The sequence below is a fragment of the Streptomyces sp. NPDC003720 genome (assembly GCF_042875075.1).
Lineage (GTDB): Bacteria > Actinomycetota > Actinomycetes > Streptomycetales > Streptomycetaceae > Streptomyces.
The window spans coordinates 1-57,417 of sequence record NZ_JBIANZ010000014.1 but is presented as its reverse complement, the minus strand read 5'-3'; the positions used below and the strand labels follow the sequence as shown (position 1 = coordinate 57,417).

The window sequence follows — 57,417 nt, the reverse complement described above, 5'->3', positions numbered from 1 at the left end:
CGTGCCCAAACGGATCCTGATCGGGCGCGCACTGCGCAGCGACCGGCTGGGCGAAACGCTCCTGCCGAAGCGCATCGCCCTCCCCGTCTTCGCCTCCGACCCGCTGTCCTCCGTCGCCTACGCGCCGGGGGAGGTCCTGCTGGTCCTGTCCATCGCGGGCGTGTCGGCGTACCACTTCAGCCCCTGGATCGCCGTCGCGGTCGTCGTGCTGATGTTCACGGTGGTCGCCTCCTACCGGCAGAACGTGCACGCTTACCCCAGCGGCGGCGGCGACTACGAGGTCGCCACCACCAACCTGGGACCCAAGGCCGGCCTCACCGTGGCCAGCGCGCTGCTCGTCGACTACGTGCTGACCGTCGCCGTCTCCATCGCCTCCGGCATCGAGAACCTCGGCTCCGCGATCCCCTTCGTCGTCGAGCACAAGGTGTTCTGCGCGACGGCGGTGATCGTCCTGCTGACGCTGATGAACCTGCGCGGAGTGAAGGAGTCGGGCAAGCTCTTCGCCATCCCGACCTACGTGTTCGTCGGCGGCGTCTTCGTCATGATCGCTTGGGGCGCCTTCCGCGGTCTGGTACTGGGCGACACCATGCGGGCCCCGACGGCCGACTACCACATCAAGGCCGAGCACCAGGGCCTCGCGGGCTTCGCCCTCGTCTTCCTGATGCTGCGCGCCTTCTCCTCCGGCTGTGCCGCGCTGACCGGCGTGGAGGCCATCTCCAACGGCGTCCCCGCCTTCCGCAAGCCCAAGTCGAAGAACGCGGCGACCACGCTGGCCATGATGGGCCTGCTGGCCGTCACGATGTTCTGCGGCATCATCGCCCTCGCCATGTCGACCAACGTCCGCATGGCCGAGCACCCGGCCACCGACCTGATCCACAACGGCACCCCGGTCGGCTCCGGCTACGTCCAGAACCCGGTGATCTCCCAGGTCGCCGAGGCGGTGTTCGGCAAGGGCAGCTTCCTGTTCGTCCTGCTGGCGGCCGCCACCGCCCTGGTGCTGTTCCTGGCGGCGAACACGGCGTACAACGGCTTCCCGCTGCTCGGCTCGATCCTCGCCCAGGACCGCTACCTGCCGCGCCAGCTGCACACCCGCGGCGACCGCCTCGCGTTCTCCAACGGCATCGTGCTGCTCGCCGGCGCCGCCGCGCTGCTGGTGATCATCTACGGCGCCGACTCCACCCGCCTCATCCAGCTCTACATCGTCGGCGTGTTCGTGTCCTTCACGCTCAGCCAGACCGGCATGGTCCGGCACTGGAACCGCCATCTGGCGGTCGAGAAGGACCCCTCGGCGCGCAGCCACATGATCCGCTCCCGCGCGATCAACGCCTTCGGCGCCTTCTTCACCGGCCTGGTGCTGGTCGTCGTCCTCGTCACCAAGTTCACGCACGGCGCCTGGGTCGCCCTGCTGGGCATGTGCATCTTCTACGCGACGATGACCGCGATCCGTAAGCACTACGACCGCGTGGCCGACGAGATCGCCGCCCCCGAGGGCCCGAGCGACGACAGCGTCCGCCCCTCCCGGGTGCACTCGGTGGTCCTGATCTCCAAGATCCACCGCCCCACCCTGCGCGCCATGGCCTACGCCAAGCTGATGCGCTCGGACACCCTGGAGGCGCTCACCGTCAACGTCGACCCGGCGGAGACCAAGGCGCTGCGCGAGGAGTGGGAGCGGCGCGGGATCGACGTACCGCTGAAGGTCCTCGACTCCCCGTACCGGGAGATCACGCGGCCGATCATCGAGTACGTCAAGAGCCTGCGCAAGGAGTCCCCGCGCGACGCGGTCTCCGTGATCATCCCCGAGTACGTGGTCGGCCACTGGTACGAGCACCTGCTGCACAACCAGAGCGCCCTGCGCCTGAAGGGCCGCCTGCTGTTCACCCCCGGCGTGATGGTGACCTCGGTGCCCTACCAGCTGGCGTCCTCCGAGGCGGCCAAGCTGCGGGCCCGCAGGCGCCAGGACTGGAACGCGCCCGGCGCGGTCCGGCGCGGCCCGGCGGTGGAACGCCCCAAGGAGCCGGCCGCCAAGGACTGACGCGTCGAGGCATCCGGGGGAGGCCGTAGACTGGTGGGCTGTTGTCAGGCCCGCCGGCTGCGGCCTCCCCCCTTCCCGATCTGGAGTCACCCCACCATGCAGGCAGAAACCACGAAGTCTCTGGTGGGCGAGGAGTACGAGGTCGAGATCGGCCCCGTCGCCCACGGGGGCCACTGCATCGCCCGTACCGCCGAGGGCCAGGTGCTGTTCGTCCGGCACACGCTGCCCGGCGAGCGGGTGGTGGCCCGGGTCACCGAGGGCGAGGAGGGCGCCCGCTTCCTGCGCGCCGACGCCGTCGAGATCCTCGAGGCGTCCAAGGACCGCGTCGAGGCGCCCTGCCCCTTCGCCGGCCCCGGCCGCTGCGGCGGCTGCGACTGGCAGCACGCCAAGCCGGGCGCCCAGCGCCGCCTGAAGGGCGAGGTGATCGCCGAGCAGCTCAAGCGGCTCGCGGGCCTCACCCCCGAGGAGGCCGGCTGGGACGGCACGGTGGTGCCGGCCGAGGGGGACAAGCTGCCCGCCGGCCAGGTGCCGCAGTGGCGGACGCGCGTCCAGTACGCGGTGGACGCCGACGGCAACGCCGGACTGCGCCGCCACCGCTCCCACGAGGTCGAGCCGATCGACCACTGCATGATCGCCGCGCAGGGCGTCAGCGAGCTCGGCATCGAGGACCGCGACTGGGCGGGCATGGCCTCCGTCGAGGCGATCGCCGCGACCGGTTCGCAGGACCGCATGGTGATCCTGGAGCCGCGGCCCGGCGCCCGGCTGCCGCTGGTCGAGCTCGACCGGCCCGTCTCCGTGATGCGCGTGGACGAGAAGGACGGCGGCGTCCACCGGGTCCACGGCCGCGCCTTCGTGCGCGAGCGCGCCGACGACCACACCTTCCGCGTCGGCAGCGGCGGCTTCTGGCAGGTGCACCCGAAGGCCGCCGACACCCTCGTCAAGGCCGTCATGCAGGGCCTGCTGCCGCGCAAGGGCGAGATGGCCCTCGACCTGTACTGCGGCGTCGGCCTGTTCGCCGGCGCCCTGGCCGACCGCCTCGGCGAGAAGGGCGCGGTCCTCGGCATCGAGTCCGGCAAGCGCGCGGTGGAGGACGCCCGGCACAACCTGGCCGGCTTCCCGCGGGTCCGCGTCGAGCAGGGCAAGGTGGAGTCGGTCCTGCCGCGCACGGGCATCACCGAGGTCGACCTCATCGTCCTCGACCCGCCCCGCGCCGGCGCCGGCCGCAAGACGGTCGCCCACCTCACCTCCCTCGGCGCCCGCCGCATCGCCTACGTGGCCTGCGACCCGGCCGCCCTGGCCCGCGACCTGGGCTACTTCCGGGAGGGCGGCTACCGGGTGCGGACGCTGCGGGCGTTCGACCTGTTCCCGATGACGTCGCACGTGGAGTGCGTGGCGATTCTGTCGCCTGCGGTGTAGGGGCTCTGTCCTGCGCTTTTTGTAGGTTTCTCAGGCGAGGCCGGGCGCGCTCGACTTGTTTCCCGAAGTTCACCGCGTGGAGCATGTTGTAGGTTCCCGCCACCTGTCTCACCTGCGGTTTCGCAGCGTGGGCGTTGGTCCAAAACGCTCTGTCTCAGCTCCGTAAGAGACGGGCTCGGGAAATGTCTTGACGCTCGGTCGACGCTGTTTCTGACGGAGCGTGAAGTGGTCGTCCTGGATCAGGTAGCGCGGGTCAATCGACCTGTCCGGCTTGACCCGTTGAGCAGCGCGTTGGGGCTGTTCTTTGGGCTCGGCCCATGTGGAGCGGGGAATTGCGTCCGCCGATGCGCGCTTCTCCTTGGCGGGCATCCCAGAAGGAGCCGTCGTACCGGAGCCGGAGGGTGAGGCGGCGACTCGGCAGCCGGTTCGCGCGACTGGACGGTCGAGTACGGCACGAGCTGAGACGTACCCGAGACCACGCGGGGAATCTGTCGAGCGACCGTCTCCAGGACTCTCGGAGATCGTGCTGTTCGACCAGCTCCGCGGCACGCACGCCTCCCAGGCGGCCCGGGTACAGGTGACGGACACCTTGTACACCGTCCTGCACGCGGCCTGACCCCGGCTGTGCCTGTAGGCCGTCACCCGCGTCGCGCCGGGCGGCGTCTCACTCATGGCCGGCCGTGAGCCGGTCGATGACGCGGTCCACATCGATGTGGTGGTGCTCGGTGCCCGGCGGCACCAGTGCCTCGGACCGGCGCAGGAAGTCCGTGACCACGAGGGCGTGGACCGCGAGAAGCGCCGCCCCGGCGCGGGTCCTGAAGAGGATGCGGACCGACTCTGGACGGCGGCGGTGCCGCGGGATGACCACCACGTCTCCGATTCCCGTGGGCCGGTGGAGTCCCTCCGCGAGCAGCGACCGGGCGAAGACCCAGTCGGCGGAAGGGGCCGCAGGGACGCCCATGGACAGGCGCACGGCATACGGGTCGGCCACGTCGTAACGGAGCGCGGCGGGGAGCGGTACCCACGCTTCGCCGGCCACGCTGATATGGACTTCCGTGGGAAAGACGATCGAGCACGCATCCGCGGAATCGGAAAGAGGGATTCTCACTCCGCCCCCTGTGTCTGACTGTTCGTACGGTTGTGGGCGACCGTAAGCCGCGGCTGCTCCGTTGCCTTGCCCACAAGTGCACCGGGGGTTGTCCGAAAAGGGGCTTGTGCGGCACGCGTGTTCCCGGATTGCACGGATTCCGCTCGCCCCTCGCCCTTTCCGCTTCAAGCGGGTGACAACGTCTACGCCTCGCCGAACCCGCTGCGCGGTGTCGCCCAGGACGCCGAGACGCTGTCCGACTTCCTGGCGACCATCTCCGGTCCAGTGGTCCTCGTCGGCCACTCCTACGGCGGGGGATCACCAACGCGGGGTGAAGAGCCGGTGTCCGGACATTCAGGACGACGCTGCGCTGCTGGACGCGTCCCACACCCTGGACCACTCGCGGATGACCAAGCTCTGGACGAGGGCTGTTCGCCCTCGGAGAGGCCCTGGGCGGGGGGGGAACCACCGGCGTCACGCGTCGGAGCGGTGGCGAGGGGTGAGCCTCGAATCCGACCGGTTCGCCTTCGACCGGGGACGGACGGCGCGAGGGTATCGCCCGAGGAGACGGCGATGCATCTGATCCCGGACTCCGAGCCCGACTGACGCAACGACAGTAAGGGGCCAGGGCCGAAGGCGGTTTTGGCCCCTTCCGCGCGCCGCCGGTCCAGCCCTGTACGGGACTACGCGCACGCCCGCTCCACGGCCCGTCCGAGTCGTACGACGGCATCCGCAGCGCCCTTCAGCAGGCCGAGGTCCTGTTCCTGGAGGGCGATCACCAGCGCGGTCTGCGGCAACGCCCGGGGCAGCGCGGCCAGGAGCGCCTCGGCGGTGGCGCGGTCCAGGCCCGCCACCGGCTCGTCGAGCAGCAGGATCCGAGGACGCCTCAGTACGGCGCGGGCCGTGGCGAGGCGCCTTCGCTGCCCTTGGGACAGCAGACGGCCGCCAGGACCCACCGGCATCTGCAACGGAAGCACCGACAGGCCGACCACTTCCAAAGCGGCCCGCAGTACGGCGGCGTCGGCCGACGGTGCCGCCTGTCGCTCTTCCAGTTCCCCTCGAACGCCTCCAGCTTGGGCATCTGGTGCTGACCCATGAAGACCGCTGTGCCGTCTCCCACGTACAGCTGGATCGGGATCAGCACGCCCAGCACACCGAGCGCGATGGACAGACAGCGGCGGGCCATGGGCCGGGCGTGCACCCGGTTCTTCACCGGATACCAGGCGGAGATCCCGCCGACGAACCAGGCGGCGCTGATCAGCACGGCCAGCAGCATGTGCGGGAAGCGGTGGGCGAAGGCGGGATCGAGCAGGATGCCGGCCCAGTCCCGGGCGTGGAACTGGCTGTCGACCTTCTCGTAGCCGACGGGGGGTCCTGCAGCCAGCCGTTGGCCGACAGGATCCAGGTGGCGGACAGCAGCGTGCCGAAGGCGACCATCCAGCTCGCCAATGCAATGGTGCGCGGGCGGATCCGCGCGTCGCCGTAGAGCATCAGGCCGATGGATCCCGCCTCCAGGAAGAAGGCGGTGATCACTTCTGGGACAGTTCGACGACGGTTGCGGAAGCCATGGGTACTCCGGGGAGGCAGAGGGGACTGCCGCGCCAGGCAGCCGACCGGGTGTGGCGATTGCCTCTCAGCGCCCGTGCAGTGGCCCCACGCTGCACAGTCGCGGACGGAAAGGCGGCGGCTCACCCCGCGGGCCGCAGGAGGGCACCGAGGGACCAGCACCGCTGCACGCACGGACAAGGGGCATCGCCCGAGCCGTGCCTACATTTCCGGCATCCACACAGCTCGCCGGAACGAAGAGGCGCCCATGCAGTTCGGAATCTTCTCGGTGGGGGACGTCACCCCCGACCCGACCAACGACCGTACCCCCTCGGAGCACGAGCGCATCAAGGCGATGGTCGCCATCGCGCTCAAGGCGGAGGAGGTCGGCCTGGACGTCTTCGCGACCGGTGAGCACCACAACCCGCCGTTCGTGCCGTCGTCGCCGACCACGATGCTCGGCTACATCGCGGCCCGCACCGAGAAGTTGATCCTTTCCACGGCCACGACACTGATCACCACCAACGACCCGGTGAAGATCGCGGAGGACTTCGCGATGCTCCAGCACCTGGCCGGCGGCCGGGTGGACCTGATGATGGGCCGCGGCAACACCGGGCCGGTCTACCCCTGGTTCGGCAAGGACATCCGGCAGGGCATCGACCTCGCCAAGGAGAACTACGCCCTGCTGCGCCGGCTGTGGCGCGAGGACGTCGTGGACTGGGAGGGGACGTTCCGCACTCCCCTGCAGGGCTTCACGTCCACGCCCCGCCCGCTGGACGGCGTACCGCCGTTCGTGTGGCACGGCTCGATCCGCTCGCCCGAGATCGCCGAACAGGCCGCCTTCTACGGCGACGGCTTCTTCCACAACAACATCTTCTGGCCTGCCGACCACACGCGACGGATGGTCCAGCTGTACCGGCGCAGGTACGCCCACCACGGTCATGGCCGGCCCGAGGAGGCCATCGTCGGCCTGGGCGGGCAGGTGTTCATGCGGAAGAACTCCCAGGACGCCGTACGGGAGTTCCGCCCGTACTTCGACAACGCGCCGGTCTACGGCCACGGGCCGTCCCTGGAGGACTTCACCGAGCAGACCCCGCTGACGGTGGGCTCCCCGCAGCAGGTCATCGAGCGGACGCTGTCCTTCCGCGAGACCGTGGGCGACTACCAGCGGCAGCTGTTCCTGATGGACCACGCGGGCCTGCCACTGAAGACCGTGCTGGAGCAGCTCGACATCCTCGGCGAGGAGGTCGTACCGGTGCTGCGCAAGGAGTTCGCGATCGGCCGCCCGGCCGACGTGCCGGACGCGCCCACCCACGAGTCCCTGCGGACCGCGCGGGAGGTGGCCGCCGCGTGAAGCTCGTCGCTGTCTCGGCGGGGCTGAGCACCCCGTCGTCCACCCGCCTGCTCGCCGACCGGCTCGCCGAGTCGGCCCGCACCGACCTGGCCGCCGAGGGCCACGACGTACAGACCGAGGTCATCGAGCTGCGCGAACTGGCCGTCGCCGTCGCCAACCACCTCGTGACCGGTTTCCCGCCGCCCCAGCTGGCGTCCGCGATCGACGCGGTGACGGGCGCGGACGGCCTGATCGCCGTGACACCCGTGTTCACCGCCTCCTACAGCGGGCTGTTCAAGTCCTTCTTCGACCTCATCGACCCGGACGCCCTCACCGGCACGCCGGTCCTGATCGCGGCGACGGGAGGGACGGCCCGCCACTCCCTGGTTCTGGAGCACGCGTTGCGCCCGCTCTTCGCCTACCTGCGAGCCGGTGTCGTCCCCACCGCGGTGTACGCGGCGTCCGAGGACTGGGGGTCCGGCGGCGACGACTACACCGAGGGCCTGCCCGCCCGCATCCAGCGGGCGGCCGGTGAACTGACCGTCGCCATGGCGGCCCGCCCGGCGTCGGAGACGACGCCCGACGACGAGGTCACCGCCCTCGAACGGCAGCTCTCCGACCTGCGCTTCGACTGAGGTTCCGCGGTCCCCCGTATCTCCGCCCCGTATCCCGGATCTAGTGCGTTCACTCGATGCGCCACCCCGTGCCCCGCTGGCACGGTGTCCGCAGCGCACAGCGGCTGAAGGGCGGAGATCATGTCGTACGTATCGGTGAAGGGGACGGGGAAGCAGCCCGCGGGCATCTTCTACACCACGGACGGTGTGCCCAGGGAGCGAAGACGGACCTACTGGCGCGACGCCGTGGCCCACACCTTCGGAGCCGTGGACGTCAAGCTCGCCGAGGAGGTGTTCTCCGGCACGATCCATGCGTCACCGACGGGCCGGACACGGGGCGTCACGGTGGACAGCGAAGCCCTGCAGACCGTGCGTACACCGCGCCTCATCGCGGGATCCACAGGCGACGACCACGTGGTCGTGATGCTGCTGAGCAGCGGGCTCGCCCGAGTCGAGCAGGACGCGCGCGACGCGTATGTCGAGCCCGGGCAGCTCTTCGTCTACGACCGGGCGCGTCCCATGCGGCTGACCTTCCCCGACACCTTCCAGACGAAGGCCCTCGTCCTGCCCCGGCATCTCCTGAGTCTGAGGGAGTCGGACCTGTGCCGGATCACGGCGTCTCCCCTCGACTCCACGACGCCCCTCGGCCACCTGCTGTCCCCCTTCCTGTCCCGGCTCGTGGACACCGCGGGCGCGTATCCGCAGCACGTCGGCGACCTGATCACCCGCAACGTCCTGGACCTGCTCACGGTGCTGGCCGACGAGCGACGCGGCGGCGACACCACGGGCACACCGAGCGCCGCCCGCGTGCTGCTGATGCGGGTCCAGGCCTACGTCGACCGTCACCTGGCGGACCCCGACCTGACCCCGGAGGCCATCGCCCGGGCCAACCAGATCTCCCTGCGCTACCTGTACAACCTCTTCCAGAACGAGGGCACCACCGTCCGCCGGTGGATCCAGGGCCGCCGGCTGGAGCAGTGCCGACGCGAACTGGCCCGCCGGGACGCGGCGAGCCGGACCATCGCCGCGGTGGGCCGACGGTGGGGCTTCGTCAGCGCCGCCCACTTCAGCCGGGCGTTCCGGGGCGCCTACGGGATGTCCCCCGTCGAGTGGCGGGACCAGGCGGCACTCGAGCGTCGTACGCACACGTCGCCACCGGGCGCCTGAACCCTCCGCTCGAAGTGCCGCGCCATGCCGTCGCTCGTCCACGGCCGTCGTCGTGGCTGGTCGCGCAGTTCGCCGCGCCCCTTGGCGGCGCTGCCGAACCGTAGCCGACTTCACCCAACCCGCTCAGAGCCGCCGCACGGCCCTGGTCGCCCCCCCCGGGGTATGCACTGAGCTGCGGTTCTTGCGATAGTGGACACGCGGAACGCCGTCCGCGCCCCGGCCGGCCCCCCACCCGGACAGGCGGGCGACGGCATGGGGCGACGTCGCCGCTCCGCATGGCTGCCTGGACCGGAGGCGGTCGGCGAGTGCGGACAGAGGGGCGGGAGTGGAGCGGTCGGACGGGTCGCTGTCCCGGCGCGGTCTGCGTGGCCGAGAGACCGAACTCGAACAGCTGCGGGCCGTCCTCGCATCGGTGGTCGGCACCGGAAGCGGCGCGTTGGTCCTGCTCCGAGGGGAGCCGGGCATCGGCAAGACCGCGCTGCTCGGCGAGGTCGTCACCACGGCCGGTGCGGCGGGCTTCGCGGTCGGTCTGGGCAAGGCCGACGAACTGCACCACATCGTCCCGCTCTCGTCGCTGGCCGCCTGCCTTCTGTATGGTGACCGGCCGCTGCTGTCCAGTGACGCGTTCGCCGACCTCACCCGCCATCACGACCAGCGGATCTGGCTGGTCGAGCGCGTGGCGGAAGCGATCGAGGCCAGGGCCGCCGAGATGCCCGTGCTGATCGCCCTGGACGACGTGCAGTGGGCCGACCCACTGAGCCGGTTCGCCCTGAAACAGCTCCCGGCACGCCTGCGGACATCGCCGGTTCTGTGGGTGCTCACCGGGCGGCAGGATCCTGCCGGCCCGGCGCAGGAGATCGTCGAGGCCGCCGAGAGCGGGCTCCTGTCGGTCACCGTGCCCCTGGGACCGCTCTCCGGCACGGCGATCGGCCAGCTGGCCGACGACACCCTGGGCGCGGCCGTCGACGACCGGGTACGGCAGCTGCTCGACGGAGCCGGCGGGAACCCGTTCCTGGCGGTCGAGATGCTCACGGGACTGGGGACCACCGGCCCGTCGGGGGAGCCCGTGCCCGAGGGGCTCGTGGTGGGCGTGCGCGGCAGGCTCAGGTCACTTGACCCCAGCACCTTGCGCTTCCTGCAGATGGGAGCGGTGCTGGGACGCAGATTCGGCCTCCTCGAAGCCGCCGCGCTCTACGGCCGACCGTCCGCCGGTTTGCTCGCGGAGCTGGAGGAGGCGGTGCGCGCCGGGCTCCTGGACGACGACGGCGAACAGCTGGTCTTCCGGCACGACCTGCTGCGCCAGGCCGTCTACGTGGACATCCCGCCGTCGGCCCGCAAGGCTCTGCACCGGGAGGCCGCAGGACACCTGGTCGCGGCCGGGCACCGGCCGATCGACGCGGTGTCGCACATTCTCCGGGGCGCCCAGGCCGGAGACGACGAAGCGGTGACGCTGCTGCGGCAGGCTGCCGACGACGTCCTGTCGGTCACGCCGGGCCTCGCGGCCGACCTGATGACGCGCGCCCTGGAACTGGTGCCTCCCGGACGGCCGTTGTGGTACGACGTCGGTGTGCAGGCGATCGTCTGTCTGACCCGGGCCGGCCGGAACCGCGAGGCGCTGGAGACCGGCGACCGGCTGCTGGCCGCCCGGCCGCCTCTGGAGACGTTCGGCCGGATCCAGGCCGCCCTCGGCGGGACGCTCTGGAACCTGGACGTCGCCGAGGAGTTGCGCCGCCGCGCCGAGACAGCCCTCGCGCTCGGCGGTGCCGCCCCGGAGGTCGAGGCGCGGCTCACCGCCCTGCGTGCGCTGGCCCTCTCCCGGGGCGAGGATCTCGGCGCGGCACTGGAGGCCGGCGAGAACGCCCTGCGTGCGGCCATCGCGACCGGTGACCGGGAGGCACGCGTGCTGGCCCTGTTCGGTCTGGGGGAGAGCGCTCTGAACGCCGGTACGAACGCCGTCGCGCTGGAACGCTTCACCGCGCTCAGCGCCGTCGAGCCCGCCTTCCTTCCCGAGGAGATCGTCGCGCACCAGCACATGGACGACTTCGAGGCCGGCCGGCGGCTGCTGCTGCGGGCGGCGGACGACGGCGGCTCGGTGCCGCAGACCATGCTGCTGTGGGCACAGGCCTCGCAGCATCTGGGGCTGGGCGACCTCGACGACGCGGAGTCCGACCTGGTCACCATGGAGCGCCTGGAGAACGACGTACACATCTGCGTCCAGCAGGTGAACGCCCGGGTGATCCGCTCCTGGATCGCCCTGCTGCGCGGCGACCGGGAAGCGGCGCGGCACCAGCTGACCGCCGCGCGGGAACGACGCGCGACCAAACCGAACCCTGGCAACACGGTGGCGGTGCGCTTCCTGGAGGCGCTCATCGCCGACGACGAGGGGAACACCGCGCTCGCCCTCGACAGGATCCGGCAGGTGCAGCAGGAAGGTCCCTTCATGCGCTGGCGGCTGCTGCGCACCTGGGTCGACTCCGCGATACGCATGGCCCTCAGCGGCGCGGACCGGGCGCTGGCCGAGGATCTGGCCGCACAGGCCGAGGCGCACGGCGCTCGCAACCCGGCCGTGCCCACCGCCACGGGTATCGCTGCCCAGGCCGCGGGCCTGGTGCGCAACGACCTCACCCTGCTGGAACGCGCGGTGGCCCTCCTCGAGGAGAGTCCGCGCCCACTGGTCCGGGCCGGGGCCCAAGCAGACCTCGGCCGGGCACTGATGACGGCAGACCGGGGAGCCGAGGCCAATGCCGCCCTGACCCGCGCCCATGACCTGTTCGTCGAGTCGGGTGCCCATGCCGCGGCGGCACGCGTGCAGCGCGATCTGGACCGTGCCGGGGCCGGCAGCCGCAGGGCGACCACGCCGCGCCCGGTCCAGGGCTGGGAGGCCCTTACGGCCTCGGAGAAGAAGATCGCGCGCCTGGTCGCCGACGGCCACACCAACCGGTCGGCCGCCGATCTGCTCGTCGTCTCCCCGCACACGGTCAACACGCACCTGACCTCCGCCTTCCGCAAACTGTCGGTCAACTCGAGGGTCCAGCTGGCCCATGTGGTCATGGCCTTGCCCGAGGACTGAGCGGATCCGCCGGTACGTCCGGCACGTCTTGGTACGTTCACGCGATGCCCGCGGTAACCGGATGCGCTTGGCTGGAACGCCAGGACTCATTCGGAGGTCATCGGAACGTGAACGGACCCGCCCCCCACCCGCCGACCGTCGTGCTCGTGCACGGGGCGTTCACCGACGCCTCCTCCTGGGCGGGGGTCATCATCCTCCTGCAGGCCGCCGGCCTGACCGTGCTCGCCCCGGCGAACCCGCTGCGCGGACTGGCGCAGGACGCCGCCTACATCAGGAGCGTGGTGCGTCAGATCGACGCCCCGGTCGTGTTGGCCGGACACGGTTACGGAGGCGCGGTCATCACCCATGCCGCCGGCGACTGCGACCAGATCGTGGCCCTGTGCTACGTCGCGGCGTTCGGCCTGGACGCCGGAGAGTCCGTCCTGGACATCCTGAGCCGTTTCGCCTCCGCACCGGTGACCGACACCACCATCACGGCAGCGCTGCCCGCCCGGTTCACCGGTGGCCCGGAGGACGAGATGTACCTCATCGAGGAACAGTTCGGGCCGACGTTCGCCGCCGACCTGTCACCGCACGTCACCGACGCCCTGGCCGTCACCCAACGCCCCATCGCGCGAGAAGCGTTGACCGGTACGTCGGGGCCGCCGGCCTGGGCCTGCAAGCCGTCGTGGTACGCCATCGCGGCCGCCGACCGGATGCTCGCCCCCATGGCCCAGCGCTTCATGGCCCAGCGCATGGCGGCCACCGAGTACTCGGTGGCCGCTTCGCACGGCGTCGCCCTGTCACAGCCCGGCGCCGTGGCGGCGATGATCCGGGAAGCCGCCGAACAGGGCATGGACCGCGGCGACGGCTACGGGCTCCCGCGCGGCTGATGCGCAGGTCAATCGGCTAGCATCCCTGTTCGATGGCTAAGACGCCGGTGTCAAAGCCTCTCCTCGGCGACGCGGGACGCCTGGCCTCGACCACAGGCTCGCTCGGGAAGGCACCACCTTGAACTCACCGGCCCCCAGACCGTCGGCGCGACGGATCACCACCCTCCTCGGGACCGTTGCCCTCGCACTGGCTGCCGCCGGCTGCGGCGGGGGAACCGGCGCCGCGTCGGCCCCGGACAAGGTGACCTCCATCACCGCGCTCGACTACTACACCGACGCGACCGAGCACGCCCAGTGGAGCAAGCGGCTCACCGACTGCGGCAGGACCGCCGGGGTCAAGGTCGAGCACACCAGTGTCCCGTTGCCGTCGCTCATCCCCACGGTCCTGCGACAGGCGTCGTCACGCACCCTGCCCGACCTGCTGATGCTCGACAACCCCGACCTCCAGCAGATCGCGAGCACCGGCGCACTGACGCCGCTGGACCGCTACCGCATCGACACCACCGGCTTCGCCGAGGGCATCCTGTCGGCGGGCACCTACCGCGGGAAGGTGTACGGGCTGGCGCCCACCGTCAACACGGTCGCCCTCATCTACAACAAGGACATGCTCGCCGAGGCCGGTGTCGCCGTGCCACGGACCTGGGACGAGCTGCAGACGGCGGCCGCCCGCCTGACCCGCCCGGGGCGCTACGGCATCGCCGTCTCGGCCGACGCAACCCCCGAAAGCACCTGGCAGTTCCTGCCCTTCCTGTGGTCCGACGGCGGAGACGAGAAGCACCTGGACACGCCGCAGGCCGCGCAGGCCCTCCGGCTGTGGACCGACCTGGTGAAGAGCGGATCCATGTCGAGGTCGGCACTGAACTGGACCCAGGCCGACCTCCACGACCAGTTCGCCGCTGGAAAGGCCGCCATGATGGTCAACGGCCCCTGGCGGATCCCCGCGCTGAACAAGGACCGTGACCTGCACTGGGGAGTGGCCCCCCTCCCCGTCCGTCAGAAGGGGCAGACGCTCGTCACGCCCCTCGGCGGCGAGGTGTGGACGGTGCCGCAGAACTCCTCTCCGTCCCGGCAGGAGAAGGCCGCCCAGGTCCTGGCCTGCCTGAACGGCCCCACGACCATGCTCGCCTTGGCGAAGGAGCACTTCACCGTGCCCTCCCGCACCGCGGTGGCGGCCCGGTACGCCGAGCGGGTCCCGTCGATGTCCGGCTTCGTCACCAGCGTGGAGCGAGCCCGGTCCCGTACCGCCGAACTCGGAGTCAAGTGGCCCGGAACGGCGACCGCGATATCCACGGCGATCCAGTCCGCGCTGACGGGCGAGCAGACGCCGCAGGTGGCGCTCCGACGCGCGCAGCGGACCGCGACCGGTTCATGACCTGTCCGCCGGCCGCGACCCGGACCCGCTTGCGGGAACTGCTCGCCCCATGGCTGTTCGTCGTGCCCGCCGCGGTCTACCTGCTGCTGTTCTTCGGCTACCCGGTGGTCAAGAACCTGGTGTTGAGCTTCCAGCAGTACACGCCCGCCACCTTCTACACCGGGGCCGCGCCGTTCGTCGGGCTGCGGAACTACGCGGAGATCCTGTCGTCGGGCTTGTTCTCCCAGACACTGCTGACCACGGTCCTGTTCACCGCGGGTTCGGTCGCCGGGCAGTTCCTGCTCGGTCTCGCCCTGGCCCTGTTCTTCCGCCGCAGCTTCCCGCTCGGCGGTCTGTTGCGCTCGCTCCTGCTGCTGCCGTGGCTGCTGCCGCTGGTCGTCTCGGCCACGACCTGGAAGTGGATGCTCGACACCGACGACGGAGTCGTCAACAACGCACTGCGCGCCCTCCACCTCGTGCCGTCCGGCATCCCCTGGCTCACCGGCACCTCACAGGCACTCGTGTCGGTGACCCTCGTCAACATCTGGGTGGGAATCCCCTTCAACACCGCGATCCTGTACGTCGGCCTGCGGAACATCCCGGCCCAGCTGTACGAGGCGGCAGAGCTGGACGGCGCCGGTCCGGTGGCGTCGTTCCACCACATCACGTGGCCGCTGCTGCGGCCCGCCGTGAGCGTCGTGCTGGTGCTGGGCGTGGTCTACACCCTCAAGGTGCTGGACATCATCCTCGTCGTGACGGGCGGAGGACCGGCCGACGCCACGCAGACCCTCGCCACCCAGTCCTACGAACTGTCCTTCCAACAGTTCGAGTTCGGGCGCGGCGCCGCCATGGGCAACGTACTCATCATCCTCTCGCTCGTCCTCGCCCTCGTCTTCCTGCGCGCCGACCGGCGCGCCGCGCACCCATGAGGGGCGGGCCGGCGCGGCGCGGACGCCGCCGTGGCCTGCTCTCCACCGTCGTCGGGACAGTCCTGCTCGCGGTGATGCTGTTTCCCGTCTACTGGGTGGTGAACGCCTCTCTGCAGCCGACGGGCACCACACTGGGGGCGGGCTGGTTCCCTTCCCGCCCGCACCTCAGCGGCTACGCCACGGCGCTGCGCGATCAGGGCCCCAACCTGGTCACCAGCCTCGTCGTGGCCCTCGGCAGCGTCGCGCTCAGCCTCGGGCTGGCGGCCCCGGCCGCCTACGCCCTGGCCCGGTTCTCCCTGCGGGGAACCCGCCTCGTACTCTTCGGAATCCTGTTCACGCAGATGCTGCCGGGCATCGTCGTGGCGAACGCGCTCTACGGCGCCTACAACGACCTGGGACTGCTGAACTCCCGCCTGGGACTCGTCCTCGCGGACTCCACCTCCGGGGTCCCGTTCGCCGTCATCATCCTGCAGTCGTTCATGCGGGGCATTCCCAGGGAGATCATCGAAGCCGCGCGCATGGATGGCGCCGGGAGGCTGCGCACCTTCTGCGCCGTGGTGCTGCCGCTGAGCCGGAACGCTCTGGTCACCGCCGCGCTCTTCACCTTCCTCTTCGCCTGGAGCGACTTCCTCTTCGGCCTCACACTGACCACCACCGAGACGGTCCGGCCGGTCACCCTGGGCATCTACGAGTACATCGGTGCTCACACGACCCAGTGGAACGCGGTGACGGCCACCGCGGTCCTGGCGTCGGTGCCGGCGGCGGTGCTGCTGGTCGCAGCCCAGCGCTTCATCACCGTCGACGCCACCAGCGGCGCGATCAGGTGAGGGTCCGCAGCTCCGTCTTGAGCCAGTGCAGGATCTCCGGGGTCACCGGGTCGGTGATGTCCGCGAACTCCTCATGCTTCTCCAGGTACTTGGCCACATAGGGGCACACCGGCACGATGCGCATGCCTGAGCGGCGTACGTCGGTGAGGGCCTCCTGGACCAGGCGCGCGGCCAGCCCCTGTCCGGCGAAGGCGTCGTCGACCTCCGTGTGGTAGAAGACCCGCTGCGCGGCATGGTCGCGATAGGCGGTCAGACCGGCGAGCCGGCCGCCGACCAGAATCTCGTAACGGTGCTTGTCGTCCGTCCGTTCGACGGCCGGGGCGGGGGAGGGCCGGTTCATCGGGTCCCTTTCGGTGGGTGCGGGTCGGTGGTGCGCCGGGCCTCCATGGACGAGGGGTCCCGAGGAGGCGCCGAAGGTCCGGCTCCGGCGTCCGCGCCGGGGGTGGTCACCGCCGTGTTCATGGCCGTGGCCGCAGCCAGGGGGCGTCGGCGGCGGAGAGGCGATGGGTGGTCACGGAGGTGACCGCGAGCAGGACCAGGGTGAGGCTCAGGACGAGGACCAGGTGGCCGTGCAGCAGGAGCGCGGCTCCGACCAGGGCGCCGAGGAACATGGCGAGCACGGACAGGATCCGGCGGCCGGGGCGCGGCGCCTCGCCGCCGGCCGCCGTGGAGTCGGCGGCCAGGCCCGTCAGCGTCAGGGTCAGCACGGTGGTGGTGAGGTCCGGGACGCCGAGGCGCCGGGCGACCGCGTTCTGCAGCCCCATGGCGAGCCCCAGGAATACGATCAGCGTGTACTGGACGGAGGTGGTGACCCGGCCGTCGGCGACCGCGGCGACCACCACGGTGACGGCGACCAGCACCGTCTGCACCGCCGTCGCCGCCCTCAGCAGGTGCCCGCGGTGCGTGGCGAACCGGGTGCCGAGCCTGCCACCCGCGAGCGCGCCGAGGAGGAACGCGGTCACCGAGACGACGGACGCGAGTGCGGACAGGCTGCCGGCGCCTCCCAGGGCGAACCCCAGGAAGACCACGTTGCCGGTCATGTTGGCGACGAAGACGTGTCCGAGGGCCAGATAGCTCACCGAGTCCACCAGGCCGGTGACCACCGTCATGGTCAGCAGCAGCGGGGGGAGCGGACCATGACGTTCCTCGCCGCGGGGAAGGAGGGTGCGGACCGCGTCAGTCAGCAACGTGCGCATGCCGCACCCCTTCCGGCCCGGCGCCCGACCGGTGCAGCACCGCGCGGGTGAGCAGTCCGCTCGCCGGACCCAGCACGATCGCGCCGACGGCGACCCACACCGGCCAGGAGGTGATGCCCAGAGCGTGGTCCACGGACCACCGTCCGGGTCCGGCGAGGGACAGTGCGGCGGAGACGGTGACGAGGACCAGGGGGTATTCGTAGCCGTCGTTCTGTACCCACAGCCCCTTGTGCCACTTGACCGAGCCCGCGACCGTCATTACGCCCGTCGCGGCCATCGCGGCCAGGGGCGTGAGCAGCCCGAGGGCCAGGAACAGGCCGGCACCGATCTGACTGGCTCCCGCGACGAGTGCGGTCAGCACTCCGCCGCGGAATCCGTCACGGCGGAATTCCTCGGTCCCGCCCGCCAAGCCGTTGCCCCCGAGCCGGAAGCTCACCTTCTGCACCCCGTGACCGGCGATGAGCAAGCCCGCCACCAGCCGGAGGACCAGTAGTCCAGCGTCCATCGTGTTCCTGCCTGTTCCTGAATCGGAATCGGTGCGGTCAGCCGGCGGCGTGGGCGCCGATGACGGCCTGCGCGTATACGACCCCCAAGCCGTAGGCGCCGGCGTGCTCCTTGACGACCTCGGTGACCGGGACGTACGTCTCCGTGCGCGCCCAGTCCCGCTGGAGCTCCAGGAGCACCTGCACCCACGTCACCGGAACCGCGCCGGCCTGGATCATGCGCTGGACGGCGTGCTCATGTGCCTGCGGGCTGACGCCACCGGACGCGTCGGTGACGACGTAGACCTCATAGCCCTGGGCGAGGGCCGACAGCGTCGGCAGGACGACACAGACCTCAGTCCACAGGCCGGCGATGACCAGCTTCTTGCGGCCGGTCGCCTTGACGGCCTCGACGAAGGGCACGTCCTCCCAGGCGTTCATCGAGGTGCGGTCGATGATCTTCTGGTCGGGGAAGACCGCGGCCAGCTGCGGCATGATCGGGCCGGAGAAGGACTCGGCGGCCACGGTGCTCAGCACGGTCGGCACGTCGAAGACCTTGGCGGCCTTCGCAAGGCCCACGGTGGCGTTCATGATCGAGGTGCGGTCACCGCTGGCGGCGGCGAAGAACATCTGTGGCTGGTGGTCCACGAAGAGCACGGCGCAGTTGTCGGGGGTGAGCAGGTCGGGGCTGGGGGCGGCGGTGACGTCGGAGATGTTGACCACGAGGATGAACCTTTCCTATCTGGGTAGCACCGTCCGTGTGCGGACGGAGTCGGTGGGTGTCCCGGCATGGGCGCTCAACGGCCCGGCCCCTGCCGGGTGTTCTAGAGGTCGAAGCAGGGATCGAAGGGCGTGCTCGCGGTCTCCGGGGTGAGGCCACGGGCGATGCGCCACTGGCGGTGCTGCTCCGATTCGGCGACGGCCTGGCCGAGGGACTCCGCCTGGCGGGCGCCGGCCGCTGAGGGAGACGCCTGGTAGCCGCCGAAATGCGCCACCGGGCTCCAGGCGGGGCTGACGGGCGGCAGTTCCTCGTCCAGCCCCTCGTAGGTGCCGGCGGCGTAGACGATCCGCCCGCCGGTCACCGTCAGCAGCGACTCGATGTGCGCGATCTCAGGCTCGGGCACGGTGAAGTAGTCCTCGGACAGCATCGCCAGGTCCGCGTAGCAGCCCGGCCGCAGGACGCCCTTGACCTCGTCCTCGCCGGTCAGTACGGCGCCGGCGCGGGTGAACATCGTCAGCGCGGCCTGCCGGCCGACGCGGTTGGTCGGCGGGCGCAGCGTCAGATCGCCGACGGTGCGGCCGCTGACCAGCCAGTGCAGGGCCACCCACGGGTTGTAGGAGGACACCCGGGTGGCGTCGGTGCCGGCGGCCACGGCCAGCCCGCGGTCCAGCATCGCCCGGATCGGCGGGGCGTCCGCGGCGGCGCCGGGACCGTAGCGGCGCAGGAACGCCTCACCCTGGAAAGACAAACGATTCTGCACGGACATCGCGCCGCCGAGCGCGGCGATGCGGTCGAGGCTGTCCGTGGAGACGGTTTCCGCGTGGTCGAACAGCCACCGGTTCCCGGCCGGGAAAAGCCCGTCCGCGGCGAGTTTCTCGAAGACCGCGAGGTCCCGGCGGATGGTCTCGTCGTAGGTGGCGTGCAGCCGGAAGCCCCACCCGTTCTCCATGAGGAGACGGACGGCCTTCTCGAACTCGACCTCATAGTCCGACGTGAGTTCCGGACGCGGCTCGGCGAAGTTCTCGAAGTCCGCGGCGGCCCAGGTGAGATTCTCGCCCGCGCCGTTCAGGCGCAGCCATTCGTCCCCGTCCTCGGGGCGGGCCATCTCGATCCAGCGGGCGAGATCGTCGACCTCCTGGCCCGGAGTCTGCGGGAAGAGATGATAGGCGATGCGCATCGAGAGCTGGCCGGCCTTGGCCAGTTCGATGACGGTGGCGTAGTTGTCGGGGAAGTTCTGGAATCCGCCGGCGGCGTCGATCGCCGAGGTCAGTCCGAACCTGTTCAGCTCGCGCAGGAAATGACGGGTGGAGGTTTTCTTGTCCTCCTCGCTCTCCAGGACCGGCGCCTTGGCGAGGGTCGAGTAGAGGATGAGGGCGCTGGGCGCGGCCAGCAGCATGCCGGTCGGTTCCCCGTCCCGGCCGCGCATGATCTGGCCGCCCTTGGGGTCGGGCGTGTCCTTGGTGAAGCCGGCGGCCTTGAGCGCCGCACGGTTCAGCACGGCCGAGTGGTACAGGTGCAACACGAACACCGGGGTGTCCGGAGCGGCCGCGTTCAGTTCGGCGACGGTTGGCAGCCGGCGCTCGGCGAACTGCTCGACGGACCAGCCGCCCACCACCCGCACCCACTGGCCCTTCGGGGTACGCGCGGCCTGTTCACGCAGCATCGCCAGCCCCTGCCGCAGGCTGCGCACCCCGTCCCAGCGCAGCTCCAGTACGTAGTTCAGGCCCCCGCGGATCACGTGCAGGTGGGCGTCGTTGAGGCCGGGGACGACCCGGCGGCCGCATGCGTCGACCACCTTGGTGGCCGTACCGATGTGCGGGGCCACGTCGTTGTCGTCGCCGACGACGGTGATGACGCCGTCCCGGACCGCGACGGCCTCGGCGTGCGGGCGTCTCGGGTCGGCTGTGTGGATCTTCGCGTTGCGGACGACGAGGTCTGCGGCGTCGTCGGAGGCACGCGGAACGAGCCCGCCGACCGGCATTGTCGACATCGCTTGAAGTCCTTTCCGGGACAGGAGAGTTCGGTTCCGTCCACTCGCGGCGCGCCAAGGCGAAGTCCGGGATACGCGCCGCGCCGGTGGGATGGAGGGAAGACGCGGCAAGGGGCCACTGTCTCGCTTCCGCCCTCACGCTAGACGCGACCGAGCTGCGGCAATGTCTCCGCAGTGCACCGGACTTGGTCCCACCGTGCACTGCGTCGCCCAGGACTGCGCGCGACCCGGGAGGCGGCCGGACGCTCGCAGTGCGCTGCGGGAACAGCGGTGGTGCGCGCACGGAGAATCCCGACCCGGTGACGCTCACTAGCGTGACCCGCGCACCACACGAAACAGTCCCTTGGAACATCGGGAGAGGCACATGTCCCACACCGCCGAGCCGGTTCAGCCGGTACTGGAACCCGCGGCAGCCGCCTTCGCGGAGGCGACCGCCAATCCGCCCTACCTCTTCGACCTGCCCCCGGCGGAGGGACGCAAGGCCGTCGACGAGGTGCAGTCCGGCGAGATCGACAAGCCGGCGATCGACGAGGAGTGGATCACCGTCTCCGGTGGCCCCACGGGCAGTGTCAGGGCCCGCATCGTCAAGCCCGCCGGGGCCACCGGCACCCTCCCGGTCATCCTCTACATCCACGGCGCCGGCTGGGTGTTCGGCAACGCCCACACCCACGACCGCCTGGTGCGCGAACTCGCCGTCGGCGCGGACGCCGCCGTGGTCTTCCCTGAGTACGACCTCTCGCCCGAGCACCGCTACCCGGTCGCCATCGAGCAGAACTACACAGTCGCGCGGTGGGTCGTGCAGGAGGGCGCCACCAAGGGCCTGGACGGCACACGGCTGACCGTGGCCGGGGACTCCGTCGGCGGCAACATGAGCGCCGCCCTCACCCTGATGGCCAAGGAGCGCGGCGACGTCTCCCTGGTGCAGCAGGTGCTGTTCTACCCGGTGACGGACGCGAACTTCGACACGCCGTCGTACCACCAGTTCGCCACCGGCTACTTCCTGCGCCGCGACGGCATGCAGTGGTTCTGGGACCAGTACACCACCGACGAGGCCGAGCGCGCCCAGATCACCGCCTCGCCGCTGCGCGCCACCACCGAGCAGCTCACCGGCCTGCCCCCGGCCCTGGTCATCACCGGCGAGGCCGACGTCCTGCGCGACGAGGGCGAGGCGTACGCCAACAAGCTTCGCGAGGCCGGCGTCCCCGTCACCGCCGTCCGCTTCCAGGGCATCATCCACGACTTCGTGATGCTCAACGCCCTGCGCGGGACCCACGCCGCCGAGGCCGCCATCACGATGGCCGCCGGCACCCTGCGCGCCGCCCTGCACACCGCCTGACCGCAAGGAGATCCGGCAGACATGAGCACCACCACTCCCACCGTCGTCCTCGTCCACGGCGCCTTCGCCGACGCGGCCAGCTGGTCCGGCGTCATCGAGGAGCTCCAGCGCCACGACATCCCGGTCATCGCCCCGCCCAACCCGCTGCGCGGCCTGGCCTCGGACGCCGCGTACGTCGCCTCCGTGGCCGCCCAGATCGACGGCCCCGTCGTGCTGGTCGGCCACTCCTACGGCGGTGCGCTGATCACCGTCGCCGGCACCACGGAGAACGTCGTCGGGCTGGTCTACGTGGCCGCCTACGTCCTCGAAGAGGGTGAGAGCCTCGGCGAGCTGCAGGGCCGCTTCCCGCTCTCCCCGCTGGTGAGCAACCTGAAGCAGTGGACGTATCCCGTCGCGGACGGCGACCCGGCCGTCGAGGTGACCATCGCCGCGGACGCCTTCCCCTCGGTCTTCGCCGCCGACGTGCCCGCAGACGTCACGAAGGTGCTGGCCGTGGCGCAGCGCCCGCTGGCCGCCGCCGCCTTCGAGGAGACGGCCTCCGCCGCCGCCTGGAAGACCAAGCCGTCCTGGGCGCTGGTCGCGGGCGCCGACAGCGCGATCAACCCGGAGGTGGAGCGCTTCGGCGCGAAGCGCGCGGGGGCGACCGTCGTCGAGATCGAGGGCGCCTCGCACGCGGTCGCCGTCTCCCAGCCGAAGCAGGTCGCCGAGCTGATCCGCGAGGCGGTGCGCGCCACGACCTGACCAGGGGAAAGGGGTGCTGCACGGAGAAGGACTCCGGGCGGCACCCCATTTCCGTGTCACGGGTCCTCTCGTCGTACCCGCTCGGCCCGGTCGACCAGCGTGACCACGACGACCAGGGCCGCCGCCGCGAGAGCGGCGAGGAGGGTTGGCGCCGGCGAGCGGGCAGCCATCAGGACTGCCACCGCCACCGCGGGAAACGCAAGCTGTTCGACCCGGCTCCGCCGGTGCGGCCGCACATGCACAGCCCACACGGTGATGAGGAAGACCGCCGCCGGCACCGTGACCGCGCCACCCGCCGACAACGGCGGGGCACCGGTGCGCCCGGTGATCAGCTGGGCGTACGCCGCCAGGCCGGCTCCCTCGGCGGCTGCCGAGGCGAAGATCAGGTAGTGGCCGTACGCCCAGGTGAACCTCCTGCGATGGGCCTGGTGCGAGGTGGCGAGCAGGGTATGGGCCGGCCGGGCGAAGTACAGCCACCACAGGGCGAAGACCAGAAGCAGGCCACCTGCCGCCAGCAGGTACAGGGCCGCGGTGCCATGGTCCCGGTTCAGGGCACCGCGGACCGCCGCCGCGGCGGCCGCGACGGACTCACCCAGCACGATGAGGACGAACAGCCCGTACCGCTCGGCGATGTGCTGCGGATGCCACGGCGTCATTCCGGCGGACTGCGCCCACACCGGAACGCAGACCTCGGCAACGATCAACGCGATGATGGCCGGCAGGCGCGCCGGGGCCGGGAGAAAGAGCACCCCGGACCAGCCGACCTGACAAACCGTCACTCCCGTGGCGAAGCGGAGCGCGGTCCGCCGCCGAGCGGGATCCGATCGTGCGACACGCAGCCACAGCGTGGTCAGCGTCGTACGCAGGACGACGTATCCGAGCGTGACGACGCGCAGATCGCCTTCCTCGAACGCGCTGGGGACACCGGCGGCGAGAATGAGGGAGCCCGCGATCTGGACCAGCACCGTCAACCGGTAGGGGACGTCGTCAGGGTCATAGGCGGATGCGAACCAGGTGAAGTTCATCCAGGCCCACCAGATCGTGAAGAAGACCAGCGCGAAACGCAGGATGCCGGCGAGCCAGTGCCCGCTCGTCACCGCCGTGTTCAGACACGCGGACGCCTGCGCGACCGCGATGACGAAGCACAGGTCGAAAAAGCACTCCAGCGTCGTGGCGGTTCTGTGCGCTTCCCTCGGGTCCCGCCCCCGCAGGCTCAACGCGGGGCTCCCGGGGCGTAATCCACCCTCCGCTGCTCGCTCGGCATCATGCCTCTCCTCGTCGTTTTCCGGGCCCACGTCGTCAGCGACGTTAGGCGGGACGAGGTGCTGAGCCGTGCCCGCCGGTGCGCGGGGGCTTGCCCGAGAGCGAACAAGGGCACGCACGGATAGTTCCGTGCGCTCCCGAGCACGTGCATGTGCGCTTCAGGGCAACCCACCCGCCATGCCGGCACCTAGCGTCACCCGTGTCCACGGCCAGTCAGCAGGAGGCGGAACATGACCATCGAGTCCCAGCACGTCGGCAGCCAGCCGTGGCTGCACCAGAAGGGCGAGATCATCCAGGAGTTCGGGACCGTGAAGCAGTTCCCCCTCGGCCTGTCCTACGAGACGCGCATGTACTCCTGCCAGCGCCTCAACAAGGTCCTCGCGGACACCCAGATCCTTTACGGCCTCTACAAGAAGCACCACTGGCTGATGCGCGGGGCGACCTTCTACCAACTCCACCTGGTCCTGGACAAGCACGCGGGGGAACAGCTGGAACTCGTCGACGCCCTCGCCGAGCGGGTCCAGACCCTGGGCGGTGTCGCCGTGGGCGATCCCCGGCACGTCGCCGAGATCACGTCGATCCCGCGCCCTCCGGACGGTGTCGAGGAGGTCCCGGCGATGCTCTCGCGACTGCTGGAGGCCCACGAGGTCATCCTGACGGAGGCCCATGACGCGGCCGCCCGCACCGCCGAGCTGGGCGACGACGGCACCAACGACCTGCTCGTCTCCCAGGTGATCCGGACCGGCGAACTCCAGGCGTGGTTCCTCGCCGAACACCTGGTCGATACGCCCTTGGTCCGTGTCCGGGCCTGAGCGATGACCTCCTCGCGGCCTTTTGAACCGCCCGCCCGCGATTCGCGCGCCTCAGGCGTATGAGGACGGCCTCAGCGTCCGGTTGAGGATCTGCGTACCCAGCCGGTCCGGACAGTTCCATCCGAGGGCGAGGGAGAGATGTCGTCCTGACGCTCGGTTGACGCTCCTGACACCCGAACGCAGGACAACGCGCCGAAACGTGGGCCTGACCTGGTCTTTTCGGAGACCTGCTCAGGCCGACATCCTTCCGATGACGCACCACGTGGAGTGCGTGGCGATCCTGGAGCCGGCCGCCAAGGGCTCCTGACACCCCGGCTGCGGCCTCGACGTACGCGGCGATCGGGTCCGCCCTCGCGGCGTCGTGCCCGCGGTCAACCGATGCCCGCGGGCCGAGGCGCGCCGTGTAAGGGCCGGCGTGCCGCCGTCGGCCCGAGAGGTGGCTCGCGTCGCCGCGTGCTCCGTCGCCGGTTGCTTCGCCGTTTCACAGGAACTCCGGAGAACCATCCGCCCGTTCGCGTGTGTCCTCCCCTACGGTGCCATGAGTCGTCGGTGACAGGGGAGGAACCGTGGAGCAGCCGAGAACGGCGCTCGCCGAGCGCATCGCCGAGCGGAGCCGGGCGGACGGCGACCCCCGGGCCCTCGTCGGTGAGATGCGCCGTTCAATCCTTCTGGTGCCGGTGGCCGGCGGCGGGCTGTGGTCGGTGCGTGCGGGCGGGGTGCGGTGGATCTGCGGGTTCACCGACGAGACCGCGCTGGCCCGGTTCGCCCGCCACCACGCGCCCGGTGAGCAGCCGGTGGACCACGCGGCTCTGCTGGGCGCGCGCATCGTCGACGAGATCGTGCCGGCCCTGGGCGAGCCCGCCGGCCTCGCCGTCGACATCGCCACCGAGGACGGGGCGATGTTCTTCCCGCCCGTCGCCGGCATCGTCCCGGACGCGGTCGCCGTCGACACCGGCCGCGCGGGGGAGGGGCGGTCATGAGCGACGACGGCAAGGACCTCCAGCTGGACAAGGAGTCCGTCGCCCGGTTCACGCAGGGCCTGGGGACGACCATCGACCAGCTCGGCGACCTCGGCGGCGCCACCGGTTCCGTCATGGGGAAGGGCTTCTCGGAGCTGGCCATGACGGGGATGGAGGCCGGACACCACGGCCTCTCGACCGACTTCGAGGACTTCTGCGAGTCCTGGGAGTGGGGCGTGCGCGCCCTGGTCCGGGACGCGAGCGAGATCGCGAACCGGCTCGGCCTGGCGGCCGGCACCCTCTGGGAGGAGGACCAGTACGTCGCGGGCTCGCTGAAGGTGGGCGCCAACTCCCTGTTCGGCGGCAACCCGCACGCCAGTGAGGAGGAGATCGCCAAGCAGGGCTGGGGCGACATCTTCACCCCGGACTACCTGCACCCCGACTACAGCGCCGAGTCGTTCGACAAGGCCGGTGACGACATGGCGCAGACCTGGAAGGACACCGGCCGCACGGTGCTCACCGAGGGCCAGGGCGGGCGGCAGTCGGAACTGCTCAACAAGGCGTTCGGCATCTCCGACGACCAGTGGAACCAGGCGCTGGACGACACCTTCGGACCGTCGCCCGAGGAGCGCGCGCAGCAGCAACAGCAGGGTGAGTCCGGGGGGAACTGACGGTGGGTATCGGCGACTTCATCAGTGACATCACGCCCGACTCGGTCGAGGACAAGATCGAGCATGGCGTCGAGTGGGTCGGCGACCGGGTCGAGGACGCGGGCAACTGGACCGCCGACCGGTTGCAGGACGTCGGCTGGGAGTCCGGCGCCGACTGGGTGCGCGAGCAGTCCCGTTCGGTCGCCAACCGGCTGGGCGCCGAGGTCGACGAGATGGACCTCGGGCAGACCGAGGACAAGACCAAGCTGATCTACGGCAGCCCCAGCAAGATCAACGCCGTGGCCGCGAAGCTCCGCGCCTTCGAGTCGTCCTTCAACGAGACCGGTGACGGTCTCCGGGGCCTCGACACCTCCCGGCTCAAGGGCGAGGCGGCCGACGCGCTGCGCACCGCCGTCGGCAAGCAGCCGCACCGCTGGTACACGGCGGGTGAGGCGTGCGTCAAGGCGATCAGCGCGCTGGAGTCGTTCGCCGACACGGTCACCTGGGCCCAGGGCCAGGCGCAGACGGCGATCGACAAGTGGAAGGCGGGCGTCAAGGCGTCGGAGGACGCCGCCGACGCCCACCGTGCGAAGGTCGACGCCTACAACAAGGCCGTCGACCGCTACAACGCCCAGCCCGCCGAGGAGCGGAACCCGTCCTCGCTCCCGCCGCGCCCCGCCGAGACCTTCGAGGACCCCGGCAGGAAGCTGATGCAGGACGCCCAGGACATCCTGGCCGACGCCCGCACACAGCGGAACTCGGCCGCGGAGACCGCGCGCTCCGCGGTGCGCGCCGCCCGCGACATGGCCCCGAAGAAGCCGTCCTACGCCGAGCAGCTGCGGGACGGCTTCGGCGAACTGCAGATCATGCAGGACCACGTGGCCGGCGGCCTGATCAAGGGCACCGCCGGGATCGTGAACTTCGTCCGCAGCGTCGACCCCATGGACCCGTACAACCTCACCCACCCGGCCGAGTACGCCACGTCCCTCAACAGTCTGGCCGCCGGTCTCGTCGTGGCCGCCAACGACCCCGTCGGCACCGGCACCCAGATGGTCAAGGACTTCATGAAGGACCCGGCCGAGGGGTTCGGCCGGCTGATCCCCGACATCGTGCTGACCGTGGCCACCGACGGGGGCGGCGCCGCGGTGAAGGGCGTGCGCATCGCCGAGGACGCCTCCGAGGCCGCGAAGGTGCGCAGGCTCGTCGACGACGTCGAGGACGGGACCCACAGGCGCCCGGACGGGGAGCGCCTCACCGACGGCTCCGACCCGGTGGACCTCGCCACCGGCCGGATGTTCCTGCCCCAGACCGACGTGGAGATCCCCGGCATCCTGCCGCTGGTCTTCACCCGGCGCACCGAGTCCGGCCTTGCGACCGGCCGCTTCCTGGGCCCGGCCTGGACGTCCACGGTCGACGAGCGGCTGGAGATCGACGCCGTCGGCGTCGTCCACGCCACCGCCGACGGCCTCCTGGTCACCTACCCGCACCCGGTCCCCGGCGACCCCACCCGGCCGGACTCCGGCGGCGGCCGGACCCTGCTCGCCCGCGACGCCGACGGCGACTACACCCTGACCGACCCCGATTCCGGCCTGGTCCGCCACTTCACCGCCCCGCCCGGCGCCGAACCCGGCGGCGACGGCACCGCCTGGCTGTCCGGCATCGGCGAACGGGACGGGCACACCGTCACGGTGGACCGGGCGGACGACGGACTGCCGCTCGCCCTCGTGCACTCCGCGGGCCACCGGATCCGGCTGACCACCGCAGACGGGCGGGTCACCGCGCTCTGCCTGGCGGGTGGCGGGGAGGACGGCGCTGACCTGCCGCTGGTGCGCTACGACTACGGCGACGAGACCGGCGACCTCACCACCGTCACCCGCCCCTCCGGCGCCGCCACCGCCTTCCTCTACGACGAACGCCACCGCGTCATCGCCTGGATCGACTCCAACGACCGCCGCTACGACTACGTCTACGACGACCGCGACCGGGTCGTCGCCGAAGGCGGCGAGGCCGGCCACGTCCAGATCACCCTGACGTACACCGAACCCGACCCCGCGACCGGCCACCGCACCACCACGCTCACCACCGCTGACGGCCGGGCCACCCGGCACCTGATCGGCCCGCACTGCCGGATCCTGGCCACCACGGACGCGCTCGGCCACACCACCCGCTTCCGCCACGACGCGAGCGGCAACCTGCTGTCGCGCACCGACCCGCTCGGCGCCAGGCACGCCTTCACCTACGACGACGAGGGCCGGCTGATCTCGGCCGTCCGCCCGGACGGCTCCGAACTGCGCCTCGTACGCGGCCCGTTCGGGCTGCCGACCGAGGTCGTCGGGCCGGACGGCGCCCGTACCGCGTACACCTACGACGAGCGCGGCAACCGGACCTCGTACACCGACCCGGCCGGACGCACCACCCGCATCGCCTACGACGACGCCGGCCGCCCCACCTCGGTCACCGACGCCCTCGGCAACACCACCCACATCAGGTGCGACGCGGCGGGGCGGACCGTGGCGGTGACCGACCCGTCCGGCGCCACCACCCGCACCGAGCGGGACGGGCTCGGCCGCCCGGTGCGGGTGACCGACCCGGTGGGCGGCGTCACCCGCCTGGAGTGGAACGCGGACGGCCTGCTCGCCCGCCGCACCGGCCCGGACGGCGCGACCGAGTCATGGACCTACGACGGCGAGGGCAACTGCACGGCCCACACCGACGCCGCCGGAGCCGTCACCCGCCACGAGTACACCCACTTCGACCTCCCGCTCGCCACCACCCGGCCCGACGGCGCCCGGTACGCGTTCGAGCACGACGCCGACCTGCGCCTCACCCGGGTGACCGGCCCGCAGGGCCTGAGCTGGACGTACGCGTACGACGCGGTCGGCAACATCGTCTCCGAGACCGACTTCGACGGGCGCACCCTGACCTACCGCGTGGACGCCGCCGGCCGCCTCACCGCCCGGACCGACGCCCTCGGCGGCACCGTCTCCTTCGAGCGCGACGCACTCGGCCGGGTCCTCGCCAAGACCGTCGACGGCCGGGTGACGACCTACGCGTACGACCGGGCGGGCCGCCTCCTGGAGGCGGTCGGACCGGACGGCGAGCTGCGCTACCAGTACGACCGCCGCGGGCTGGTCAAGACGGAACTGGTGGACGGCCGCCCGATGCTCTACTCCTACGACGACCTGGGCCGGCGCGTCCGCCGGACCACTCCCACCGGCCACGTCACCACCTACGCCTACGACTCCGACGGGCTCCCCGCACGGCTGACCTCCGGCGGCCGGCCGGTCGACTTCACCCACGACGCCGCCGGCCGCGAACTGGCCCGCGCCTTCGGTGACGCGCTGACCGTGACGTCGGCCTGGGACGAGGCCGGACGGCTCGCCGCGCAGCACATCACCGCCGGCGCCCGCGCCGTCAACAGCCGGGCCTACGCCTACCGCGCCGACGGGCACCTGCTGTCCGTCGCGGACGGGCTCGCCGGGACCCGCACGTTCGACCTGGACCCGCTGGGCCGGGTCACCGCCGTCCACGCCCCGGGCTGGACGGAGCGGTACGCGTACGACGACGCCGGCAACCAGACCTCGGCATCCTGGCCGGACCGGCACCCGGGCGCCGAGGCCACCGGGCCGCGCACGTACAGCGGCACCGGCATCACCCGCGCCGGAGACGTCCGCTTCGAGCACGACGCCCTCGGCCGCGTCACCCTGCGTCAGAAGACCCGCCTCTCCCGCAGGCCCGACACCTGGCGCTACACGTGGGACACCGAGAACCGCCTCACGTCCGTCACCACCCCGGACGGCACCCGGTGGCGCTACCGCTACGACCCGCTGGGCCGCCGCACCGCGAAGCAGCGCCTCGCGGCCGACGGCGAGAGCGTGGCCGAGGAGGTCCGCTTCACCTGGGACGGACTCACGCTCTGCGAGCAGACCAGCCACCGCCCGGACCTCCCGCACACGGTCGCCCTCAGCTGGGACCACCGGGACGTCGTCCCGCTCGCCCAGACCGAGCGCATCCTGACGGCCGACAGCCGGCAGCAGGAGATCGACCGGCGGTTCTTCGCCATAGCCACCGACCTGATCGGCACCCCCACCGAACTCGTCGACGAGGCGGGCGGCATCGCCTGGCGCAGCCGCAGCACCCTCTGGGGCACCACCGCCTGGGCCAGGGACAGCGGCGCCTACACCCCGCTGCGCTTCCCCGGCCAGTACTACGACCCCGAGACCGGCCTCCACTACAACCTCTTCCGCCACTACGACCCCGAGACCGGCCGCTACACCTCCCCGGACCCGCTGGGCCTCGCCCCCGCGCCCAACCCCCTCGGCTACGTGGACAACCCGTACAGCGGATGCGACCCGCTGGGGCTGATGCCCAAGTACACGAAGGAGGAGAAAGCCCAGCAGGCCAGGGAAAAGGCCAAGCAGACCGCCCACGAGGTCGTCGAACGGGCCCAGGGCAACCGGATGAGGAAGGCCGGCAACTACCACGCGGACTCCATGCACGGCTTCAGCGACGAACGGGTCCTGGACATCCTCAAGAGCCCGGACGCGGTGTACCACTCGACGGCGGGCAGCGGCAGGCTGATCTTCCGGCAGGGGGAGGACATCGTGGTGGCGGAAGGCGGCGGAGCCGGGGCAGGCAACGTCATCACGGCATACGGCCCGTCCGGCATCAGGGGCGACTCCGGCCTGAGGGCCCTCGGCGGCTCGCCGACCGATCCCGGCGGTCCGATTACCCATGCGGACGTGGTCGAGGGCAGGATTCCGGCGAAGAACGGCTACATGGCTCCCGCGGAACAGATTCGATGAACGGCTTTCCCATGAGACTCACCTTTGACGGCGACTGGACTGCGACGGTGACGGACGATCCGCTGCGCTCCGTCCCGCGCTTCGACTTCCCGGGCCAGTGTCTGCGCATCGCGGAGTACGCCGACGTGGAGGAGTGGCAGCGGTTCCTCGGGGAGACCTTCGGCAGCCAGGAGTGGCTGTGGGACGCTCCCGACGAACTGCGGTTCGACCGGGCCGACCGCCAACTGGTCGGCGCCGGCTTCCGACTGCCCTACGAGTGCGCTGCCGCCGAGGACTCCGCCCGCGTTCCGGCCACGCCCCCCGTCCGCCCGGGCGGCCTTCGCGCGGACGAGGCCCGGGACTTCCGCCTGGAGGTGGCCACGGAGCTCTGCCGCGCCCCCGGAGACACCGTACTGACCTGCCTGCGCGACACCGAGGTCCTCGACGAGCCGCTGGAGGCCCGCATCGGCATCGCCCCGAACGTGGCGCTCCTCGTCCAGCACGGCACCGTCGTCGGCTGGAGTCTCACCGACCCCGTCCGGTACCTGACCACCGGGTTCGCCGCTCCGGACCCCGCCCCGCCGTCCCCGGCCGTCCGGCGGCTGTTCACCGAGTGTCTGGACCTTGTCACCGAGCCGCTGCTCCAGGACGTGAAGGACCGGGACCCAGCCGCCCTGGCCCGCCTGCGGGCCGCCGACGAGGCCCTGCGCGCCCAGCGCGAGGACCGGCACCGCGCCGACGCCCTCCTGTCGCTTGTCGGGAACCTGGTGGAGGACTACGGCAATCGGTGACCTGAGAGGCCCGACGGTGAGCCGAGAACCTGCCTCGCCCCTGCGAAGCGGATCGGACGGGAGCGAATGACCATGCGACTGGCTTTCGACGCCGGTTGGCGCGCGACGGTCACGGAGGAACCCTTGCGCCTCACCCCCCGCTTCACGGGCGACTCCGTGGACGTCGTGCGGTACGCGGACGTGCAGGAGCGTGAGCGGTTCCTCGCCGACACCTTCGGCAGCCGGGACCACCTGTGGGACGCACCCGACGTCCTGCGGTTCGACCCGGTCAGCCGGGAGCTGGTCGGGGCCGAGTTCCGGATGCCGTACGTCTCCGCGTCCGCCGAGACCTCCGTCCGTGTTCCGGCCCTGCCCCCGGTGCGCCCGGGCGGGCTCCGGGCGGACGAGGTCCGGGACTTCCGGCACGAGATGTGCTCGGTGCTGTGCCGCGCTCCCGGGGACACCGTGCTGACCTGCCTGCGCGATCTCGACGTCCTCGACGAACCGGTGGAGGCCTGTGTCGGCATCGCCGCCGACGTGGCGCTCCTGGTCCAGGACGGCACCGTCGTCGGCTGGAGCCTCACCGACCCCGTGCGGCATCTGACCACCGCGTACGCCGACCCCGACCCGAGCCCGCCGGAGCCCGCGACCCGCCGGCTGCTGACGGAGTGCCTGGACCTGCTGACCGCGCCGGTGGTCGACGACCTGGTGGACGGCGAGCCGGCCGCCGTGGCCCGCCTGCGGGCCGCCGACGAGGCCCTGCGCGGCCGGCGCGAGGACCGGCACCGCGCCGACGCCCTCCTGGCGCTCGTCGGCACCATGGTGGAGGACTACGGGAAGGGGTGACCTGAGACGCCGCTGCCAGCACCCGGGCCGGGTGCCGGCAGCGGCCGGTGGGGCGGGCGCGGCCGGTTCCGTCAGGTGCGGGTCCAGCGTTGGTTGCTGCCGTTCGAGCAGGAGTAGAGCTGGATCAGGGTGCCGTTGGCGGTGCCGCCCGAGACGGCGTCGAGGCAGAGGCCGGACTGGACGCCGACGATGGATCCGTCGGAGTTGAGGCGCCATTTCTGGTTGTCGCCGCCCCAGCAGCCGTAGATCTGGACTTTGGCGCCGTTGCCTGTGCCGGCGGCGTCGAGGCACTTGTCGCCGTAGACCTTGAACTCGCCGGCGTCGGTGTACGTCCACTGCTGGTTGGTGCCGCTGTGGCAGTCCCAGAGCTGGAGCTGGGTGCCGTCGGTGGTGCTGGTGCCGGGCACGTCCAGGCACCGGCCCGAACCGACGCCCTTGATCTGACCGCCGCCCGCAGGGGGCGTCGTGGAGTCGCCGCCGTTGAGCGCGTTGAGGACGGCGGTGTAGGCGGACTTCTTGCTGCCGTCGCCGTTGAACAGCAGCGGCGTGTCCCCCGATCGCCAGGAGTCGGTGTCGCGCACGCCCCAGACGGTGATGCCGAGACAGCGCGAGACGGCCAGGCAGTCGTTCGTCACGCTCGCGTAGGTCGAGGCCGCGGCGCCCTGGATGTCGAGTTCGGTGATGGCCACGTCGACGCCGAGGGCGGCGAAATTCTGCAGCGTGGTGCGGAAGTTGCTGTTGTAGGGGCTGCCGCTGTTGAAGTGCGACTGGAACCCGACGCAGTCGATCGGCACGCCGCGCTGCTTGAAGTCGCGGACCATGTTGTACACGCCCTGGGTCTTGGCCCAGGTCCAGTTCTCGATGTTGTAGTCGTTGTAGCAGAGCTTGGCCGCCGGGTCGGCGGCGCGCGCGGTGCGGAAGGCGACCTCGATCCAGTCGTTGCCCGTGCGTTGCAGGTTGGAGTCCCGCCTGCCTCCCGAACTGCCGTCTGCGAAGGCCTCGTTCACGACGTCCCACTGGGCGATCTTGCCCTTGTAGTGGCCCATCACGCCGTTGATGTGGTCGATCATCGCCTGGCGCAGTGTGCTGCCGCTGAGGCTCTGCATCCAGCCGGGCTGCTGGGAGTGCCAGGCCAGCGTGTGGCCCCGCACCTGCTTGCCGTTCTGCACCGCCCAGTTGTAGACGCGGTCGCCGGCGCTGAAGTTGAACTGGCCCCGCTGCGGTTCGGTGGCGTCGATCTTCATCTCGTTCTCGGCCGTCACCATGTTGAACTCACGGCCCGCGATGGTCGTGTACGCCGAGTCGCCCAGCTTGCCCGAGGCGATGGCGGTGCCGAAGTAACGGCCTTTCTGTGCCGCGGCGGCGCCGAGGGTGTTCTCGGCGGCGTGTGCGCTCGGCGGCGCGACCAGTGCGGTGGCCGCACCGAGAACACCGACGACGAGCGCTAAGAGCAGGCCGCGGATCCTCCTGCTGACAACGGATCCGGGAAGGGCGTACGAGCCCATGACTGTGCCTCCAAGGTAGAGATCACGGTTGGACGGAAGAATCGGCGGCGGTGCTCCACGTCTCGACACAGGCCAGGGCCGACTTCTCAGACAGGGATGATTGAGGTGGCGACCGCGGCTCGTCAATACATTCCGCAGAAGAAATTTCCGATTGCCTTTCGAAACTTTCGAAACGCCCTGGCCGAGTGTCTGCACTGCCCATGCATCGCTTCATTCACGGGTCAAGTGGCTTACAAGCCAGTGATTTGACGGTAGGTCGCGCACCGGCGCGCCGTAGGGAGTCCGAAACTTTCGGCTTTGCAGTCGATACGTGCGGAAGCTATTGACGCCGTTCACCGGTTCCCTATCATCCGGGTTGCTCGATGGTTCGACCGTTGTTCGAAATGCCGACCGCCTACGCAAAGGTGAGGACGTATCCATGCGCAGACGAAGTTTCCGCCGCAGGCATCCGTCTGTGGTACTCGCCGCCGTGGTCGCGGCCCTGGCCGCGTTGGCGGCGCTGCTCGTGGCCGCCCCGGCCCAGGCGGCCTCCAGCGGCGCGCTGCGCGGTGCCGGGTCCGGCCGGTGCCTCGATGTGCCGGGCGCCGTCCGGACCGACGGCACGTATCTGCAGATCTACGACTGCTGGGGCGGGACCAACCAGCAGTGGACGTCGACGGACCGCAACCAGCTCACCGTGTACGGCGACAAGTGCCTGGACGTTCCGGGCCACGCCACCGCGGCAGGTACCCGGGTGCAGATCTGGACCTGTTCCGGCGGGGCTAACCAGCAGTGGCGGGTGAACTCCGACGGCACGGTCGTCGGCGTGGAGTCCGGGCTGTGCCTGGAGGCCGCGGGCTCCGGTACGGCCAACGGCACGGCGGTGCAGATCTGGACGTGCAACGGCGGCAGCAACCAGAAGTGGACCGGCCTGTCCGGGACCTCCACCCCGCCCGACGGCACCTGCTCCCTGCCGTCGACCTACCGGTGGACGTCGACCGGCGCGCTGGCGCAGCCGGCGAACGGGTGGGTCGCGCTGAAGGACTTCACCGACGTGACGTACAACGGCAAGCACCTGGTCTACGCGTCGAACGTGTCGGGGTCGTCGTACGGCTCGATGATGTTCCGGCCCTTCACGAACTGGTCGGACATGGCGTCGGCCGGCCAGACCGGGATGAGCCAGGCCGCGGTGGCGCCCACCCTGTTCTACTTCGCGCCCAAGAAGGTCTGGGTGCTGGCGTACCAGTGGGGTGCGTGGCCCTTCATCTACCGCACGTCGAGCGACCCCACCAACCCCGACGGCTGGTCCGCGCCGCAGCCCCTGTTCACCGGCGGCATCTCGGGCGCCGCCCCGATCGACCAGACCCTGATCGCCGACGACCAGAACATGTACCTGTTCTTCGCCGGCGACAACGGCAAGATCTACCGGGCGAGCATGCCGATCGGGAACTTCCCGGGCAACTTCGGCTCGTCGTACACGACGGTCATGAGCGACACGGTGAAGAACCTGTTCGAGGCGCCGCAGGTCTACAAGGTCCAGGGCCAGAACCAGTACCTCATGATCGTCGAGGCGCGCGGTGCGAACGAGCAGCGGTACTTCCGCTCGTTCACGGCCTCCAGCCTGAACGGTTCGTGGACCCCGCAGGCCGCCACCGAAAGCAACCCCTTCGCCGGCAAGGCCAACAGCGGCGCGACCTGGACCGACGACATCAGCCACGGTGACCTGGTCCGCGACAACCCCGACCAGACCATGACCGTCGACCCCTGCAACCTGCGGCTCCTCTACCAGGGCAAGTCCCCCTCCGCGAGCGGCCCGTACGACCAACTGCCGTGGCGGCCGGGCGTCCTCACCCTGCAGCGCTGAACCGGCCCGCGCACCCCCTGGCGGCCGGCCCCACCCCGGAGGGGCCGGCCGCCGTCCTCCGCCACAGGCACCCGGCGTCACCTCGGCGACGACCGGACCGCCCGCCAGGAGGGGTCACGGCCTGGGGGCGCCGCCCGGCGTCGCGCACGCGGCACCGTGCACGGCGGCTCTGGGGTCGGCCGAGGGGAGCTGGCCGCCGCTCACGTCACGCCACACGGTCTCGGCGAACCGGGCCGCCTGCGGGTGCGAGCCGTGCGACGGATAGGCCAGGTGCAGGCGGACGGTGGGGGGCGTCCCGCAGCCGGACGAACCGTACGGCCGGATGGTGGTAGTGCCGCGTGGAGTCCTCCGGCGCGGTCCCGACCCCGAGGCCCGCCGCCACCTTCTCGAGCCACTCGTCGCAGTTGGACGGCCCTGTCCCCGCAGGCCCGCGCGACGGGTGTGGCCATGTTCGGCGTCGCCCTCTACGTGGGCAGCGCCGTGGCCACCGGGCTGGCCGCCTCCACCGCCCAGGCGCACGACTACCGCCCCCTGTTCCGGCTCGCGGCGCTCCTGACCGCGCCCCTGACGGTGGCCGCGGCGGTGGGCCGGGCGCGCTACCGCTGAGCGGCGGTCCCGGCACGACGCCCGTCCTCTGCGGCGCCGGCCCGGATGCCCGAAGGCTCTGCGCGGGCAAGGTGGTCGGCCTCGGGTGGGGGAGCGGGCTCGCCTGACTCAGGCGCGGGGCACGAGGACGAGCGGCTGTGCCGGGCGTTTGCCCGGCGCAGCCGCTCCACTGCGTCAGCCGGGCGACCGCGTCCCCGTCAGCTCGCGCCCAGGGCGTCGAGCGCCTCCTCGACGCTGGGGTACACCGCGAGGAGCTGGTCGAGGCCCGCCACCCGGAAGAGCTGGGTCAGGGCCGGGCTGAGCCCCGCCACCGAGAACGAGGAGCCCTTGTCCTCGGTGCGGTGGTGGGCCGTGATGATCTCGGTCATCCCCGTGGAGTCGCAGTAGTCGAGGGCCGACAGGTCGGCGATGACGTCCGCGCCGGGCCCGCTCAGCAGCTCCGCCATGGCCGTGCGGAGGCCGGGGCCCGTGTAGTGGTCCAGATCTCCCGCCAGGCGCAGTACCACCGGCCCCGACGGGCAGGGTCGCGTGCTGATGGAGAGGGCGCCCTCTGTCTCGTTCACCAGGCCTCCTGTGCGGTGAGCGGTCACGGCGGGGCGGCGGACTCCGTTCCGGCGGTCCTCGCGTGCGAGGAGCGTGCCTCCTCGTCCCCATGCGCATCGACGGCATGCGCTACCCGCACAGGTTTCCCGATTCGCCTGGATCATCCTCCGGCAGCCCGGCCGATCGTCCCGTGCCGCGCGCATCCCCCTGCGGAACGGGCCCTGCCGGGGTCTGGAACAATGCCAGCCGAGGCCCTGGAGCCGGCGCCCCCGCGAGCCGGTGGAAAACCCGCCGGGGTGGGACGGCGATCCCGGGGCAGACAGGGCATAGGGCACACGATCGGAAACCTCGTGTGCGCGTTCGGCATGAAGCGGCCCTCGCACGGGCCACCATGAGGGGACGGGATCGCGTGGGGCTTTCGGGCGAGGCTGGGCACGGACCGCGTCCCGCGGTGGAAGGCGGCGTGTTCGCCGCCGACCCCGAGGTGGGCCGCGACCTGGCCGCGGTGGACTGGGCCGCCACGCCCCTCGGCCCTCCGCAGGAGTGGCCGCAGAGCCTGCGGACGGCCGTCAGCATCCTGCTGTCCTCGCGTTTTCCCATGTGGATGGCCTGGGGCGAGCAGCTCACCTTCTTCTGCAACGCCGCCTACCGGCGGGACACCCTGGGCCGCAAGTACCCGTGGGCGCTGGGGCGTCCCGCGAACGAGGTGTGGGCGGAGGTCTGGGGCGACGCGGGCCCGCGCATAGAGACCGTGCTCAGCACTGGCGAGGCCACCTGGGACGAGGGGCTGCTGCTGCTCCTGGAGCGTTCCGGGTACAGCGAGGAGACCTACCACACCTTCTCCTACAGCCCGCTGCGGGACGACTCCGGCGCCGTCGTCGGCATGCTGTGCGTGGTCACCGAGGACACCGACCGGGTGATCGGCGAGCGGCGCATGGCCACACTGCGCGACCTGGGCTCGGACCCGAGCGTGATCCGCACCGAGCGGGAGGTGCTGGCCTTCGCCGGCCGGCAGCTGTGCCACAACCGCAAGGACCTGCCCTTCACCCTGACGTACCTGTTCGACGGCGACACCGCCCGGCTGGCCGGAACGAGCGGGATCGCCCCCGGCCACCCCGTCGCGCCCGCCGTCCTCCCGGTCGGCGAGCCCGGCGGCGTGTGGCCGGCCGCGCTGCTGGCCGGCGGCGAGGCGGCCGTGGTGCCCCTGACCGGTGAGGCCTTCGCCGGCCTGCCCACGGGGGACTGGCCCGAGCCCCCCGTGCAGGCGCTCGCGGTCCCGCTCCTGCAGCAGGGCAGCGCCCCCTACGGCTTCTTCGTGGCGGCACTCGACCGGTACCGCGTGCTGGACGAGGGCTACCAGGGGTTCGTCGAGCTGACCGCCGGCCACATCGCCTCCGGCATCGGCAGCGCCCGCAGCTACCAGGCGCAGCAACGGCGCGCCGAGGAGCTCGCCGAACTGGACCGGGCCAAGACCACCTTCTTCTCCAACATCAGCCACGAGTTCCGGACCCCGCTGAGCCTGATCATGGGCCCGGTGGAGGAACTCCACACCCGGCTCGCCGACGCGGACGGCCGGGTCGTCCAGGAGCTGGACGTCATCCGCCGCAACGGGCTGCGGCTGGGCAAGCTGGTCAACACCCTGCTGGACTTCTCCCGGATCGAGGCCGGCCGTATGCAGGCCTGGTACGAACCGGTCGACCTGGCGGCGGTGACCGCCGAGCTGTCCAGCGTCTTCCGCTCGGCGATGGAACGGGCCGGGCTCGCCTTCGACGTGGACTGCCCGCCCCTGGACGAGCCGGTGTATGTGGACCGCGGCATGTGGGAGAAGGTGGTCCTCAACCTGCTGAGCAACGCGCTGAAGTTCACCTTCGACGGCGCTGTCCGCGTCCGGGTGCGCGCGGCGGGCGATCACGCCGTGGTCACCGTCGCCGACACCGGTGTCGGGGTGCCGGAGGCGGAGATGCCGCGGCTGTTCGAGCGTTTCCACCGCATCGAGAACACCCGCTCCCGCTCCAACGAGGGCAGCGGCATCGGGCTGGCCCTGGTGCGGGAACTCGTCGGTCTGCACGGCGGCACGATCGAAGCCGAGAGCGGCCAGGGCGAGGGCACCGCCTTCACCATCCGGCTGCCGTTCGGCACCGCCCACCTGGCACCCGAGTGCGTGGCGCCGGAAGCGGGCGGCACACAGGCGTCCGCCGCCGATCCCTACGTCCTGGAGGCCATGCGCTGGCTTCCGGACGGCGAGCCCGGCGCGGCGGCCGACGACTCGGTGGGGCGGGCCGGGACGAGCGCCACCGTGTACGGCTCCGTGCGCGGATCGGGCGCCCGGGTGCTGCTGGCCGACGACAACGTCGACATGCGCGAGTACCTCACCCGCATCCTCGCCGGAGCGGGATACGAGGTCACCGCCGTCACCGACGGCGCCGAAGCGCTGGTCTCCGCCCGCCGGGACATCCCCGACCTCGTCGTCAGCGACGTGATGATGCCCCGGATGGACGGGCTGGAAATGGTGGCGAGGCTGCGCGGCGACCCGCGCACCGCCTCGGTGCCCGTGCTGCTGCTGTCGGCCAGGGCCGGGCAGGAGGCGTCGATCGAGGGGCTCCAGGCGGGCGCGGACGACTACCTGGTCAAGCCCTTCGCCGCCGCCGAGCTCCTGGCGCGCGTACGCGCGAACGTCGAACTGGCCCGGCTGCGCGGCCACCACGTGCGCTGGCGGACGGCGCTCATCGACTCCCTGCAGGAGGCCTTCTTCGTCTGCGACGAGTCCGGGGCCGTCGTGGAGATCAACGCCGCGTTCACCGACATTCTCGGGTACGGCCCGGAGAACCTGCCCTACGCGCCCGTGCAGCCGTGGTGGCCCGAGGCCGCCACCGACCCCGAGGCGCACCGCCAGGTCGGGGACGCCTTCGCGGGCCTGCTGGAACGCGAGCAGGGCTCGTACACCGTCCCCGTCACCCACCGGGACGGCCACCGGCTGTGGGTCACCGTCACCTACAACAAGGCCGAGGACCCCGACACGGGGCGGCGGGTCACCGTCGGCACCTTCCGCGACGTCACCGCCGAGCACTACGCCGTCCAGCGCGAGACCGCACTGGCCGCGCTGAGCACGACCCTGTCCGCGGCCGCGAGTCTGCCCGAGGCGCTAGCCGGGGCCCTCGGGGAGCTCAGGACCGCGTGGCGGGCGCGGAGCGTCATGGCCGCCGTCTTCGGGCGCGGCGACACCCCGTCCCTCACCGCCACGGACGGCAGCCCGCGGTGGGAGGACCTGCCCCCCGCGCGGCGGGACGCGCTCGCCGCGCTGCGCGGTCAGCCCTCGCTCACCCCGGCGACCGAGGACAGCGGCGCCGGTGTCCTGCTCGAACACCCCGACGGGCCGCTGGTCCTGTGGATCGATCTGGGCGAGCACCGGCCCTTCACCTCCGAGGACCAGCTCCTGCTCTCCCTGCTGGCCGGGCACCTCGCGCAGGGCCTGGTACGGGCGCACCAGATCGACCAGCAGCGGGAGACCGCGATCGCGCTGCAACGCGCCATCCTGGGCCCGGCCCGGCTCCCGGACGGCTTCGCCGTGCGCTACGAGCCCGCCACCCGGCCGCTGGAGGTGGGCGGCGACTGGTACGACACCGTCGCGCTGGCGGACGGGCGGATCGGCATCGTGGTGGGCGACTGCGTCGGGCGGGGCCTGGAAGCGGCCAGCGTCATGGGGCAGCTGCGCAGCGCCTGCCGCGCGCTGATGCTGCAGGACGCCAGCCCCTCCCGGACGCTGATGGCCCTCGACCAGTTCGCCGCGAGCGTTCCCGGCGCCCCGTGCACGACGGTCTTCTGCGGTGTCCTCGAGCCGGCCACGGGGAAACTGACCTACTCCAGCGCCGGACACCCGCCGGGCATCCTCGCGCACCCCGACGGCACCGTCCGGCTGCTGGACGAGGGGCGTTCCCTGCCGCTGGCGGTACGGCCGGGCAGGCAGCGCCCGGAGGCCGCCTGCACCCTGCCCGCGCGGGCCACGCTGCTGCTGTACACCGACGGTCTCGTGGAGCGCCGCCGGCGTCCGCTCAGCGCCGGCATCGACCAGGCCGGCGACGCCGTGCAGGACGGCCGCGACTCGCCCATCGACGATCTCGCCACCGACATCATGGCCAAGCTCGCCCCGGCCGACGGCTACGACGACGACGTGGCACTGCTGCTCTACCGCCACCCGGCGCCGCTGGAGATCTCCTTCCCGGCCGAGTCGTCCCAGCTCGCGCCGGTCCGCCAGGCGCTGCGCAGCTGGCTCGCCCAGTGCGACCTCCCGCCGAACACCGTGCAGAACGTCCTCGTCGCGGCCGGGGAGGCGTGCGCCAACGCGATCGAGCACGGCCACCGGCACGCCCCGGGGGAGGCCGTGCGGCTGCGCGCCGAGGCCCTCGTCGACAACCTGCTCCTGACCGTGGCGGACAGCGGCCGGTGGAAGGCTCCCCAGCCCGAGCGCAACGCCCACCGCGGCCGGGGCGTGGCCCTCATGCGCGCCCTGATGCAGCACGTCAGCATCACCCCCGGCCCGAGCGGCACCACCGTCGACATGCAGATGAGGATCTCCGGATGACCACCCCCCTGACGCTCACCTCCGGCAGACGCCCGGACGGGACTCCGCGTCTCGTCGTCGGCGGCGAGATCGACATGAGCAACGTCGGCTCCCTGGCCGACGCCCTGGACCGCGGCTCCGGCCCCCTCGTCCTCGACCTGACGGCCGTGGAGTACCTCGACAGCGCGGGGCTGAGCGTGCTCTTCGCCCACGCCGACCGACTGGAGCTCGTCGTCACGCCGCTGCTGGAGCCCGTCCTGACGGTCTCGGGCCTCGCCGGTCTCGTCACCGTCCACGGTCTCGGCGACGACCCGCCGCGGCCATGACCGGTGTGACGCGGAGCCCCGCCGGACCCGTACCGCCCGACGACGGCGTGAGCGCCACCCCGTCCGCCACCACCGTGCCCGAGCCTTCCGGCCAGGAGTGATGACCGAAATGACCGAGACCCTGGACGTGACCGTCCAGTACCCCGTCGACCGCACCGCCGTCGTCAGCGTCTCCGGAGACGTGGACCTGCACACGTCGGCCACCCTGCGCGCGCACGCCCTGGCCGTCGTGGCGGAGGGCGTGCCGCATATCGTGCTGGACCTGGCACACGTCGACTTCGTCGACTCCACCGGCCTCAGCACCTTCATCGGCCTCCTGCACACCACCCAGCAGGCGGGCGGCTCGCTCCGGCTCGCGGACGTCCCCGACCGCCTCACGCGCATGGTGACCATGACCGGCATCTCCGAGCTGATGCCGATCCACACCACCGTCGCCGACGCGCTGGCCGGCCGGACCGCCGGGTGCGCACCGGGCCGCGCGGGCGAAGGCGCCGGTGCCGGCGACTGACGCCGCCGGGCGCGCCGCGGGCCCCCGGGCCCCGGCCCACGGCACCCGGCCAGGCCCGGTTCCGCTCCGGGATGTCTGGAACCGGCCGTCCGTGGCACAAGACCCTGCGTGCCGCGTCCAGCGGCGCCTGGGAGACGATGGTCCCCGGGAAAACGGGGCAGTCACCTGCGAAGGGGGGCGAGATGACGGCTGAGCGTGAGCGCCGGTCGACGGGCGGTGTCAGCGCGTCCGAGGCGGCGCGCGGCGTGGACGACGACCTGTCGATGCTGTTCGGGACCTCCACCGCGCTGTTCGCGTCCATGGCGGGGCCCGCGCACGTGCTGGAGGCGGCGAACCCCGCCTTCTTCGCGGCCATCGGCGGCGGGCAGCGGGAACGCACCGGCGTGCCGCTGGCGGAGCTGATGCCCGAGCTGACGGCTCAGGGGTTCATCGGGCTCCTCGACCAGGTGTACCGCTCGGGCGAACGGCACGTGGGCCGCGACGCCCGTGTCGTCATCGGCGTCGGCGACCAGGCCCAGGAGTCGTACTTCGACTTCACCTACGAGGCCCGCCGCGACGTCGGCGGCAACGTCATCGGCGTACGGATGATCGGCGTCGAGACCACCCAGGCCAAACACGCCCGGCGCCTGGCCGCCGAGCAGCGCGCGCTGCTGGAGCAGATCGCGCGGCAGGCGCCGCTGCACGACGTGCTCGACGGCATGTGCAGGGCGATCGAGGAACTCTGCCCCGACGTGCTCGTCTCGGTCCTGCTGGCCGACGAGGACGGCCGTCGCCTCCGCCACGGCGCGGCCCCCAGCCTGCCCGACCACTACAACCAGGCCATCGACGGCATCGCCGCCGGCGAAGGGGTCGGCTCCTGCGGCACCGCCGCCCACCGGCGCCGGACCGTGATCGTGGCCGACATCGCCACCGACCCGCTGTGGGACGACTTCCGCGTCCTGGCCGGCCGGGCGGGGCTCGCCGCCTGCTGGTCGACCCCGGTCATGGCGGGCGACGGACGGCTGCTGGGCACCTTCGCGATGTACCACCGCACGCCCCGGACCCCCCAGGGCACCGATCTGGCCCTCGCCGGCGCCTTCGCCGACACCGCCGCCCTCGCCATCGAGCGGCACCACATCGAGCAGGCCCGGCGGACGGCGGAGGCCCGCGAGAAGGCCGCCCGCGACGACCTCGCCTTCCTGCTGACCGCGAGCACCGCGCTGTCCGGCGGACTGGACGAGAGGCAGACCCTGCAGCGGCTGGCCACCCTGGCCGGCCCGGCCCTGGCGCCGCTGGCCGCCGTGGACGTCGTCGAGAGCGGACGCGTGCAGCGGGTGGCGACCGCCGGCCCGACCGAGGAGGCGCGCACCCTGCTCGCCGCCCACTCCCCGGCCCACGACGCCGACGACCCGGTCGCCCGGGTCCTGGCCTCCGGCCTGACCGAAGTGGCCCGCCGTACCCCGACCGGTCCCGGTCCCTGGCGCGATCTGGGCGCCACCGGATACGTGTGCGTGCCCCTCATGGACCGGGGACGGCCCTTCGGCGCGCTGACCCTGCTCTCCACGGACGGGCACAGCTTCGACGGCCACCGGGTCGCCCTGGCGGAGGAACTGGCCCGCCGCGCCGCCTCGGCCGCCCGCAATGCCCGCCAGTACACGCAGCGCGCGGCACTCGCCCGCGACCTGCAGACCGGCCTGCTCCTGCCCGACCTGCCCGAGGTCCCCGGCGCCCAGCTCGCCGCCTCCTACCACCCGGCCGGCGAGGGCCTGGAGATAGGCGGCGACTTCTACGACGTCTTCGACCGCGGCGACGGCAGCTGGGCCTTCATCCTCGGGGACGTCTGCGGGCGCGGCGCCATGGCCGCGACCACGACCGCCCTGGTCCGCCACACCGCGCGCGCCGTCGCCCCGCTGCTGGACGATCCCGTCGACGTCGTCAAGGCGGTCGACAAGGCCCTGAACGACCGCCACAGCCACCAGAACAACGGCTTCGTCACCCTCGTCTACGGCCATCTCGCGCCGACGGCCGACGGGCTCGACGTCCATCTGGTCCGGGCCGGGCACACGCTGCCGCTCCTGCTGGACGCCGACCACGTGGTCGGCACGGTCGAGGCGTCCGGCGGGCTGCTCGGCATCGGCATCCCCACCAGGCTCGCCGCGCGCCGCTTCACGCTCCGCCCGGCCGAGAGCCTGCTGCTGTACACCGACGGCATCACCGAGTGCCGGGCCGCCGGCGCCGAACAGTACGGCGACGCCCGTCTTGCCGAGGCCCTGGCCTCCGCACCGCGCCGGCCGACCGCGGCCGACGTCGTGCGGACCGTGGCCGAGGACGTCCGCGACTTCGTGGCGGGCCGTGACGTGGACGACGACCAGGCCGCCCTGGTCATCACCGCCACCGCTCCGGAGCGGCGCCGGGACTGACGAGCCCGGGCCGGTGACCGCTGAGGGGGAGGGCGGACGCTGTGATCGCCGGGCGTGGGCGGACGCCGTGTGAGCGGCGGCCCCGCCGGCCTCGGGGCTCTCCGGGGCAGTGATGCGCCGAGGCAGGGCACGGGAAGCCGCACGAGGCGCCGATGCGGACCGAGATCATTCGGAAACGATCAGTACGATCGGGCCACCAGTGCGAAGGGGGCCCGATGTACAGCCGAGCAGGGAAGTGGGCGCTGATGTCGGCCCTGACGGTTCTGTCGGTCTCCGCATGCACGGGATGGGGCGGCTACCCGCCTGCGAAGAACGTCCACGGCTCCCAGCTCGTAGGCACCTGGCATGCCCGGGACTGCGACACCACGCTGACCCTGAAGCGGGACGGCTCGGCGTCCGTCACTGGCATGCCTACCGAGATGGACCTGGACGGCAAGGTCACGCACAGAGGCGGCGGCGACGGCACCTGGGAGATCGACGGATCCCGCGCTGAGCAGGAACTCGATGTGACCATAGGGAATGAGACAACCCCGTTCGACCTGTACCGGGACGACGGGCGCTTGCTGGTGGGCCTGACCGTGGGGGATCCCGACGACATGAACTGGTGCGTCCTGACCAAGCACTCGTGAACGGCCGCGTACTCAGCGCAACGCCGGTCCGGTCGCTCGCTCGGTGGACGGGCCCGTGCGGTGGGCTTCGTCCTGCGCGAGCAGGGAGAGGAGTGAGGCCACCGTCACGCCGAGGCTGGCTTCGGCGGGATGGCGGAGGATCCTCGTGGGGTCGATCCGGTAGGTGTTGCCGCGTCCCTCGCGGGTGTGGGAGAGGTAACCGTCCTGTTCCAGGTCGGCGATGATCTTCTGCACGGCCCGTTCGGTGAGGCGGCAGTACGCGGCGATGTCCCTGATCCGGGCGTTCTGGTTGTCCGCGATGGCAGCCAGTACGCGGGCGTGGTTCGTCAGGAAAGTCCATCCGTTGTGTGGCTCGGGCACTCCATCCATGCCGGGAGTTTACGACCCGGTGTTCACGCACTCAAAAACACGTACTACAGTTCATGCATCAGTTGACGTGTCTGGGCCGCGGAGGGCAATGCCGCCCCGGACGTCAGTGGCGCATGAGGGAGTGAGCCATGCATGACCCTTGCGAGCAGGCCCCGTCCCTCAGAACGTCGGGGTGGCCCGGTCGGTGCACCGAGAACGACGAGCCGTTGCCGCCGGGCCGGGCAGGCGTGTCGTGCACCTGGCGCGGCGACCGGATCCGGGTGACGGTCCGAGGGGAACTCGACCTCGACTCGGGCAAGCTGCTTCGTGCGGACCTGCGTAAGGTGCTGGCCGGTCCGACGAGTGGAGTGGACCTCGACCTGAGCCGGCTGGACTTCTGCGACTGCGCCGGACTGGAGGTCCTCCTCGAGCTTCGGCGCAGCGCCTTGGAGCAGGACAAGACGGTGGTCATCCGCAGGAGCAACCCGGTGATCGACAGGCTGCTCACCCTCCTCGGGGCGCAGGAACTGTTCGCCTCCGCGCCACGGCAGTGCGCGGAGCGCGTCACCACGCGCCTTGCCGTCAGCGGCCGCGGAGTGGGCTGAGTCGGGCCGGCGGGTCGGGGCGGGTCAGCCGGCGGGGTGTCCCGCCGCCGGGCTGGCGTGCTCGGTGGCGGCCAGGGAGGCGAGCAGGCGCAGTCCCTCTTCGGAGGGGGAGCCGGGTTCCGCGGTGCAGACGGTCATGCTGAGCCTGGGTTCGGCCGCCAGGTCCAGCGCCTCGTAGGCGAGGGTGAGGTCGCCGACCGCGGGGTGGCGGAACCGCTTGGTTCCGGTGCCGTGGCGGCGGACGTCGTGGGCGCCCCAGCGGGTGCGGAAACCCTCGCAGCGGGTGGACAGTTCCCCGACCAGGTCGTGCAGGGCCTTGTCGTGCGGGTCGCGGCCGGCCTCGCGGCGCAGGATGGCCACCGCCATGTGCCCGGCACCCGCCGCCGGGACCCGGCGGGCAGCCCCGCCTGCCCGGGGGTCATCTTCGCTCGCCGCGAGGTGAGGAACTCGCGGACCTCCTCGCGGTTGCCCATGCCTTCGACCGTACGGCGTACCCGCCGAGGGAGGGGTGTACCGCCGGTACACCTCTCACCCGTGACTCGCTGACCGCCGGGATGGGCGGTTACCTGGAGGAGAGGCACCCCTCGCACCGCACCAGCCCCACGAACGACAAGGAATTCCCCCCATGCGCGGAGCAGTGATTCACGCCCCCGGCGACGTGCGCTTCGAGACCCTGGACGACCCCGGGATCGTGAAGCCGACGGACGCGGTCATCCGCACGGCCGTCACCTGTGTGTGCGGCTCCGACCTCTGGCCCTGGCGCGGGCTGGACGCGACCGACGAGGCCCACCCCATGGGGCACGAGTACGTCGGTTTCGTCGAGGAGGTCGGCTCCGAGGTCACCGCGGTCAGGCCCGGCCAGTTCGTCGTCGGCTCGTTCGCGACCTCGGACAACACCTGCCCGAACTGCCGCAACGGCTTCCAGTCGAACTGCCTGAACCGTGAGTTCATGAGCACCTGCCAGGCCGAGTACGTGCGCATCCCCAACGCCCAGGGGACCCTGGTCGCGACCGACGAGGTGCCGGACGAGCAGTTCTGGCCGGGTCTGCTGGCCGTCTCCGACGTGATGGGCACCGGCTGGTACGCCGCCGAGGCCGCCGAGGTGAGGCCCGGCTCCACCGCCGTGGTGGTCGGCGACGGGGCGGTCGGGCTGTGCGCGGTGATCGCGGCGAAGGCAATGGGCGCGGAGCGGATCATCGCCATGAGCCGTCACGAGTCCCGGCAGAAGCTCGCCCGCGAGTTCGGCGCCACCGACATCGTCACCGAGCGCGGCGACGAGGGCATCGCCCGGATCAAGGAGATGACCGACGGCATCGGCGCCGACAGCGTCCTGGAGTGCGTCGGCACCGCTCAGTCCATGCGGCAGGCCCTGCACTCCACGCGGCCCGGCGGCAACGTCGGCTTCGTCGGCGTCCCGCACGAGGTCGCCGTCGACGGCCAGGAGCTGTTCTTCTCGCACGTCGGGCTGCGCGGCGGCCCCGCGCCCGTGCGCCGGTACCTGCCCGACCTGATCGACCGCGTCCTGTCGGGGCGGATCGACCCGGGCAAGGTCTTCGACCTCACCCTGCCCCTGGAGCGGGTCGCCGACGGCTACCGGGCGATGGACGAGCGCCGCGCCGTCAAGACCCTCCTCAAGCCCTGACCCGCATCCCGCCCCCGCCCCCGGTTCCGCACCGACGGGATCCGTACCGACCGTGAGGAGAGAGAAAGCCTTGCAGATCACCCGCAGCTCAGTCGACACCGTCAAGGGCCCCGCCGACTGGTTCACCGGCGACGTCTACATCGACGCCGTCGCCGCCGCGCCGGCCCCGTCCCGGGTCAGCGCCAACCTGGTGCACTTCATGCCCGGTGCGCGCACCCACTGGCACCGCCACCCGCGGCCGAGGGCGGGTTCGAGGCGTCCTGGCCGCCGCCGGCCGCCGGCCGCCGGACTCGGTACCGGCTGAGTGGTGTGGTGCAGGTGAAGACAGGTGTGAGAATGGTGGAGGGCCGGGCGTGAATCGAGGAAGATTCGAGGAATGCCCACCGAAGGCCGGGGTATGCGCCTGCTTGCCGGGTGATGTGCCGGCGCAGGCAGCATGACCGACACGGGAGGGGCGCAGGATGGTGACGACGGCCGTACGGACCGCTGGACAGACGGTGGACGTACCGGAGATCGCGGACCCTTCCAAGATCGCACCGAAGGACGCACGTGAGCTCTCGAAGCAGTTCTTCGACCGGCTGACGGTACTGGAGGAGGGCACGCCTGAGTACCAGTACGCGCGCAACACGCTCATCGAGATGAACATGTCCCTCGTCCGCTACGCGGCCGGCCGGTTCCGCAGCCGGGGCGCGGAGGAGATGGAGGACATCGTCCAGGTCGGCATGATCGGCCTGATCAAGGCGATCGACCGGTTCGAGCTGTCCCGCGAGGTCGAGTTCACCTCGTTCGCCGTCCCGTACATCGTGGGCGAGATCAAGCGGTTCTTCCGCGACACCTCCTGGGCCGTGCACGTGCCCCGGCGCCTGCAGGAGGCCCGGGTCCAGCTCGCCCGCGCCAACGAGGAGCTGCGCAGCCGCCTCGGCCGGACGCCGACGACCAAGGAGCTGTCCGAGCTGATGAGCCTGCCGGAGAGCGAGGTCGTCGAGGCCCAGCTCGCCTCCAACGGCTACACCTCCGCCTCCCTGGACGCGACGATCGGCGGCAGCGAGGACGGCGAGGCCGCGCTCGCGGACTTCATCGGCAACGAGGACGCCGCCCTCGGTCTGATCGAGGACTTCCACTCGCTCGCCCCGCTCCTCGCCGAACTCGACGAGCGCGACCGCAAGATCATCCACTGGCGCTTCGTCGAGGAGCTCACCCAGGCCCAGATCGGCGAGCGCCTCGGCGTCTCGCAGATGCACGTCTCCCGGCTGATCTCGCGTCTCCTCGGCCGGCTGCGCGAAGGCATGCTCAGCACCGTCTGACCCTCGCGGACCCGCCGGCCGTCCGGGCCGGCGGGTCTCGTCGTCACCCTTCGCGCGTTCGCTCCCCCCCGTTACGGGCCCGTCGCTCCGCACTCGCCAACAGTTGCCGTTTGACAACTATGGTCGTGAGGCAACAAAGTAGCCCAGTCGTACCGCACGGGGAAGGATCCGCAATGTTCCGGTGGGCGGAGATCACTCCGTGTACCGGCCGCCCGAGCCCCGTCACAGCGGAGCCGTCGGCGGCCGCGCCCTGGGCTCAGGCCGTCCGGTCGCCGGCGCGCGGGGCGTCGTGGTGTATCTGCGCCGCAGCCGTGTCGCAGAACGCCTCCAGCCCTTCGAGGAGGGCGGTCCGCTTGACGGCGGGCATCTGCTCCAGCACCGCCTGCAGCTCCTTCTCCCGGCGCGCGCGCAGATCGTCGAGGAAGGCCCGGCCGCGGTTGCTCAGATGCAGCCGTACCTCGCGCCGGTCGGCGGGGCTGACGGCGCGCTCGACGAAGCCGGCGGCGACCAGCCGGTCGCAGAGCCGGCTGGTGGACGGGGGCGTGGAGGCGAGAGAATCGGCGAGTGTGCGCAGATTGATGCCGTCCTGGTGCTCCAGCATCAGCAGGACGCGCATCTGGGACGGAGAGGCCGGCGCGGTCGACGCCCGCCCCCACAGCACTTCCAGCAACTCCACGGCCGTCAAGGTCATGTGGGCGACCTCGACAGGCTCTGGGCGGGGGCGGAAGACAGTCACCGTCACACTCTCGCAGGCACCTGGGACGGTGGCCAGCGTACTAGGTGCCGGTGTTGGCAACAGATGGTTCGGACGGCCGGCGCGGTCCGGCCCGGGCGGGATCCGCATATGTCCGCCGAAGGATGGGTGTATTTAAGATCGTGAACAGATTTGTGACCGCCGAGCGCGCCCTGCGCAGAGCGGCCCCGGACGAGTTGCTCGACGCCGTGCGCCGGGTGCTGGCCGAGGAGTACGCGGCGAAGTCCGTCGAACTGCTCCTGGCCGACTACGGTCTCACCGTCCTCCAGCCGGTGTCGGAGCTGCCGCACACCGCGGAGCCGGTGTCGCTGCACAACAGCCCGGTCGGCCGCGCCTTCGGCGCCCAGGAGCCGTTCGTGGAGAGCGTCAAGGACGGCTCCGCGCGCGTCCATCTCCCGGTCACCGTGCGCGGGGACCGGCTGGGCGTGCTGTCGGTCGCCCTGCCGGACGGGGACCTCGCGCTCGGCCTGCTGGAGGAGCTGGCGGACATCGCCGAGGTGCTCGGGCACGAGGTGGTCGTGGCCGAACGCGACACGGACGTGTACATGCAGGCGCGGCGCAAGGACCGGCTGACGCTGGCCGCCGAGATGCAGTGGCAGCTGCTGCCCGGCCGCTCCTGCGCCCGCCCCGAGTTCGAACTCGGCGCGCAGCTGGAGCCCGCCTACGCGATCTACGGCGACAACTTCGACTGGTCCGCCACCGCCGACCGCCTCATGCTCTACGTCACCAACGGCATGGGGGAGGGCATAGAGGCCTCCCTGCTGACGAACCTCGCCATCAACGCCCTGCGCAACGCCCGGCGGGCCGGCCTCGCCCTGCCCGACCAGTCCGCGCTGGCCGATCAGGCGGTGTACGCCCATTACCAGGGGCGCTGCTATCTCTCGGTGCTGATGTTCGACTTCGAACTCGCCACGGGCCGGGCGCAGGTGGTGGACGCCGGTTCGCCGCAGCTGCTGCGCCTGCGCGACGGCGTGGTCGAGCGCGTCACCTTCGAGGCGCAGCTCCCGCTGGGCATGTTCGAGGAGACCGACTACGTGGCCCAGGAGTTCCAGGTGGAGCCCGGCGACCGCCTGGTCTTCGTGAGCGACGGGGTCTACGAGGTCGCCTCGCCGCTGGGGGAGGCCTACGGGGACGCCGCGCTGGCCCGGGCGGTCATGTCCACCCGCCTGCTGTCGGCCGCCGAGGTGCCGCGTGCCATCCTGAGGGAGCTGACCGGCCACCGCGGACAGCCCGCGCCGGAGGACGACGCCCTGGTCGTCTGTCTGGACTGGCGCGGACGCTGAACGGCCGCAGACGCGTACCGCCGGAAGCGCCGACGTGAATGTGGCGATGCTGTGTCGTTTCCGGGGCGCGTGCGGGGTTAATGCTTGTCATGAGGCAATAATTGGTTGAGTTGTGCCGTCTTGGCGCGACCGCCTGTTCCAATGGGAGATGATGCGAGTGTCGGAGCGGGCGGAAGCCGAGTCGGCGGCGCGGGAGCTGGGAGTCTTCCTGGAGCGCCGCCGTGAGCAGATCGCCCAGCGCTGGGCGGACGCGCCGCTCTTCAGGACCGTCTTCACCGTCTCCCGCGACGAGGCCGTGGACGCCTGCAAGGCCGTGGTGGACGCTCTCGCGGACGTGGCCTCGACCGGCAGGCTGGAGGACGTCGCGGCCCCCGGCTTCGACTCGGCCCGCGAGCAGCTCGGACGCATGGCCGCCTCCCGGGCCCGCAGCGGACACACCCCCGCCCAGATCGCGGACGAGGCCGCCGGCCTGCGGACGGCGGCCGCGGAGCTGCTGCGCGGCGAGTCCCCGGACCCCTCCGGCGAGGATGCGCGCGAGCTGGCGCTCACCGTCCTGATGGGCACCCTGCGCCTGGTGATCATGGAGACGACCGTCAACGCGGGCGAGGAACTGATCGCGCGGCAGCGGCAGCAACTGCTCGAAGTGGCCACCCCCGTGATCAGCCTCTGGGAGGGCGTCGTGGCGGTGCCCCTGATCGGCACCCTGGACAGCGCCCGCAGCCAGGTGGTCATGGAGTCGCTGCTCCAGGCCATCGTGGAGCAGCGGGCCCGGTACGCGATCCTCGACATCACGGGCGTGCCCACGGTCGACTCGCTCGTCGCGCAGCACCTGATGAAGACGGTCGCGGCGGCCCGTCTGATGGGCGCCGAGTGCGTCGTCTCCGGCATCCGCCCGGCCATCGCGCAGACCATCGTGCACCTCGGCATCGACCTCGGCACGGTCGTCACCCGCAGCTCGCTGGCCGACGCCCTGGCCTACGCCCTCTCCCGGCAGGGCATCGAGGTCTCCCGCCGTCGGGCGGGCGTGGACCCGCGATGACCGCCCCCGCCCCGTTCCCGGGCAGCCTCGCCGCGGTGCCGGTCCTGGCGCTGGGGGACACCCTGCTGGTCTCCCTCCAGGGGGAGCTGCACGACGGCGTCGCCGAGCAGCTCCAGCAGGACCTCGCCCACCGCGTGGCCCGCAGCGAGGCGACCGGTGTGGTCATCGACGTCTCCGGCGTCGACATGGTCGACTCCTTCCTCGGCCGCGTCATCGCGGAGATCGCCGCCAACGCCCGGCTGCTGGCCGCCCGTACGGTCCTGTGCGGGATGGGGCCCGCCGTGGCGATCACCCTGGTCGAGCTGGGCCTGACCCTGCCCGGCGTGGCGACCGCGCTCGACGTCGACCGTGCCCTCGAACTGCTCCGGCGGGACGGCCGCGCGCACGGCCCGGGCGAAGCCGCGGGGCGCACATGACGGCGGCCCCCGACCCCGACACCGCGACGAGCCTGCCCATCGGCTCGGACGCGGACCTCGCATGGGTCCGCCATCAGGTGCGCCGGTTCGCGGCCGAACTCGGCTTCGGGCTCGTGCAGCAGACCAAACTCGTCACCGCGGCCAGCGAACTGGCCCGGAACACCCTGATCCACGGCGGTGGCGGCGAGGCGCGGATCACCCCGCTGACCGACACGCCGACGCGCGGACTGCGGCTGTCCTTCATCGACACCGGCCCCGGCATCCGGGACGTCGAGCTGGCCACGACCGACGGCTACACCACCGGCGGCGGCCTCGGCCTCGGACTCAGCGGAGCCAGGCGGCTGGTGGACGAGTTCAGCATCGACACCACGCCCGGCGAGGGCACCGTCGTCACCCTCGTGGCCTGGGTCACCGGCGCGCCCGCCCCCCGGCCGGGGTCGGGATGACACGCGTCTGGACCGTCCCGGTGCACGACTCCACCCGCGTCCGGGACGTCCGGGTGGCGACCGAGGAGGCCGGCTCCCACGCCCGCCTGGACGCCCACCGCACCGCGGTCGCGGCCCTGGTGGCCACCGAGCTGGCGACCAACCTGCTCAAGCACGCCGGCGGCGGCACCGTGCTGGTCGACCTCGTCGACCGCGCCACGGCGGGCGCCCGCGGCCCGGGGGTGCAGCTCGCCGCGCTGGACCACGGCCCCGGCATCCCCGACGTCGCCGCGGCCCTGCGGGACGGCCACACCACCAGCGAGGCGTCCCTCGGCGCCGGCCTGGGCACCTGCCGCCGCATCGCCGACGTGTTCGACCTCTACAGCACCCGCCGGGGCACCGTCGCGGTGGCCCGCGTCCACCAGAACCCGCGGCGGACCGGCGACGCCTGCGCGGCCGGCGGGATCAACATCCCGCTCGCCCGCGCCGAGCACTCCGGGGACGCCTGGAGCTGCGCCCGGTCGGACTCCCGCACCACCCTGATGCTCGCCGACGGCCTCGGCCACGGAGCCAGGGCCGCCCACGCCTCCGACGCGGCCGTCGACGCCCTGCACGGCGCCGGGCACCTGCCGCCCGACGAGGTCCTGCGCCACATGCACCCCCTGCTGCGACCCACCCGCGGAGCCGCCGTCGCCGTGGCCCGACTGGACACGGACAGCGGGGAACTGACCTTCGCCGGGGTCGGCAACATCGGCGCCCGGCTGCACACCGGCGGCACGTGGCAGCACCTCGTCTCCCACCCCGGCATCGTCGGCGCCCAGTTCCCCGCGACCGTGCCCGTGCAGCGGCTGCCCTGGCGGCCGGGCAGCCTCCTCGTGCTGCACAGCGACGGTCTGCCCAGCCGGTGGGCGCCGCCCGAGGACCCCGGTCTGCTCGGCCACGACCCGGCCGTGATCGCGGCGACCGTCCTGCGGGACGCCAGCAGCGCCGCCAGCCCCGTGCGCGACGACACCTGCGTGGCCGTCCTGGCCTGCGACCGCCCGGCCGGCCGCCCGTGACCGCGCCGGACGCCCGCCCGGCGGAACCCGAAGGGACCGCGCCCGCGGAAGCCGTCCTGGCGGCGGACGAGCGGACCGCGGCGGCCCTGCGCCGGCTGGACGAGACGGAGCGGCAGCTCCGCCTGCACCGCGAGGAACTGCACCAGACGAATCAGGGCGTGCTCGCCCTGCACGCCGAACTCGACGCCGCCGCGCGCACCCAGCGGGCACTGCTCGACGCCGAACGGGCCGCGCGAGGCGAGGCCGAGAAGGCACGGCGGCTGCTCACCTTCCTCGCCGACGCCAGCGCGGCCGTCACCGCCTCCCTCGACCAGGAGGACATCCTGCGGTGCCTGCCGGAGCTGCTCGTCCCCGAGTACGCGAGCGGGGTCGACATATGGCTCTTCGACGAAGCGGCAGGCCCCGCCGGCGCCCACTCCGCCGCGGCGGTCGCGGCCGCCCGCCACGAGCGCCCCCAGCACGCCGGACCACGCCCCGGCGCCCTCCCCGGCATCGACGACCTGCCGCCCTCCGCGCTGTCCCCGGACCGGCCGCTGCTGAGCATCCCCCTCACCGTGCGCCGCACCTCGGGCGTGCTCACCCTCACCGCGCCCGGCGACCGCTTCGACGCCGACACCACCGTGATGCTGGTCGAGCTCGCCCGCCGCATCGCCATCGCCCTGGACAACGCCCGCCGCTACGAACAGCACCGGGACACCGCCGAAGCGCTGCAACGCGCCCAGCTCACCGACCTGCCCCCCGCCGAGGGGCTGCGACTGGCGGCCCGCTACCTCCCCGCCACCCGCGGACTCAACATAGGCGGCGACTGGTACGACGCCTTCCCGCACCCCGACGGCAGCCTGCTGACCGTGGTCGGGGACGTCACCGGACACGGGCTGCGCGCCGCCGTCATCATGGGCCAACTGCGCACCGCCCTGCGGGCCTACGCGCTCGAGGACGACAGCCCCGCCCGCATCCTCACCCGCCTGCACCGCATGCTGCGCCACCAGCAGCCGAACCTCTACGCGACCGCCGTGGTCGCCCGGTTCCGGCCCGGCGACCCCCGGGTCGTGTGGGCCGCCGCCGGACACCCCCCGGCGCTGGTCCGCGCGCCCGGCGGAACCGTGCGCGTGCTGGACACCAGACCCGGCGTCATGCTGGGAGTGCCCCTCGCGTTCGAGTACGAGGACCACACGGCGGAACTGCCGCCCGGCTCGACGCTCGTCCTCTACACCGACGGTCTGGTGGAGCGGCGGTCCCAGGGCATCGACCCGGGCATCGAACTGCTCGGCCGGACCCTGGCCGCACTGGACGAGTCCGTGCTGGACGACCTGGACGGGTGCGCCGAGTCGCTGCTCAAGCCCCTGGTGCACGACTCCGAACGCGACGACGACGTCTGCATCCTGCTGTGCCGCACCGCCGGGTCCTGACACCGGGGGGCCGCTCCCCGCGCGGGGGCGATAGCGTGGAGGCCACAGGGGTAGAGGATGGAGACGTCGTGAATGCCGCCGAACCGGTCCCGTCCGCGGAGACCCAGCTGCGCTCGGCCTCGCCGCACGCCCTGGTGGCCACCGCGGGCCGGCTGCTGGCCGAGAGCTTCGGCGCCCGGGACGTGACGCTCCTGCTCGCCGACTACGGCCTGACGGTCCTGCAGCCCGTCACCCACCTGCCGCTGACCGGCGAGCCGGTCTCCGCCCACGACGGCCCCGCCGGCACCGCCTTCACCACGCAGAACCCGGTGGTGGAGGTCCTGGCCGACCCGGCCACGCAACTGGTCCACCTGCCCATCACCGTCCGCGGCGACCGCCTCGGCGTGCTCTCCGTTCGCGTCCCCGGCTCCGGCGCCGACCCGGGCACGGTGCTGCGGCTCGGCGAGTTCGCCACCGCCCTCGGCCACGAGGTCGCCACCGCCGGCCGGGACACCGACCTGTACCTCCAGGCCCGCCGCACCCGCCGGCTCACCCTCGCCGCCGAGATGCAGTGGCAGCTCCTGCCGGGCCGAGGGTGCGCCCGGGACGAGTACGTCATCGGCGCCCACCTGGAGCCGGCCTACGCCATCGGCGGCGACAACTTCGACTGGTCCACCAGCGCCGACCACCTCACGCTCACCGTCACCGACGGCATGGGCCAGGGCATCGAGGCCTCCCTGCTCACGAACCTCGCCGTGAGCGCGCTGCGCAACGCCCGCCGTGCCGGCATCGGCCTCGCTGACCAGGCCTGCCTCGCCGACCAGGCGCTCTTCTCCCAGTACGGAGGCAAGTCCTACGCCTCCACCCTGCTGCTCCGCTTCGACCTGGACACCGGCACGGTCCGCGCCGTCGACGCCGGGTCGCCCCAGCTCTACCGTCAGCGCGGCATCACCATCGAGCGCGTCGAACTCGAGGCCCAGCTGCCGCTCGGCATGTTCGAGGAGACCCTCTACGAGGAGCAGACCTTCCAGGTCGAGCCGGGCGACCGCCTGGTCGTCATCAGCACCGGCGTGCACGGCACCCGGTCGGCGACCGGAGAGGTGTTCGGGGAGGGCGTGCTCCGTCAGATCCTGGGCGCGACCCGGCAGACCCAGCCGTACGAGGCGGCCCGGTCGGTGGTCGCCGGGCTGATCGAGCACGTCGGCGACGAGGGCCTCCTCGCGGACGCCGCGGTGGTCTGCGTCGACTGGATCGGACGCGAGCCCGGCGGGATGCGGCCCGGCGGCTGACGCCCGCCGCCCTAGGTCGTGTCCGCAAAGTCGCGACGCAGACACGCCTTTGCGGACACGACCTAGGTGTATTGACCCGCAGGGTTGTTCACACGGCTGATGGGCGGGTGGCCGCCGAGTGCGGTGTGGCAGCGGTGGTGGTTGTAGGTGTGGAGG

At 71.9% G+C, this 57,417-nt stretch carries 48 protein-coding genes and 3 pseudogenes (1 of these 51 only partly in view); 36 read left to right on the top strand and 15 right to left on the bottom strand.

The annotated features are described in order from the left end of the window. Both ACFYU0_RS32030 and ACFYU0_RS32025 read left to right on the top strand, forming a co-directional pair. A protein-coding gene (locus tag ACFYU0_RS32030) for an APC family permease (RefSeq protein ID WP_351666559.1) crosses the window boundary here: on the top strand, window positions 1-2,032 show its 3' portion. 17 nt of this gene lie to the left of the window's left edge; the window shows 2,032 of its 2,049 coding nt (coding positions 18-2,049); its start codon lies beyond the left edge, outside the window; the stop codon is at window positions 2,030-2,032. Window positions 2,033-2,128: 96 nt separating this feature from the next. Next, a complete protein-coding gene (locus ACFYU0_RS32025) occupies window positions 2,129-3,448 on the top strand; it encodes a class I SAM-dependent RNA methyltransferase (protein WP_389305737.1) in 1,320 nt (439 codons plus the stop codon). Window positions 3,449-4,112: 664 nt separating this feature from the next. Here ACFYU0_RS32025 and ACFYU0_RS32020 read toward each other — a convergent pair. The 4 genes from ACFYU0_RS32020 to ACFYU0_RS32005 form a co-directional block, all read right to left on the bottom strand. Further along, window positions 4,113-4,487, bottom strand: coding sequence for an SsgA family sporulation/cell division regulator (locus tag ACFYU0_RS32020; protein WP_389305735.1), 375 nt, complete (start codon window positions 4,485-4,487; stop codon window positions 4,113-4,115). A gap of 731 nt (window positions 4,488-5,218) precedes the next feature. Continuing rightward, on the bottom strand, window positions 5,219-5,533 hold the full coding sequence (locus tag ACFYU0_RS32015) for an ATP-binding cassette domain-containing protein (protein ID WP_389305733.1): 315 nt from the start codon (window positions 5,531-5,533) through the stop codon (window positions 5,219-5,221). Beyond that, window positions 5,422-5,847: a cytochrome ubiquinol oxidase subunit I gene (locus ACFYU0_RS32010; RefSeq protein ID WP_389305875.1), complete on the bottom strand. Its 426-nt coding sequence runs from the start codon at window positions 5,845-5,847 to the stop codon at window positions 5,422-5,424. The genes ACFYU0_RS32015 and ACFYU0_RS32010 overlap by 112 nt, the downstream gene beginning before the upstream one ends. After that, the gene (locus ACFYU0_RS32005; protein WP_389305873.1) at window positions 5,793-6,026 is read right to left on the bottom strand and encodes a cytochrome ubiquinol oxidase subunit I; all 234 of its coding nucleotides are present in this window, start codon (window positions 6,024-6,026) and stop codon (window positions 5,793-5,795) included. The genes ACFYU0_RS32010 and ACFYU0_RS32005 overlap by 55 nt, the downstream gene beginning before the upstream one ends. 322 nt (window positions 6,027-6,348) lie before the next feature. On the opposite strand from ACFYU0_RS32005, the gene ACFYU0_RS32000 reads away from it, so the two are divergent. The 8 genes from ACFYU0_RS32000 to ACFYU0_RS31965 all read left to right on the top strand — a co-directional run bounded on the left by ACFYU0_RS32000 (window position 6,349) and on the right by ACFYU0_RS31965 (window position 16,243). Beyond that, window positions 6,349-7,434, top strand: a complete 1,086-nt coding sequence (locus ACFYU0_RS32000) for an LLM class flavin-dependent oxidoreductase (protein WP_351559731.1) — start codon at window positions 6,349-6,351, stop codon at window positions 7,432-7,434. Then, window positions 7,431-8,048 carry an FMN reductase gene (locus ACFYU0_RS31995; protein ID WP_067054622.1) on the top strand — a complete coding sequence of 206 codons (618 nt, stop codon included), beginning with the start codon at window positions 7,431-7,433 and terminating at the stop codon, window positions 8,046-8,048. The genes ACFYU0_RS32000 and ACFYU0_RS31995 overlap by 4 nt, the downstream gene beginning before the upstream one ends. A 120-nt stretch (window positions 8,049-8,168) precedes the next feature. Beyond that, window positions 8,169-9,194, top strand: coding sequence for a helix-turn-helix domain-containing protein (locus ACFYU0_RS31990; RefSeq protein WP_389305730.1), 1,026 nt, complete (start codon window positions 8,169-8,171; stop codon window positions 9,192-9,194). Between the two features lie 325 nt (window positions 9,195-9,519). After that, window positions 9,520-12,264 (top strand): AAA family ATPase, encoded by a 2,745-nt coding sequence (locus tag ACFYU0_RS31985; RefSeq protein WP_389305728.1) that lies wholly within the window; start codon window positions 9,520-9,522, stop codon window positions 12,262-12,264. 107 nt (window positions 12,265-12,371) lie between these two features. Next, the gene (locus ACFYU0_RS31980) at window positions 12,372-13,136 is read left to right on the top strand and encodes an alpha/beta fold hydrolase (RefSeq protein ID WP_389305726.1); all 765 of its coding nucleotides are present in this window, start codon (window positions 12,372-12,374) and stop codon (window positions 13,134-13,136) included. Window positions 13,137-13,377: 241 nt separating this feature from the next. Continuing rightward, on the top strand, window positions 13,378-14,508 hold the full coding sequence (locus tag ACFYU0_RS31975) for an extracellular solute-binding protein (protein WP_389305724.1): 1,131 nt from the start codon (window positions 13,378-13,380) through the stop codon (window positions 14,506-14,508). Continuing rightward, the gene (locus ACFYU0_RS31970) at window positions 14,505-15,416 is read left to right on the top strand and encodes a carbohydrate ABC transporter permease (RefSeq protein ID WP_389305722.1); all 912 of its coding nucleotides are present in this window, start codon (window positions 14,505-14,507) and stop codon (window positions 15,414-15,416) included. The genes ACFYU0_RS31975 and ACFYU0_RS31970 overlap by 4 nt, the downstream gene beginning before the upstream one ends. Continuing rightward, window positions 15,413-16,243, top strand: a complete 831-nt coding sequence (locus tag ACFYU0_RS31965; protein ID WP_389305720.1) for a carbohydrate ABC transporter permease — start codon at window positions 15,413-15,415, stop codon at window positions 16,241-16,243. The genes ACFYU0_RS31970 and ACFYU0_RS31965 overlap by 4 nt, the downstream gene beginning before the upstream one ends. Here ACFYU0_RS31965 and ACFYU0_RS31960 read toward each other — a convergent pair. The 5 genes from ACFYU0_RS31960 to ACFYU0_RS31940 form a co-directional block, all read right to left on the bottom strand. Next, a complete protein-coding gene (locus ACFYU0_RS31960; RefSeq protein ID WP_389305718.1) occupies window positions 16,236-16,583 on the bottom strand; it encodes a GNAT family N-acetyltransferase in 348 nt (115 codons plus the stop codon). The two genes, ACFYU0_RS31965 and ACFYU0_RS31960, sit on opposite strands and share 8 nt — an antisense overlap. Window positions 16,584-16,701: 118 nt before the next feature. Further along, window positions 16,702-17,439, bottom strand: coding sequence for a YoaK family protein (locus ACFYU0_RS31955; RefSeq protein ID WP_351559713.1), 738 nt, complete (start codon window positions 17,437-17,439; stop codon window positions 16,702-16,704). Next, entirely contained in the window at window positions 17,420-17,944 is a 525-nt protein-coding gene (locus ACFYU0_RS31950) for a DoxX family protein (protein WP_389305716.1), read from the bottom strand. The genes ACFYU0_RS31955 and ACFYU0_RS31950 overlap by 20 nt, the downstream gene beginning before the upstream one ends. Window positions 17,945-17,981: 37 nt before the next feature. Further along, a complete protein-coding gene (locus ACFYU0_RS31945; RefSeq protein WP_351559709.1) occupies window positions 17,982-18,644 on the bottom strand; it encodes a hydrolase in 663 nt (220 codons plus the stop codon). Window positions 18,645-18,745: 101 nt separating this feature from the next. Further along, the gene (locus tag ACFYU0_RS31940) at window positions 18,746-20,632 is read right to left on the bottom strand and encodes an amidohydrolase (protein ID WP_389305713.1); all 1,887 of its coding nucleotides are present in this window, start codon (window positions 20,630-20,632) and stop codon (window positions 18,746-18,748) included. Window positions 20,633-20,996: 364 nt separating this feature from the next. Here ACFYU0_RS31940 and ACFYU0_RS31935 point away from each other — a divergent pair, with 364 nt between their 5' ends. Further along, on the top strand, window positions 20,997-21,968 hold the full coding sequence (locus ACFYU0_RS31935; RefSeq protein WP_389305711.1) for an alpha/beta hydrolase: 972 nt from the start codon (window positions 20,997-20,999) through the stop codon (window positions 21,966-21,968). Between the two features lie 21 nt (window positions 21,969-21,989). Continuing rightward, the gene (locus ACFYU0_RS31930; protein ID WP_389305709.1) at window positions 21,990-22,709 is read left to right on the top strand and encodes an alpha/beta fold hydrolase; all 720 of its coding nucleotides are present in this window, start codon (window positions 21,990-21,992) and stop codon (window positions 22,707-22,709) included. A 56-nt stretch (window positions 22,710-22,765) separates the two neighbouring features. Here ACFYU0_RS31930 and ACFYU0_RS31925 read toward each other — a convergent pair whose 3' ends face one another. Continuing rightward, window positions 22,766-23,926, bottom strand: coding sequence for a low temperature requirement protein A (locus tag ACFYU0_RS31925; RefSeq protein ID WP_389305707.1), 1,161 nt, complete (start codon window positions 23,924-23,926; stop codon window positions 22,766-22,768). A 276-nt stretch (window positions 23,927-24,202) separates the two neighbouring features. Here ACFYU0_RS31925 and ACFYU0_RS31920 point away from each other — a divergent pair, with 276 nt between their 5' ends. The 6 genes from ACFYU0_RS31920 (at window position 24,203) to ACFYU0_RS31895 (ending at window position 32,793) form a co-directional block, all read left to right on the top strand. Next, window positions 24,203-24,784, top strand: a complete 582-nt coding sequence (locus ACFYU0_RS31920; protein WP_389305705.1) for a Dps family protein — start codon at window positions 24,203-24,205, stop codon at window positions 24,782-24,784. Window positions 24,785-25,350: 566 nt separating this feature from the next. Continuing rightward, the gene (locus ACFYU0_RS31915; protein WP_389305703.1) at window positions 25,351-25,764 is read left to right on the top strand and encodes a hypothetical protein; all 414 of its coding nucleotides are present in this window, start codon (window positions 25,351-25,353) and stop codon (window positions 25,762-25,764) included. Next, window positions 25,761-26,414, top strand: coding sequence for a hypothetical protein (locus ACFYU0_RS31910; protein ID WP_389305701.1), 654 nt, complete (start codon window positions 25,761-25,763; stop codon window positions 26,412-26,414). Before ACFYU0_RS31915 ends, ACFYU0_RS31910 begins: the two co-directional genes overlap by 4 nt. Before the next feature lie 2 nt (window positions 26,415-26,416). After that, complete coding sequence (locus ACFYU0_RS31905) at window positions 26,417-31,198, top strand: putative T7SS-secreted protein (protein ID WP_389305699.1); 4,782 nt, start codon at window positions 26,417-26,419, stop codon at window positions 31,196-31,198. A gap of 11 nt (window positions 31,199-31,209) precedes the next feature. Next, window positions 31,210-31,968, top strand: coding sequence for a hypothetical protein (locus ACFYU0_RS31900; RefSeq protein WP_389305697.1), 759 nt, complete (start codon window positions 31,210-31,212; stop codon window positions 31,966-31,968). A 72-nt stretch (window positions 31,969-32,040) separates the two neighbouring features. Beyond that, a complete protein-coding gene (locus ACFYU0_RS31895) occupies window positions 32,041-32,793 on the top strand; it encodes a hypothetical protein (RefSeq protein WP_389305695.1) in 753 nt (250 codons plus the stop codon). Between the two features lie 71 nt (window positions 32,794-32,864). On the opposite strand, the gene ACFYU0_RS31890 is transcribed toward ACFYU0_RS31895, so the two are convergent. Further along, entirely contained in the window at window positions 32,865-34,298 is a 1,434-nt protein-coding gene (locus ACFYU0_RS31890) for an endo-1,4-beta-xylanase (protein WP_389305693.1), read from the bottom strand. 418 nt (window positions 34,299-34,716) lie between these two features. Between ACFYU0_RS31890 and ACFYU0_RS31885 the strand changes: the two genes are divergently transcribed. Further along, window positions 34,717-36,141, top strand: a complete 1,425-nt coding sequence (locus ACFYU0_RS31885; RefSeq protein WP_389305691.1) for a non-reducing end alpha-L-arabinofuranosidase family hydrolase — start codon at window positions 34,717-34,719, stop codon at window positions 36,139-36,141. 447 nt (window positions 36,142-36,588) lie between these two features. Next, window positions 36,589-36,747 (top strand): hypothetical protein, encoded by a 159-nt coding sequence (locus tag ACFYU0_RS31880; protein ID WP_351666577.1) that lies wholly within the window; start codon window positions 36,589-36,591, stop codon window positions 36,745-36,747. Window positions 36,748-36,944: 197 nt separating this feature from the next. Here the strand turns inward: ACFYU0_RS31880 and ACFYU0_RS31875 are convergent, their stop codons facing one another. Further along, a complete protein-coding gene (locus ACFYU0_RS31875; RefSeq protein ID WP_389305689.1) occupies window positions 36,945-37,310 on the bottom strand; it encodes an STAS domain-containing protein in 366 nt (121 codons plus the stop codon). Window positions 37,311-37,753: 443 nt separating this feature from the next. Here ACFYU0_RS31875 and ACFYU0_RS31870 point away from each other — a divergent pair, with 443 nt between their 5' ends. The 5 genes from ACFYU0_RS31870 to ACFYU0_RS31850 all read left to right on the top strand — a co-directional run bounded on the left by ACFYU0_RS31870 (window position 37,754) and on the right by ACFYU0_RS31850 (window position 45,710). Continuing rightward, entirely contained in the window at window positions 37,754-41,869 is a 4,116-nt protein-coding gene (locus ACFYU0_RS31870; RefSeq protein ID WP_389305686.1) for a SpoIIE family protein phosphatase, read from the top strand. Further along, window positions 41,866-42,174, top strand: a complete 309-nt coding sequence (locus tag ACFYU0_RS31865) for an STAS domain-containing protein (RefSeq protein ID WP_351666583.1) — start codon at window positions 41,866-41,868, stop codon at window positions 42,172-42,174. Before ACFYU0_RS31870 ends, ACFYU0_RS31865 begins: the two co-directional genes overlap by 4 nt. 100 nt (window positions 42,175-42,274) lie before the next feature. Beyond that, on the top strand, window positions 42,275-42,682 hold the full coding sequence (locus ACFYU0_RS31860) for an STAS domain-containing protein (RefSeq protein ID WP_389305684.1): 408 nt from the start codon (window positions 42,275-42,277) through the stop codon (window positions 42,680-42,682). A 182-nt stretch (window positions 42,683-42,864) separates the two neighbouring features. Further along, window positions 42,865-45,081 (top strand): SpoIIE family protein phosphatase, encoded by a 2,217-nt coding sequence (locus ACFYU0_RS31855; protein WP_389305682.1) that lies wholly within the window; start codon window positions 42,865-42,867, stop codon window positions 45,079-45,081. Window positions 45,082-45,296: 215 nt separating this feature from the next. Further along, window positions 45,297-45,710, top strand: coding sequence for a hypothetical protein (locus ACFYU0_RS31850; protein ID WP_389305680.1), 414 nt, complete (start codon window positions 45,297-45,299; stop codon window positions 45,708-45,710). Window positions 45,711-45,722: 12 nt separating this feature from the next. Here ACFYU0_RS31850 and ACFYU0_RS31845 read toward each other — a convergent pair whose 3' ends face one another. After that, a complete protein-coding gene (locus ACFYU0_RS31845; RefSeq protein ID WP_351666591.1) occupies window positions 45,723-46,079 on the bottom strand; it encodes a helix-turn-helix domain-containing protein in 357 nt (118 codons plus the stop codon). A gap of 260 nt (window positions 46,080-46,339) precedes the next feature. On the opposite strand from ACFYU0_RS31845, the gene ACFYU0_RS31840 reads away from it, so the two are divergent. Further along, window positions 46,340-46,663: an STAS domain-containing protein gene (locus ACFYU0_RS31840; protein ID WP_389305678.1), complete on the top strand. Its 324-nt coding sequence runs from the start codon at window positions 46,340-46,342 to the stop codon at window positions 46,661-46,663. Window positions 46,664-46,687: 24 nt separating this feature from the next. On the opposite strand, the pseudogene ACFYU0_RS31835 reads toward ACFYU0_RS31840, so the two are convergent. Continuing rightward, a pseudogene (locus ACFYU0_RS31835) lies at window positions 46,688-47,038 on the bottom strand (transcriptional regulator); the annotation flags it as partial. 250 nt (window positions 47,039-47,288) lie between these two features. Between ACFYU0_RS31835 and ACFYU0_RS31830 the strand changes: the two are divergent. From ACFYU0_RS31830 to ACFYU0_RS31820, 3 genes and pseudogenes are all read left to right on the top strand, one after another. Beyond that, the gene (locus ACFYU0_RS31830; protein ID WP_389305676.1) at window positions 47,289-48,305 is read left to right on the top strand and encodes a zinc-dependent alcohol dehydrogenase family protein; all 1,017 of its coding nucleotides are present in this window, start codon (window positions 47,289-47,291) and stop codon (window positions 48,303-48,305) included. Between the two features lie 70 nt (window positions 48,306-48,375). Beyond that, window positions 48,376-48,540 (top strand): annotated as a pseudogene (locus ACFYU0_RS31825) (cupin domain-containing protein); the annotation flags it as partial. A gap of 226 nt (window positions 48,541-48,766) precedes the next feature. After that, window positions 48,767-49,609: an RNA polymerase sigma factor SigF gene (locus ACFYU0_RS31820; RefSeq protein WP_389305674.1), complete on the top strand. Its 843-nt coding sequence runs from the start codon at window positions 48,767-48,769 to the stop codon at window positions 49,607-49,609. Between the two features lie 256 nt (window positions 49,610-49,865). On the opposite strand, the gene ACFYU0_RS31815 is transcribed toward ACFYU0_RS31820, so the two are convergent. Beyond that, the gene (locus tag ACFYU0_RS31815) at window positions 49,866-50,300 is read right to left on the bottom strand and encodes a MarR family winged helix-turn-helix transcriptional regulator (RefSeq protein WP_389305672.1); all 435 of its coding nucleotides are present in this window, start codon (window positions 50,298-50,300) and stop codon (window positions 49,866-49,868) included. A gap of 185 nt (window positions 50,301-50,485) precedes the next feature. Between ACFYU0_RS31815 and ACFYU0_RS31810 the strand changes: the two genes are divergently transcribed. The 7 genes and pseudogenes from ACFYU0_RS31810 to ACFYU0_RS31780 all read left to right on the top strand — a co-directional run bounded on the left by ACFYU0_RS31810 (window position 50,486) and on the right by ACFYU0_RS31780 (window position 57,261). Further along, entirely contained in the window at window positions 50,486-51,646 is a 1,161-nt protein-coding gene (locus ACFYU0_RS31810) for a PP2C family protein-serine/threonine phosphatase (RefSeq protein WP_389305670.1), read from the top strand. Window positions 51,647-51,797: 151 nt separating this feature from the next. Next, window positions 51,798-52,685: an STAS domain-containing protein gene (locus ACFYU0_RS31805; RefSeq protein ID WP_389305871.1), complete on the top strand. Its 888-nt coding sequence runs from the start codon at window positions 51,798-51,800 to the stop codon at window positions 52,683-52,685. After that, window positions 52,682-53,101 (top strand): STAS domain-containing protein, encoded by a 420-nt coding sequence (locus tag ACFYU0_RS31800; protein ID WP_351666603.1) that lies wholly within the window; start codon window positions 52,682-52,684, stop codon window positions 53,099-53,101. Before ACFYU0_RS31805 ends, ACFYU0_RS31800 begins: the two co-directional genes overlap by 4 nt. After that, window positions 53,098-53,547 carry an ATP-binding protein gene (locus ACFYU0_RS31795; RefSeq protein ID WP_389305667.1) on the top strand — a complete coding sequence of 150 codons (450 nt, stop codon included), beginning with the start codon at window positions 53,098-53,100 and terminating at the stop codon, window positions 53,545-53,547. The genes ACFYU0_RS31800 and ACFYU0_RS31795 overlap by 4 nt, the downstream gene beginning before the upstream one ends. Continuing rightward, window positions 53,544-54,494: pseudogene (locus ACFYU0_RS31790) on the top strand (SpoIIE family protein phosphatase); the annotation flags it as partial. The gene ACFYU0_RS31795 and the pseudogene ACFYU0_RS31790, both read left to right, overlap by 4 nt. Further along, entirely contained in the window at window positions 54,380-55,993 is a 1,614-nt protein-coding gene (locus tag ACFYU0_RS31785; RefSeq protein WP_389305869.1) for a PP2C family protein-serine/threonine phosphatase, read from the top strand. The pseudogene ACFYU0_RS31790 and the gene ACFYU0_RS31785, both read left to right, overlap by 115 nt. Before the next feature lie 68 nt (window positions 55,994-56,061). Then, a complete protein-coding gene (locus ACFYU0_RS31780; protein ID WP_389305665.1) occupies window positions 56,062-57,261 on the top strand; it encodes a PP2C family protein-serine/threonine phosphatase in 1,200 nt (399 codons plus the stop codon). The last annotated feature ends 156 nt before the right edge of the window (window positions 57,262-57,417 follow it).

Excerpts from the sequence above, each read along its gene's own strand:
- ACFYU0_RS31855 (WP_389305682.1), top strand. The coding sequence starts at position 42,865 with ATGACGGCTGAGCGTGAGCGCCGGTCGACGGGCGGTGTCAGCGCGTCC.
- ACFYU0_RS31845 (WP_351666591.1), bottom strand. The coding sequence starts at position 46,079 with ATGGATGGAGTGCCCGAGCCACACAACGGATGGACTTTCCTGACGAAC.
- ACFYU0_RS31815 (WP_389305672.1), bottom strand. The coding sequence starts at position 50,300 with ATGACCTTGACGGCCGTGGAGTTGCTGGAAGTGCTGTGGGGGCGGGCG.
- ACFYU0_RS31960 (WP_389305718.1), bottom strand. The coding sequence starts at position 16,583 with ATGAACCGGCCCTCCCCCGCCCCGGCCGTCGAACGGACGGACGACAAG.
- ACFYU0_RS31965 (WP_389305720.1), top strand. The coding sequence starts at position 15,413 with ATGAGGGGCGGGCCGGCGCGGCGCGGACGCCGCCGTGGCCTGCTCTCC.
- ACFYU0_RS31880 (WP_351666577.1), top strand. The coding sequence starts at position 36,589 with ATGTTCGGCGTCGCCCTCTACGTGGGCAGCGCCGTGGCCACCGGGCTG.
- ACFYU0_RS31865 (WP_351666583.1), top strand. The coding sequence starts at position 41,866 with ATGACCACCCCCCTGACGCTCACCTCCGGCAGACGCCCGGACGGGACT.
- ACFYU0_RS31890 (WP_389305693.1), bottom strand. The coding sequence starts at position 34,298 with ATGGGCTCGTACGCCCTTCCCGGATCCGTTGTCAGCAGGAGGATCCGC.
- ACFYU0_RS31990 (WP_389305730.1), top strand. The coding sequence starts at position 8,169 with ATGTCGTACGTATCGGTGAAGGGGACGGGGAAGCAGCCCGCGGGCATC.
- ACFYU0_RS31850 (WP_389305680.1), top strand. The coding sequence starts at position 45,297 with ATGTACAGCCGAGCAGGGAAGTGGGCGCTGATGTCGGCCCTGACGGTT.
- ACFYU0_RS31860 (WP_389305684.1), top strand. The coding sequence starts at position 42,275 with ATGACCGAAATGACCGAGACCCTGGACGTGACCGTCCAGTACCCCGTC.
- ACFYU0_RS32000 (WP_351559731.1), top strand. The coding sequence starts at position 6,349 with ATGCAGTTCGGAATCTTCTCGGTGGGGGACGTCACCCCCGACCCGACC.
- ACFYU0_RS31950 (WP_389305716.1), bottom strand. The coding sequence starts at position 17,944 with ATGGACGCTGGACTACTGGTCCTCCGGCTGGTGGCGGGCTTGCTCATC.
- ACFYU0_RS32025 (WP_389305737.1), top strand. The coding sequence starts at position 2,129 with ATGCAGGCAGAAACCACGAAGTCTCTGGTGGGCGAGGAGTACGAGGTC.
- ACFYU0_RS31920 (WP_389305705.1), top strand. The coding sequence starts at position 24,203 with ATGACCATCGAGTCCCAGCACGTCGGCAGCCAGCCGTGGCTGCACCAG.
- ACFYU0_RS31955 (WP_351559713.1), bottom strand. The coding sequence starts at position 17,439 with ATGCGCACGTTGCTGACTGACGCGGTCCGCACCCTCCTTCCCCGCGGC.
- ACFYU0_RS31805 (WP_389305871.1), top strand. The coding sequence starts at position 51,798 with ATGCGAGTGTCGGAGCGGGCGGAAGCCGAGTCGGCGGCGCGGGAGCTG.
- ACFYU0_RS31820 (WP_389305674.1), top strand. The coding sequence starts at position 48,767 with ATGGTGACGACGGCCGTACGGACCGCTGGACAGACGGTGGACGTACCG.
- ACFYU0_RS31830 (WP_389305676.1), top strand. The coding sequence starts at position 47,289 with ATGCGCGGAGCAGTGATTCACGCCCCCGGCGACGTGCGCTTCGAGACC.
- ACFYU0_RS31885 (WP_389305691.1), top strand. The coding sequence starts at position 34,717 with ATGCGCAGACGAAGTTTCCGCCGCAGGCATCCGTCTGTGGTACTCGCC.
- ACFYU0_RS31970 (WP_389305722.1), top strand. The coding sequence starts at position 14,505 with ATGACCTGTCCGCCGGCCGCGACCCGGACCCGCTTGCGGGAACTGCTC.
- ACFYU0_RS31910 (WP_389305701.1), top strand. The coding sequence starts at position 25,761 with ATGAGCGACGACGGCAAGGACCTCCAGCTGGACAAGGAGTCCGTCGCC.
- ACFYU0_RS32005 (WP_389305873.1), bottom strand. The coding sequence starts at position 6,026 with ATGCTCTACGGCGACGCGCGGATCCGCCCGCGCACCATTGCATTGGCG.
- ACFYU0_RS31900 (WP_389305697.1), top strand. The coding sequence starts at position 31,210 with ATGAGACTCACCTTTGACGGCGACTGGACTGCGACGGTGACGGACGAT.
- ACFYU0_RS31935 (WP_389305711.1), top strand. The coding sequence starts at position 20,997 with ATGTCCCACACCGCCGAGCCGGTTCAGCCGGTACTGGAACCCGCGGCA.
- ACFYU0_RS31795 (WP_389305667.1), top strand. The coding sequence starts at position 53,098 with ATGACGGCGGCCCCCGACCCCGACACCGCGACGAGCCTGCCCATCGGC.
- ACFYU0_RS31940 (WP_389305713.1), bottom strand. The coding sequence starts at position 20,632 with ATGTCGACAATGCCGGTCGGCGGGCTCGTTCCGCGTGCCTCCGACGAC.
- ACFYU0_RS31930 (WP_389305709.1), top strand. The coding sequence starts at position 21,990 with ATGAGCACCACCACTCCCACCGTCGTCCTCGTCCACGGCGCCTTCGCC.
- ACFYU0_RS31895 (WP_389305695.1), top strand. The coding sequence starts at position 32,041 with ATGCGACTGGCTTTCGACGCCGGTTGGCGCGCGACGGTCACGGAGGAA.
- ACFYU0_RS31800 (WP_351666603.1), top strand. The coding sequence starts at position 52,682 with ATGACCGCCCCCGCCCCGTTCCCGGGCAGCCTCGCCGCGGTGCCGGTC.